We start from the raw sequence: 57,671 nt of genomic DNA, 5'->3' as shown, positions 1-57,671 counted from the left end.
CGCGCTGCCCATGGCCGCCCTCTTCGTCGGCCGCCGGGCGGGGGCCGCGGCGTGGCGGGGCGCGATCATGGCGACGGTGGGTCTGGCGGGTCTGCTGTCCCTGGTGGGCGCGTCGGACACGCAGTCGCTCAGCGCCGCGCAGCGCCTGGCCGTGGCCGTGGTCACCGGCGGTGCGGTGGTGGCGCTGACGGTCGCCGGCCGGGCCGCGCACCGGCACCCGGCCGTGCGCAGCGTGCTGCTCGCCACCGGCTCCGGCATCGCCTTCGGCATGTCCTCGGTGTTCACCAAGACGGTCGCCGTGGACTGGAGCGACGGCGTCTCGGCGTCGGATCTGCCGTCCCTGGCCGCGATAGGCGTCCTCGCCACGGCGGGCATGCTGCTGTCGCAGGCGTCGTACCGGGGCGGCGGCCTGGCCGCGCCACTGGCCACGCTGACGGTGGTGAACCCGGTGGTGGCGGCGGCGGTCGGCATCACCATGTTCGGTGAGACCTTCCGCTACGGCACCACCGGCACCGTGCTCGCCCTGGGCTGCGGTGTGGTGGCCACCGGCGGCCTGATCCTGCTGACCACCGAACGCCTCGGGCGCGCGGACGAGTCGCTGCCGGCCGGTGAGACCGCGGCGGGAGGCCTGCCGCCGCTGGGAGGCCTGGCGCCGGAGGAGCAGATCCCGGAGGAGGCGTCGGCGACCGGGACGCCGAGGAACGGGGCGCGGACGCCCGAGGTTCCCGTTCTCGGGCAGGCCGGCACGGCGCCGGCGGACACCCTCGTCCCCGCAGCGCCGTCCCCCGGGGCGGCGGGCGTCGGCGCCGCCGGCGCCAGGGTGGTGGGCGCCGGCGCGGCGACGGAGACCGGTGGCGGGCCGGGCGGCGAAGCGCCGCTCTTCCCCGGCGTCTTCCACGCCGGCCCGTACTGCGCCGGCCCGCTCTGCGGTGTCTCCTTCTACGGCGGGACGTACGTCCCGATACCCGCCCTGGACCGGCGCCGCGCCGGCGTCGGCGCCCGCGTCAGATCGTGACGCCGCCGGCCCGGAGATAGGCGACCGGGTCGATGTCCGTACCGAAACCGGGCCCCGTCCGCACCTCGAAGTGCAGATGCGGGCCGGTCACGTTGCCCGTGGCCCCCGAGCGCCCTATGCGCTGCCCGGCGGTGACCGTCTGCCCGGCCCGTACGGAGATCGCCGACAGATGCCCGTACTGGGTGTAGCGGCCGTCGGCGTGCCGGATCACCACCTGGTAGCCGTAGGCACCGCCCCACCCGGCGTCGACCACCCGCCCGGCTGCGGCCGCGTGCACGGACGTCCCGGTGGGCACCTCGAAGTCGACGCCGGTGTGGTAGCCCTTCGACCAGTGGGGCCCTGACACGCGGTAGCCCGTGCCGAGCGGGCCCCGCACGGGGGCGACGAGGGTGTGCGAGGCGGTGTGGGGCCGGCCGGCTTTGCTCGGCCCGCTCCGGTCGCCCCGGGTGGCGGGCTTCGTCGCGGTCCGGCCGGACGGACGCGTGGCGGTGGAGCTCTCCTCGGCGGCCGGACGGCCCGTGCGGGCCGGCTGGGTCGTCCGGGCCGGCTGGGTCGTCCGGGCCGGCTGGGTCGTGCGGGCCGGCTGGGTCGTCCGGCCGGTGAGGAGGGAGAGGCGCTGGCCCGGCAGGATCAGATCCGGGTCGTCGCCGACCGTGGCGCGGTTGGCGGCGTACAGCTGGTGCCAGCCGCCCCGGACGTGACGCTCCTCGGCGATCCCGGAGAGGGTGTCGCCGCGGACCACCGTGTACATCTCGGCCCGCCCGGCGCGGGACTGGGGAGTGGCCTGCGGCCGCACGTCACGGACCGAACTCCCGTCGCGCCCAGCACCCTTGGAGCTGTTGGTGCGCTTGGAACTGTCGGTGCGCTTGGAGCCGTCGTGGCCCTTGGAGCCGTCCCCGCCCGCGGTGTTCGTGCTGCCCCGGCTCTGCGCCTGCCGGGCCGCCGCGCCGTCCGGGTGGACGCCGGGGTCGCCGCCGCCGCGGGTCAGACCGGCCCGCACCGAGCACACCGGCCAGGCGCCGGGGCCCTGGCCGTCGAGCACCTTCTCCGCGATCGCGATCTGCTGGTCCCTGGTGGCCAGGTCGGCGCGCGGCGCGTACCGCGTGCCGCCGTACGCCTCCCAGGTGGACCTGGTGAACTGCAGGCCGCCGTAGAAGCCGTTGCCGGTGTTGATGCTCCAGTTGCCGCTCGACTCGCAGGCGGCGACCTTGTTCCAGGTGGACGCGTCGGCCGCGTGCGCGGCGCCCGCACCGATGAGCGGGAGGGCCATGCCCGCGCCGCCCGCGGTGACGGTGAGTGAGGCGCGGTTGATCCTGTTCGGCTGGTACCGGCGGTGCCGGCCGCGTGCGGCCATGTCTGAAGCCCCCCTCGCCATGCGTCAGGAGGGGCAAAAGTAAATGCCGCGAACGAGCCATGACAAGACGGCTGTCGGCCGCTTCGGCGGCACAAGTGGCCGACAGATGGCTTCCGTTGGCCGGATCGGTTGTATTCGCCGATCGGATCGGTCGTGTCCGCGCTGAGGCAACGGGCAGATGCGGTACGTAAGGGAGGATGTCGTGGACGTGCCGTGCGGCGGACCGGGTCCGGATGTGCGGTGGCCGCGGGGGCACGCCAGGATGGTCGAAGGGGTTCCAGCCGATGATCCACCGGATCCTTGAGGAGCAGGCGGTATGAGCACAACAGCCCAGATCGGCGTGACGGGGCTCGCGGTCATGGGCCGCAACCTCGCCCGAAACTTCGCGCGCAACGGCTACACGGTCGCGCTGCACAACCGGACGGTGGCGCGGACGCACGAGCTGGTGGAGGAGTTCGGGCACGAGGGCGACTTCGTCGCGGCCGAGACCGCCAAGGATTTCGTGGCGGCGCTGGAGCGGCCGCGCCGCCTGGTGATCATGGTGAAGGCGGGCGAGCCGACGGACGCGGTGATCCAGGAGTTCGCTCCGCTGCTGGAGCCCGGCGACATGATCATCGACGGTGGCAACGCGCACTTCGCGGACACCCGGCGCCGCGAGCGTGAGCTGCGCGAGCAGGGCATCCACTTCGTCGGCACGGGCATCTCCGGCGGCGAGGAGGGCGCGCTGCACGGGCCCAGCATCATGCCGGGCGGCTCGACGGAGTCGTACGGCTCGCTGGGCCCGATGCTGGAGAAGATCTCCGCGAAGGCGAAGGACGGCGCGCCGTGCGTCACCCACATCGGCCCGGACGGTGCCGGTCACTTCGTGAAGATGGTGCACAACGGCATCGAGTACGCCGACATGCAGCTGATCGGCGAGGCGTACCAGCTGCTGCGCGACGTGGCCGGGTACTCCCCCGCCCGGATCGCGGAGATCTTCCGTACCTGGAACACGGGGCGGCTGGACTCGTATCTGATCGAGATCACCGCCGAGGTGCTGTCGCACGTGGACGCGGCGACGGGCAAGCCGTTCGTGGACGTGGTGACGGACCAGGCCGAGCAGAAGGGCACGGGCCGCTGGACGGTGCAGATCGCCCTCGACCTGGGCGTGCCGGTGTCGGGCATCGCGGAGGCGGTCTTCGCGCGCTCCCTGTCCGGGCACGCGGCGCTGCGGGAGGCCTCGCGCTCCCTGGCCGGCCCGAAAGCCTCCCCGCTGTCCGAAGCGGAGGCGGCGGCCTTCGCGGACCGGGTGGAGCAGGCGCTGTACGCCTCGAAGATCGTCTCCTACACACAGGGCTTCCACGAGATCGCGGCGGGCAGCGAGGAGTACGGCTGGGACATCGACCTCGGTGCCGTCTCCGCCATCTGGCGCGGCGGCTGCATCATCCGCGCGGCCTTCCTGGACCGTATCCGCGCCGCGTACGACGCCCGCCCCGACCTGCCGAGCCTCCTGTCCGACGAGACCTTCGCCCAGGAGATCGCGGCGGCCCAGGACGACTGGCGCGAGGTGCTGGTCGCGGCGACGCGGCAGGGCGTGCCGACGCCCGGCTTCTCGGCCGCGCTCGCCTACTACGACGCCCTGCGCGCCGAGCGGCTGCCGGCCGCCCTCACCCAGGGCCAGCGCGACTTCTTCGGCGCGCATACCTACCGGCGCGTGGACCGGGACGGCTCCTTCCACACGCTGTGGGGCGGTGACCGGTCGGAGGTGAGCGCGTAAGAGCGCGCGGCTCGAACGGACGAGGACGGTGGGCGGCCCGGGGCCGCCCACCGTCGGCGTGCGGGGGACGCGCCTGGATCCCCTGATCCCCTGCGCTCCTGATCTCCTGCGCTCCTGATCTCAGGTGAGGGGTGGCCCCGGCTCGGGACTCGGCACGGGCTCCGGGCCCGGTGGAATCGGGGACGGGGAGGGCTCGGGCGTCGGCCCGGGCTGCGGCGGTGTGGGCCCAGGTCCCGGAGGCGGCGGCCCGGGTGCCGGGGGCGGGGTCGGCTCCGGGGGCGGGGTCGGCCCGGGGCCCGGCGGTGGTCCCGGAACCGGGGGCGGCTCGGGGACGGGGTGCGGCTCCGGGACCGGATGCGGCTCGGGGGCCGGGTGCGGCTCCGGGTACGGCTCGGGTTGCTGGGGGTCCGGGCCCGGCGTCGGTGGCGGCGAAACAGGGTCGGGGTAGGGGTTCGTCATGGTGCTCCGTCCTCCAGCCAGTCGTTCGACATCGCCTTGGACTACTCCCCCGCCTACCCGACGGCCGCCCGGCCAGTCACCCAAGGGCATGAGCCCGAGGACCCGGCTGGGCTCACCGGGCGCGGCTGCGAGGGGCGTGGGCCGCGGGCACGGATCAGGTGGCCTCCGGCGTCCCGGCGGTCTCCGCAATCCCGGCCGCGACCGCGATGCGACTACCCAGGGATCCCGTCGGCCCGCCCGAGCTCGGCAGGCCCGGAGATCCCAGTGGCCACGGAGGTCTCGGGCGGCAGCGCGGTCTGCGTGGTCTGCGTGGTCTCGGTTGCCCTTGCCGCTGCCGCGAGTCCGGGGCGGGGGCTGGAGAGGGTGGGGACGGGTGTCGTGGTCAGGTGCTGGGCCGGGGCCATGGAGGCCTGGGCGAGGACGATCACGTCGGCGTCGGCGGAGCCGATCGCGTCGGCCGCGCCCGCCACCTCGCGGACGTACCCCTCGGTGTCGCCGGCCTGGAAGCGCGCCCAGGCACTGCCGACGAGGAGGGGGCGGACGGTGACGGGCCGGCCGGCGCGGCGCGCCTCGTCCTCGATGAGGGCGACGGTCGGCGCGAGGGTGCTCTCCACCGTGGCGACGACGACCACGCGCGGGCCGGCGGCCACCGCCGCAGCGGCCATGGGCCGGTCCACGCGCAGCACCGGCACCTTCGCTCCCGCACCGACCGTCTCCGCGACGCCGCCGATGGTCGAGCAGGTGCACAGCACCGCGCGGGCACCCTCCGCGACCGCGCGGTCGAGCACCGCCCGCACCTCGTCGGTCACCGCGTCCGGGCTCTCCCGGCGGGCCCGGTGCAGCAGTTCCTCGTCGACGAAGTGCCGCAGTCGCAGGTGCGGATGGTGCCTGTTGCGCAATGCGTCGAAGACCGGGACGTGCACCGGCGAGGTGTGCAGCAGGGCGAGCACCGCCGAGCCGCCCGTCATGTTCAGAACCGCCCGGGATGTGCCGCGAGCCAGGCCTGTGCGGCTTCCAGCAGCTCGGGGTCGGCCGCCGGGGCCTCCTCCGGGTGGCGCTCGGCCCACCCGACGACGTACGGGCACAGCGGGGCCACGGTGGTGTCCTCTCGCTGCGCCATGGCGTGGATCTCGCGCGCCAGCGAGCCCGCGATGCCCTTGCCCTCATGGGCCGGCTCCACGATCGTGTGCACGGGCACCAGCGCGCGCCGGGGCCCGTCGAGGACGAAGTACTCGACGCGGCCCACCACTTCACCGTCGGCGACCGCCTCCAGGCGGCCGGCCGCTCGGTCGTCGCGGATGTCGATGTCAGCCATCGGCCGGCTCCTCCTGGACGTGTCGTTCGGCGGCGGTCAGGCGGGTACGGCCTGCGGGCTGCGCTGCTGGTCCGTGCCCGGTACGGGAGCGGACGGGTCGGCGCCCAGCTCCACGATCCGGTTGCCCGCGTCCACGTGCACCACCCGCGGCTTCAGCGTCCGTGCCTCGGCGTCGGTCACCTGAGCGTAGCTGATGATGATCACGAGGTCACCGGGGTGCACGAGGTGCGCCGCCGCCCCGTTGATGCCGACGACCCCCGACCCCCGCTCGCCCTCGATGACGTACGTCTCCAGCCGGGACCCGTTGGTGATGTCGACGATGTGCACGAGCTCACCGGGCAGCAGATCGGCCGCGTCCAGCAGGTCCGCGTCGATGGTCACCGATCCCACGTAGTGCAGGTCGGCCTGGGTGACGGTGGCACGGTGGATCTTGGACTTGAACATTGTACGGAACACGAAGAATCTCCCGGTTTGTCTGCTCCCTGCCTGCCTTTGCAGGTCAAGGGCCGTGTCCGGAGGCTACAACCATTCGCGTCTTCGGTCAGCTGTCCCCAGGTGTCTCAGGACTCACACTGACCTATTGCTGACTTTTCCAACGCACCGTCAGGTCGGCGCCGAGGCCCCATTCAGTCCTTGACTCCATGCGCGGACGACCTCAGCGGCAGCCGTCCTCACGGCAGCCATGTCCTTGCCGAAGCCGGACGCATTTTAGACGTCGTAAGGCATCTCGCTGATGACCAGGCTGTGGTCGTCGATCCAGAGGCAGCCCCTGGACGACCGCCGAGTCATGGGCGGCATCGGTGATGACGGTGGTTCGTACGGGTCGGAAGGAGATCAACGACTCCGTGACGGTCTCCAAGCCATCGTCCCGAAGGCCGTAGGCGGGCAACTGCCGCACCGACGAGAAGGCTCAGCCTCTCGTTCAGGTCGGAAAATGCCTGAGTACGCCGAGACGCTGCAGCTCCACGATGTGCTCTGCCGCCCGCCGCGGTGCTTCCCCGCCGGTCACCAGCACACCAGCCTCGATGTTGCGCCGAACCGCGGACTCGGTCAGGTTGGCGCTGCCGAGAAAGAGGGTGCGGCGATCGGCGACCGCGAGCTTGGCGTGCTGGCGTGAGCCGGCCTGTTCGGCCGGGTTCCGGTCCCATACCCACAGAACCAGCCCGGGCACGGAGGCGAACGCGTCGGCGGGTTCCTTTCCCGAGAGAAGTCCGCCGGAGCCTGCCAGTGTCTCGACCACGACGTGTATCTCCACGCCCCTGTCCGCAGCCGTCCTCAGGGCTCGGGTCAGTGCCGGATAAGGACGGGCCGCGTACGTCATGGCCAGCAGTTCGTGCTGCGCCCCGTTGATCACCTCGATGAGCACCTGGGCTGTGGCGCGCACCGGCACGGCTGGTGTCGAGGGGCCACTCCACACCGTGCAGACCCGTACCGTATCCCGGGCCAGTCGTCGGGCGGCGGCATAGCCGCGCACATAGGCAGCCGCCTCGGCGGGCGGCACCGACTCCGACTGCATCGCGTCGCAGAGTCGCGCGACGGCCTCGCCGACTCCCGGGGTCGCCAGTTCGGTCAGTATCCGCTCCCTGGAACGTGCCTGGGCCAGCAGGCCGGCGAGGTCCTTGCTCCGGGAGAGTCCGAGGGCCGCGACCGCGGCCTCGGCAGCGGCCTCGAACGCGGGTCGGCTCACGGCAGCAGACCGGTCGGCGTCAGCACCGGATCCTTGTCCCCTGCCAGCGGGACGAGGAAACGACGGTCCAGGAACCTGTTGCCGCGTTCGCACGTGGTTTCCGACACGAACAGGCAGACATGGCACGCGGCTCCGTGAAGGAAGTCGGCCGGGTCGTGCGGCAGGCGTTCGGCGCAGAGCGGGTCGGCCGAGCAGTGACAGGCATCCGCCAGAGCCCGGCTCACGATCCGATCGAACTCCCGCTCCTCGGCAAGGGAGACGAGACCGCCCAGAGTGCCCTCGGAATCCGGAACCGCGGTGTAGATGAGAATGCCGGTCCGCGGGTTGTGCTCGTCTCCCGCGTAGATCCGTTCTGCGAGCGAGGCGGAGTTGTAGCCGCATTCCAGCGCGATGGTGCGGATCAGTAGATGGGAGAGGGTGTGCAGCGCGATGTACCGTGCTCCGGGCCAGCCGTAATAGGGATCGAAGTCACTGGTCTTGCGGTCCGACTTCCGGTTGGAGCGGAACCGCGCGTACGCCTCCCGGTGCGCTTCCATCTGTGGCGACTTGTCCATACGCGCGACCCACTCGGCCATCAGGTCGTCTCGCACACGCAGGAAGACGCCCTCGCCGCGCACCTCGCTGGCCGGCACCCAGTTCCGAACCCCGCGGGACAGCTCGACACGCGTGGCGATCTCCGGCGATTCCGGGTCGGGCGCGTCGAGTCGTGTGAAGCCGATCAGCGCCCGCGCCTCGCGCAGCCGTTCGACCTGCCGTAGGTCGGCGAAGAAGTCGCTCAGAAGGGCCGGGACCGGGATCTGGCGCAGTGCGAAGTCGTCGCTGGGTGCGGGGACGGGCCCGGAGAGTGCTTCCCATTCGGGTCCGAAGAGGTCGGCTTGGACGTCGGGTGCGGAGGGAGCCGGTCCGGCCGTCCCCTGCTTGCGGGCTGTGATCGCCGCGACCACCGCGTCGGCGTCAAACTCCTTGAGGAAGGCGAACTTGGGCATGCGCGCCATGAAGTCGAACTGACTGCTGTCGTCTATGAGTTCGAGGTCGGGCCAGTGGTCGTCGAGGAGCTTGTCGATGTCTCCGCCCTGTGCCTTGGGGAGGGCCAGGGCACTGAGGGTGAGCGGGAACCACTGGTTGGACGCTCCCGCCACCATCAGGACCGGTTCCTTCTCGCAGCTGTTCGGCTCGTAGGTGCCGAGGTGCGGGTGCCGTCCACGGCACGAAGGCAGGTTACGGCGGCCACGCTCGCCCATGGCTTCCCGGATGTTGCGCTTCACACCGCAGGCGACGCACTCGATGGTCACGTTGGCGGCCTGGTTGCCGCCGTGGTCCTTCATGCGCAGTTTGGGGCGCGGCGTCTTGCCGCAGGCTTGGCCGTGGTGGACGTACGCGGTGTAAGGGAACTCGTCGAGATGGCCGGCGGTGCAGACCAGCGTGAAGCGGGCAGCCACGGCGAGTGGTTTTCCGCGCTTGCAGTCGTGGACGAACTTCGCCTCGTGCGGTGCCCGTGGGTTGGAGTTGACGAAGGCGAACTCCCCTGAGTCGATGGCGGCCAGGACGTTGCACGCTGTGCAGCGCAGCCACTGCGGGAAGGGCGTGACGGGCACTCCCACCCCCTGCGCCGCCCAGCCCTTGGGGTCCGTGTCGGCGCCCTCGAGCCAGGGAGCGGCGCGCAGCTGCTCGACCTGTCCGCGCCCGTAGCGCTGCAGGGATCGGTTGACGGCGGCGCGGAGCCGCGGCTCGTCGATGTCGTAGTCGGTGACGCCGGAGTGGCTCCAGGAATCGAGACCCCGGATGAGCACCGAGAAGTTGGGCAGGTCGACAAGGGCGCCGACACCGGCGGTGAACATGAGGTGGCTCGGCCGTACGGCACCGACCCTGCGGTTGCTGCCATGGGTGCTCATCGCTGCGCCTTCCTGACCGTGTCGGCCGTGACGGGGCCGTACTCGTCGCTGTCCACGGTGGTCGCCGTGTCGGGGTCGGTGTCGGTCCCTGAGGCGCCGAACGACCAATCGGGTCCGCCGCCCGAGGGTTCCTCCAGGAACGCTCCCCCGCCAGGCAGGAGCAGGTTGATCTCGTTCTCCGTCTCACGCATCGACATGCCGACGGTGAGCTCGGTCCACCGGGACCCGTCCGCCCGCCTCAGCAGTCCGTTCACGACGGTCGTCTTGTGCTTCTCCTTGCGGTAGCCGAGCGCCGAGCTGCTCTCGTCGCGCTTGCGGCGCCATTCGTCCTTCAGCCGGTCCAGCCGTTCACTCAGGTACTGGCGGGCCCGGTCGCGTCCCACCCGTTCGGCACGTTCCAGGAGCCGCCGTTCCACGCCCTGCGCCAGCTCTCCGTCGAGGTCGACGTGGTGGGCGTCGAGATTGCGGGAAGTGTCGTAGGCCGCGTGCCGCAGGGCGGCGACGTAGGTGGCGGCGACGCCTCGGTCGAGTGCCCGGCGGGTGTACGGGGTGACGGAGAGGGCCTCCACCTGACGGTAGAAGGTGGCGTGGTAGTGCTCGAAGTCCTCGTAGTGTGCGAGGTCACGGGGGCGCGACCAGTTGTAGAGGGTCACGACCAGGCCGGGACGTGCAGCGTCACGGCCGACCCGGGAGGACGCCTGGATGTACTCGGCGGTGTTCTTGGGCTGACCGACGACCAGCATCAGGCCGAAGCGGGAGACGTCGACACCGACCTGCAGCATGGAGGTGGCGAGGACCACGTCCACGGCCTGACGGACGGTCGGGGTCATGGAGGCACGCGGTTCGCGCTTCTCCTTCACTGCCGCCGCGTACTCGCGCAGGAGGGCTCGGCGACGGACCGAGGTGTCACGCTCGGGGTCGAACTCGATCTCCAGCCGCTTCAGGGCGGCGCCGATGTCCGCCGAGGAGATACGGGAGGTCAGCTCCTGGATGCTGAGCATCCCCGCTCTGCTCACGATGCGGTCGGACAGCGTGTCCTGGCCCTTGCGGCTGCCGTTGGCCCGCACACGGGTGGTGATGTCGTCGTCCATGTACCGCCGCATGCCGGCGAGTTCACGCGTCGCGTTGAAGTAGCCGACGAGGGTCATGTACGGGTCCGCCGGCCGGCCGTAGTCGTCGAAGAGCTGCTGCCCCGCGAGCAACAGGATCTCCGCGACGCGGATCTCGGCCGCCTTCAGACGCGTGCCGTGCGCGCACACGCCGAGATAGCGACGGCCGGGGGTGTCCCTGCTCAGCTCCGCCTGCCGGGAGAAGAAGGTGTCGCCGACATCGAGCACTTGGGGCGGGAAGACGGCGACCTCGCGGCCGAAGACACCGCGCACCTGGTCGGCGGCCCGCTTGGTGGTCGCGGTGGATGCGACGATCTTGGGACCGGTTTCCCGGCGCCGTCCGTGGGCGTCGGTGAAGCTCCATGTGCACAACTGGTCGACGGCGGCTTCGAAGAGGCCGACCGTGGTGCCGAGAGCCCCGGATATCAGGTGCAGCTCGTCCTGGATGATCAGGTCCGGCGGCCGCAGGCGGGTGACGGGCTGGGCGGTGACACCGGGGAGGTCGCCCCTGGCGTTGTGCCGGGCACCGCAACCGGTCTTGGCGTCCAGGTCGTCGTGGCGGTAACCGTGGCGGGGGCACAGCTCGGTGACCCTGCCGAACAGCAGGCCGGCGTAGCCGTTCCACGGGAGCTGGGCGAACTTGTCGACCGTGGCGATCAGCAGCGAGGGCGCCAGCCGGTAGATCTCCTCGTCGACGGTGAGGACGGGAATGCCCTCGCCGGGCGCCTCGCGGCGGGAGAAGGGGCAGCGGTCCTCCCCCTCGCCGCGCGGGCAGTACAGCAGTATTCGGCGGCGTCCCTCGTCGTACTCCATGTTGGAGCGCGCGGTCAGTCCGCTGCCGCACCAGGGGCAGGTGAGGACCTGGAGGACGCGGGCGTGCTTGTCGCTGGCGTTCTCCTTGGCTTCGGCGATCTGTTCCTTCGCTTCGTCGAACCAGTTCGGCGAGACGGAGGTGCCCACCCAGAGTCCGATGCGGAACGGGGTGGCACCCCAGCGCCGATCCCGCGCGAACTCGTGGCGGCGCAGGACTTCACAGGCGCTCACCAGGGCGGCCGCGCGCTGGAACTGCTGCGCTGTCAGGAGCCGCAGGGTGTAGCGCATGAGGACGCCCACCCCGGCCTCGCCGCTGCGGGCCTCGGCTCCCGAGCCGATCGTGCCCTGCAGGCGCCGCAGCGCGAAGGTGTAGGCGGCCAGGCCCAGATACGCCTCGGTCTTGCCACCACCGGTCGGGAAGAACAGCAGATCGACGAGGGCTTGGCGGCCGGTGCCGCGATGCGGGTGTCCGGGCTCGGTGAGTGAGGCGATGTTCAGCAGGACGAAGGCGAGCTGGAACGGACGCCAGCTGGCCGCCTCCTTCCCCTTGCCGTGGACCTCGGAGTGGGCCTCGCGGTAGGAGAGGGGGTCGTTCTCGCGGCCGGCCCGGGCGGCTGCGATGGCGGTGTTGCGTCGCTGCAGGGCCATGGCGCGGTTGGCGAACCGGAAGGCCGTCAGGGCGGTGTCGTCGGCCACGAGCCGGTCGATGCCGAGTGTGATGCGGTCGCACACCTCAAGTGCTTGCTCGATCGCGACCTCGGCTGACTCGCGCAGGTCGTCGGGGAGCGAGCGCGCGGCGTGGCGCTGCCGTTCCAGCCAGGCGGCGTACCCGTCGGCCAGCGGAGCGAGGGCCGCGCTGAGTTCGGCCCGGCGGTCGGGCACGGCGAGCGCCGCCAGTTCGTCCATGCTCAGCTCGAGCCCCTGGAGCAGGTCCTGCTCCTCCAGTGACGGCGCGGTGGTGGCTCTCACGTCGTACTCGGGGAGCCAGACGGTGGTCAGGCGGCGGGCGTTGCGCTCGCCCTCACGGACGTGCGCGTGCACGGCCACATTGCGGCCCTTGGCGTGGCTGAGGCTGTCCCGATACAGGAGGCGCAGCCGTCGCTCCTCGGCGTCTTCCGGCACGTTGCCTTGGCCGGGCGTGTCCAGCGGATCGTCGACCGGCAGGAAGACCGCCGCCTGCTCGTCGGGAAAGGCGGTGACGTCGATCTCGGTCTGGAAGAGCCAGTGGGCGTCGCGTGCGTCCCGGCTGTCCGGCTGCCGGTTCACCAGCGCTAGCTCGACGATGCGCAGGTCTTCTGCGCCCGTACGGCTGGTGTGCCGGCGTACCTGGACGTCGAGGACCACGGCGTCGCCGTCGAGTTCGACGGCCCGGTCGGCTCCGCCGGTCACGTCGATGTCCACCAGGCGCTCGACGGGCTCGCGCGACCAGACCCTGCGGGTCGTGCCCCGGTCGGTGGCCTCCTCCGACTGCGTGTAGCGTCCCCAGCGGACGGTGGCGCTGAGGGTGCCGACGGAGGCCGGGACGGTGAAGGACAGCCCCATGGAGGACGCCCAGATGTGTCCGGCGGCCTGCGGGCTCAACCGGTCCTGGAGATCGCTGTCGTCGCCCTCCTGCTCGTCGCCCGACTCGCCGTCCGCGCTCTGAGCGGCCGCACGGGCGATGCGGTCGGTGGTGACGGACAGGGGGCGCGGACCGAGCATGCCGACGAGGTACCGGTCTCGTGGCCCGGAGGAGGCGCTCGGCAGGGTCTCCGTCTCGCCGTCCCAGGGGCCCAGCAGATCCCGGCGGATGTAGGCCACGAGCGCGTCCCTCACCGCGTAGGAGTCCCCGGGCCGGAAGGTCTGGGGGACTTCGTCGAGCGGGTGCGGTACATCGGCCTGGGCAGGCTGGGCCGGCATGCGGTGGGTCCTTCCGGACGGGTCCGTTGAAGTACGGGCGTGCGCCGATGGTGTGACGGCATCAGAAATATAGATCGTTGACTGAGTTCACACAACGATTATGGGTAGGTCCGTCGCTCGGTATCGGCATCAGTCTTTAGGCTGTTGCACGCCCACCGCCCGCCAGCGATCCGAGGACGCCCATGCCCCGTCTCGCCCTCGCCGACGACTTCGTCGCCGATCTGATCTCCTTGCAGAGACCGGTCCAGAAGGAGGTCAACGACGCGATCCAGATGTTCCGGAGCCTGACCGTGCCTCAGCTCCATGCCAGCAAGGGGATGCATCTGGAGAAGCTCGAAGGGGCGCGCGACCCCCGGATCCGCACCATCCGGATCACCAGGTTCTACCGGGGGGTGCTCCTCGCCCCGGACGACGGCAGCGAGCTGTACACGCTGCTGCGGGTCGCTCCGCACGACGAGGCGATCAGCTGGGCCTGCAAGCGTGCCTACTCGGTCAACGGCGCCACCGGCGGCCTCGAGGTCCGCAACGTCGAGGCGCTCGAACAGATGGAGACCTACTTCGAGACGAAAGCGCTCGAAACCCCGGGTCGGCTCTTCGCCCAGCACTCCGACACTGTGCTGCGCGACCTCGGCATCGACGAGCAGGTCCTGCGACTGGCGCGCGTATGCGTCACGGGCGACGATCTGGCGGTCATGGCGCCGCCCATGATGCCCGCCGACCAGTACGAGGTGCTGGAGTACCTGGCGGCCGGCTACTCGCCCGAGGACGTCTGGGAGCAGCTGATCGCACCGCGCGGGCAGACGGTACGCACGGCCGAGGACCGGCCGGCCGTCACCCTCAGCGAGGCGATCCGCAACACACCCAACCGCATTGTGGAAGTGACCGGTCCCGGTGAGCTCGAGCGCATCCTCACCGAGGACTTCACCCGCTGGCGCGTCTTCCTGCACCCTGCTCAGCGCCGGTACGCCTACCACCCCGGCTTCAACGGGCCGGCCCAGGTGACGGGCGGCCCCGGCACCGGCAAGACCGTCGTTGCCCTCCATCGCGTACGGCATCTGCTGCGCACTGGGCGCGAGGGTGACCGGATCCTGCTCACCACCTTCACCAACGCCATGGCGGCCGCCCTGCGGGACAGCCTGGCCCTGCTGCTCGGGGACGCCGACGCCCATCTGCTCGACCGCGTGGACGTGACGACGGTGGACTCGTTGGCCGCGCGGGTCATACGCGAGGCGCGGGGCAGCTCCCCGAAACCGCTGTCGGCGGCGGCCGAGAAGAGTGCCTGGACCCGTGCCGCGGCGCGCGAGGACCTGCCCTGGTCGGAGCGTTTCCTGTCCCAGGAGTTCCGCAACGTCGTCCTGGCCCAGGGACTGCGCACGCCTGAGGAGTACCTGCGGTGTGTGCGCCGGGGGCGCGGCACTCAGGTGGGGCGGGTGCAACGCGCGCGGCTCTGGCGGGTCATGGAACGGTTCACCGGGGATCTGGCCTCGCGCGACTCGGCGACGTACACCATGCTGTGCGACCAGGCCGCCCGCATCCTGGCCGAGAAGGGGCCGCGCTACCGTCACGTCGTGGTGGACGAGGCGCAAGACCTCCACCCGGCCCAGTGGCGGGTGCTGCGCGCCTGCGTCGCTCCGCAGTCCGACGACCTGTTCCTCGTCGGCGATCCCCACCAGCGCATCTACGACTCCCGGGTCTCGCTGCGCTCGCTGGGCATCGACGTGCGCGGACGTACGTCCCGCCTGCGCGTCAACTACCGCAGCACCGAGGAGATTCTGCGCTGGTCGGCGTCCCTTCTCGACGGTCAGCCGGTGGGCCGGCTCGGTGAGGACGACGACGAGGACGGCGGCCGGGACTCGCTGCGGGGCTACCGCTCCGAGCTGCACGGACGCACACCGGTGGCCCGGGGCTACGCCAGCCAGGACGAGGAACTGCGCGCACTGGTGGCACAGATCCGGACCTGGGTCGACCAGGACGGGGTCCAACCGTCCGACGTGGCGGTGTGCGCCCGGTTCAACACCGTGGTCGACGCGGTCATCGCGCGTCTGCGCCGGGAGGGCGTCCCGGCGGTCGCGGTCAAGGACGACCCGGGGCCGGAGGTGTCGGGTGTGCGTGTGGCGACGATGCACGCGATGAAGGGGCTGGAGTTCCGCTGCGTGGCCGTCGTGGGCGTGACGTCGAGCGTGCTTCCCTTCGCTCCGCAGGTGACGCCCGCCGACGAGGACGCCGTGCAGCACCGTTCGGACCTGCTGGCCGAGCACTGCCTGCTCTTCGTCGCCTGTACGCGGGCGCGCGACGCGCTGGCGGTCTCCTGGAGCGGCGAGCGGAGCCGCATGCTGGACCCGGTCGCCGGCTGAGAGGCGAGGGCCGTGTCACGCGGACCGGAGCATGCCGTCCGCGTGACACGACCCGTCTGCGTGAGTGCCGTGGCTCGTTTCAGGCCCGGATCTCACGCACGACGACCGTGCGCGGCTTGCCCTGGGACGTGTCGTACGAAATCTCACGTCCGGCGGGCTGCCACATCAACGCGTGCCCGAGCGGGGAGGAGGGGGAGACGATGTCCGCCTCCTCGGTGGGCAGTTCAGCAACGGTGTACAGGTTGTCCTCGTCCACCTGGCCGTCGAACTCCAAGACGAACAGCGCGCCGGGGATCACGACGTCCGGGACGGCCGGTTCCCGAACGACGCGGACGGTGTCCAGGAACGTCCGCAGGAAGGTGAGGCGCTTCGTGCGCCGGTCACGCCGGTCGCCCTGAGTCTTTCTGAGGAAGACGAGCTGGGCAGGGTCCGCTCCCTCGGGTGTCTCGTCAGGTGCGTCGAGGGCGGCCTGCAACTGCTGCACCTCGCGGACCAGCCGGTGGAACACGGTGGCGGGGATGTCCCGGGCCGAAGCAGGAGCCGTCTCCGGGGACGGACTGGGCAGCGACTCGCGCGGGTCGGCCGCTGCCGTGGGCTCCGGCCGATCCGGCGTCGCCCGGACGAGTTCGGCGTGGGTCCCGAGGCCCGCGCTCACCACGCTCTGCTGCTCGATCGCGACGTCCTCACCGGCCGGCTCGGTCTCGGTGTGCTCCTCGCCGGCGGTGACCACGATCTCCTCCGGCTCATCCCGCACCGGCTCGATGCCCAGCCGTTCCAGCTCGGCCCAGAGCGGAGCCAGCGCCTGCTCACGGTCGAGGTGGAACCGGCTGCCCCGGATCCGGACGAACGTCCAGTCGACGCGTTCCAGGTCCCGCTGCCGGGCAGCACCGGTGGGGGCGTCCTCGCCCTCGGCGAAGGAGTCGCCGTCGCAGGCGACCGCCAGTCGGCGTGTGCCGCCCTCGACGACCAGGTCGATCGTGTGGCGGCCCACCTTGTATCCCGGACGGACCCGATAGCCCCGCGCCGTCAGCTCCAGGTACACCTTCTGCTGGAACAGACTGTCGAACGCTTCGTGCCGGACGTCGGGCAGCACCTCGCCCTCGACTGCGGCGCTTTCCTCCTCCGCAGGCCGGGTGAGGTGGTCCAGCCACCGTCGGCGCAGATCGTTCTCGTGGAACTGCTCGACCCGCGCGCTGTGGAACACCCACACCTGGTCCTGGGCGCGGGAGGCCGCCACGTTGATCCGCTGCTCGTAGGTCTTGCCGTTGAAGCCGCCCGGAACGGTCCCTGCCGCGGTGGTCGCCGAGTTGACGCAGGAGACGAACATGATGTGCCGCTCGTCGCCCTGGAAGTCCTCGGCGTCGCCGACCCGGATGCGCCGTTCCTCGCGCTGCTCGTAGTCGAGGCGCTCGACGAGCAGGTTCTCCAGCTCCGTCAGGTGTCCCTTGCTGGCGCGGAGACTGATGACACCCATGGTCCTGCCGTCGTAGGCGGGGTCGGCGCAGCAGCGGACGATCGCGTCGACCAGCGCCTCGGCCTCGGCGGTGTTGGTCAGCCGGGAGTTGGCGCCGACGGCTTCGCCGTTCTCCACGTACACGGTGCGGACCGGGGGCAGCCGGTCCGCACCGTACTGCCGCAGAGGCAGCAGATCACGGTTGTAGCAGAGGTCGTTGGAGAAGGAGATGATCTCCGGCATGCACCGGAAATGCTCCTTGAGCATGAGCGTGCCGCGGCCCGCCGAGAGGGCTTCGGTCAGGTCGAAGAAGCTGGACTCGGGACCGAACAGGCTGCGCACGTCCGGCTCCAGCGCGGTAAGCAGACGGTCCCTGAGGTGGAAGTACTCGTCCTGCTTCAGGCCGACGTTGGACGGGCTGACCTGCTTGCTGTCGCCGACGACGACCATCCGGTCGGCGAGCCAGCTCAGCAGCATGGCCTCCAGACCCGACTGGCTGGCCTCGTCGACGATCACCACGTCGAAGATGCCGGGCCGGTCCATGGGCACCGTCTCGGCGACCTGGTGCAGGGGCATGATCCAGGCCGGCACCGCCGTCTGCGCCTTGCGCAGGGCGGCCTGGGCGTCGCGCCGGTAGCGGTGCTGGTACTTGCCCTTGATGCGCCGGGCGGCCTGCTGATACGCGCTGAGCGCCCGGGACTGGTCGCCGGTCAGCAGGCCGAGGCAGCGGTGCCAGGCGCGGGCGGCAGCGAGCCGCGCGAGCATGATGCGGGCTTCGTCGTCAGCCTCCGTCAGCCGCCTGCGCAGGGCACGTTCGGCCTCCGGGTCGGTCAGCCGCTCCATGCGCTCGCGCCACGCGGACCAGGCCCAGGCCTCGGCGAGCGTGGGCAGCCTGGTGTCCCAGGCGGTGTCCTCGGGCGTGCCCGCGATGCGGTCGGCCAGAGCAGGAAAGGCATGACGGACACGAGTGAGAGCCATGTCCTGTTCGGCGCGCAGCCGGGCGGCCTCACGCACCTCGGCCATCTCGTCGCTGAACGAGCGGTAACCGTCGGGGTCCCGGTCGCGCACGGCGTCGAGGGCGTGCACGACCGAGGGTGCGACACCGGGCCGGTCGTTCCAGGCCCGCAGAAGTTCCTCGGTGTCCGCGATGACCTTGCGGGACTGCTCGGCCGCGCGCAGGGTGGTCGCCGCGCGCAGCAGGGTTCGTACGGCGTTCTCGACGGATGCGTCGTGCCAGGTGGCGACGGCAAGGGCCGGCGAGGTGGCCGCGGCGGTCAGCACGTCGGTACGAGCGGCGGCGACGGCGAGCAGTGCGTCGAGCACCTCCGCGTCCTGCCGCAGCCGTGCGAGGCGCGGCCCGTGTCCGTGCCAGGCGGCGACGGGAGTGCCCCACTCGGACTCCACCTGCGACAGGCGCAGTTCGAGCTGAACGCGGGCGAGGACGACGGCCGCCGTCGCGATGTCCTCCGGGGCCCGTCCGTCGACCCGTACGGTTTCCACGAACGCGCCGACCGTTTTCGCCAGCTTGGAGCGCATGCCGAGGGGCCCGCGCAGCTTCTGGCCCTGGCCGAGCCCGTCGTGCAGCGCGGTGGCCTGGGCCAGCGCTGCGGCCGGGTCGTACTGCTCCAGGCCGCTGACCATGGCCGTGCCCAGGGTGGCGAGGGAGACGTCCACGGCCGCCAGTGTCTCGGTGACGGCGGCCCGGCGGCTGCGCGCCTGCCAGTCCTGGCCCTCGGTCACCTGCTTCAGGAGCGTCCCGGCCCAGTCGCCGGCCGGGACGGCGAGGGAGGCCGCACGGGCGCGGGCGGCGGAGAACGCGTCGAGTGCCGAGGACAGCCGCTGCTGTTCGGCTTCACTCAGGCTCCGGACGGCCGTGTCATACTGCGCGCACAGAGGGTCCTGACGCGCGGCGGCATGCGCCTGCTCGGCCGACTGTACGACGCGCACCGCGTCCTCGAAGTCGCCGGGGGCCGGCAGTTCGGAGGGGCCGGGCACGTCGGCCGCCAAGGCCCGGTGGTGCGAGGTGTACGCCCGGGTGGTGTGCAGCAGGCGCAGGGCGTCGGCGGCGGTCAGCGTCGGCTGTTCCTGCGAGACCGGTCCCAGCCAGTCGTACCGGTCCGCCTCGGCGGTGAGCCGCTCGGCGATCTCCTGGAGGCTGCCGCTGTAGTCGCCGATCTCCGCGTCGAAGCGATGGGTCTCCTGTTCGCGCAGCACGGCGAGGTCGCGCAGCATGGTCTGCTGGACGGCGCGGGCCTTGGCGAGGCGTGACTGGAGCGCTTGGATCTGCTTCCGGGATTCCTTCGCGTCGTATCCGGCGTACTCGCTGAGGATCCGCTGCACGGACGCCTCCAGCTCGCGCTGGGCGGCCGCGCCGTCCTCGGTGCGGCTCACGCACAGGTCACGGATGGACTCCGGCAGTTTGTCGCGCAGCACGCGCAGTGCGCGCGGGGTGTGGCTGGTGATGAGGACCCGCTTGCCCTGGGCGAGCAGGTCGGTGACCAGGTTGGCGATGGTGTGCGTCTTGCCGGTGCCGGGTGGGCCCTGGACGACGACCAGCCGGTTGGCGCGCAGGCGTTCGGCGATCGTGCGCTGTTCCTCGTTGGCCGGCAGCGCGAAGTACATCTCGCCGGTGTCGTTCGCCGTGCTGTCGTCCTCCGCCGCCGCGAGGTCCGCCGCCGTCAGCGCACCGTCCCGGCCCGCGATGTAACCGAGCAGCTCGGTGGGCGGGGTACCCGCGTCGATCTGCCGTGCGATGGCCTTGAGCGCGTCCATGGTGGAGCGGCGGCTGCGCTCGCGCAGGACGAGTGCGGGAGTGAGTCCCACGTGCGGGACGTCGAGGCTGCGCGGTTTGGCGCGCTCCACGCTCGGGGCGTAACTTCCGGCACTGTGTGCCGCGTTGACCCAGCTCCGCAGGGCGGTGTGCACGGCGTCGAGATGTTCGGGGTCCGTCACATCGGAGGCGCCTTCCAGCACCTCGACGATCTTCTCCCGCACGGGTCCGGGAACGTGCTGGGCCCCTTCGAGCATGCCCTCTTCGAGTTCCAGGCCGGCTCCGGTCGGGTCCGGGGCGGCCGTGAGCGTGCCGGTCGACGGGTCCAGCCGGAGAGTGGCCCTGTGAGTGACGAGGTGCCGTTCCACCCGTTGCCCGGAGGTCGTCTGCCAGATCAGCCGCCCGAGTCCGAGGACGAGTTCGTAGGCCTCTCCGAGGTTGGTGGCGTCCTCGTGCATCTTGTGCAGCCGGTCGTACAGCCTCACGACGGGGTCGATGGCACGGCGCCGCTCCGCCCAGGCGAGCCATTCCTGCTCCCAGGCGGCGTAGAGCTTCTCGATCTTCTCCCGCTGGGGGTGCTCGTCCAGCTCGTGGTAGGTCTTGTCGAGCGGTATGCCCCGCGACCAGTCGGGGAACTCGGGTTCGACGCGCCGGCGCAGGTGCGGGGCGCGGGTCTGCTTGAAGTCCCGAATGCGGGTCTCGTCGACCCAGGGCGCGAGCAGGGGCTTGGGATGCGGGGCGTCCTCGCGTTCGGGGCGTGCGACGGTCAGCCAGGCCGGCTCGTCGGTGGCGAGAACGCCGTCGATCATCATTTCGACGCCGTCGTCGTCGGGCAGTTCGTCGAACCACACGGTGCCGGCCGCACCGTCGAGCGTGCGCACGGGGCGGGTCTTCGACTCCTCGGCCTCGGCCAGGAACCGGAAGATCTGCCGTACGCGTGTGGCGTCGAGCTCGTCGGCAGACAACTGAGGTGTTTCTGACTGCGTGACCTGGGGCCCGGGGCCGGCCGGCTGAGCCGGAACGGCGTCGAGCGCGACACGCCGGGCGTGCGGCTGCCCGGCTCCGTCGGCGGAGTGGCCGAGGTCGCCCACAGGTTCGTCCCGCGAGCCTCCGTCCGCGAACAAGGACTGCTGATGCTCACCGAACAACACGGCTTGGTCGGACAGCACCTGCGCGGCCCGCACATCGGCGAGGCCGGTGCCGAGGGATGCCGGTACGGGGGCCACGGCCGTGGTGAAGGTGACGCTCTCCCGGTCGTGCGCTCGCGGAAATCGGACCTCTATGTCCAGTTCCCCGGCGGTGCCGGCCGGAATGCTGTAGGCCCACGTCACGGAGGCCCTGCGTCCGTTGCGCAGGGTGCCCGTCAGGGCGTCGTCGAGCACGTCACTGCGGTAGTCCTGCACCTGACGGCCCGTCTTGCCGAACGGACCGCCGCGCACCAGCAAGGTGATGCCGTCGATGTCGAAGGGCCGTCCGGTGCCGTTGCTCAGATGCAGGGTGCAGCGCACCAGGTCGTCGCCCGGCCGGTACCCGTGGCCGTCGTCAGGATCGGACAGTTCGTACGGAACTACATCATCCACCCGTACGTACAGGCCATCACCGTACTGGTAGACGGAACCGACCGGCTGCAGATCTTCGCTGCGCCCGCTCTCATCCTGGGTCACACGCCCCACCCCACTGCTGCTGAGGGCCATCCGGTGGCCCATCCGGTGATATTCCGCCCGGCCACCCCGAGCGCGGCCACAAGGTACCCCCCTGGCGCGCCGAACTCGGGTGTGAACTGAGCACACGCGGCGAGCGTATCAGCAGGGGCGGACATCCCACCCCGTCATGAACGCCTCACCCTGTCCACATCACCACTGATCCGCGATCAGTCAGCGACACCAACTCGCCTGCGGCGACACCATAGCCGCCGCCGGTCGCCGATTAAACAGTTGACTAAGTTCACAACCACACGGCAGCATGTTCTTGGCGTCACCCATGCGGTCTGCGTGATGCCAATCCCAGAGAGAGGTAATCACGCCATGCACATGGAAGTGGTCGACGTCTCGCCCGAGTTGGCGGCACAGTGGCTCACACGCAACACCAACAACCGACCTCTCAGCAAGGCCACGGTGCAGCAGCTGGCAGGACAGATACGGCGCGGGGAATGGCAGTTGACCCACCAGGGCATCGCGTTCGACGATGACCAGAGCCTGATCGACGGACAGCATCGACTGGCGGCCATCGTCAAGGCGGGTGTCACCGTGCCGCTGACCATCACGCACGGCGTTCCGCGCACCGCCTTCACCGTGATGGACACGGGCCGCAAGCGCACCGGCCGTGACGCGCTCGCTCTCGCCGGCGAGGCCAACGCCACCCACCTGGCATCCGCCCTGCGCGGGCTGCACCTGTACCTGAACGCCCCCAACTCCTCGTGGAGCGGGGGCTCGTCGGTTACGAGCAACGACCAGCTCCTGGATCTGCTCGGAGAGCACCCCGGTATCCGCGACGCCCTGCACCACGGCATCGCGTTGAACCGGGGGTGCCGCATCACCGTCACGGCGGCCACGATCGGCTGGTACGTCACCAGCGAGGCCCGACCCGACATCGACCAGTCCGCCTGGGAGGAGGGAGTCGTCACGGGCGCGCGTCTCGAGCCGGGCGACCCGCGTCTGACTCTGCGCAACACCATGCTCAACCTGGCCCTGGGCAACGCACACCGGCGCCGCGACGACTCTCGCGAGCACCTGCTCTACTACGTCAAGGCGTGGAACGCCTGGGTCGAGGGCCGCAGCATCAAGCTGCTGCGGCGCTCCCCCAACGAGACGATGCCGCGCATCTCCAGCCGCTCGGCTCCGACATCGGCGGACGACAACGCCTGAAAAGGATTAGATTCAACAGGCAGCCACCCCTGAGCCCGAGAGACCGACATGGACGGGGCCGGGCCTGCGCACCCGTCAGGGACGCCCGTAGGAAGGGAGGCGCATGCGCGCCCAGGAGATCACGTTCCTCAAGCTCGTCCAAGGGGACAAACAGTTTCAGGTGCCGCTCTACCAGCGCACGTACAGCTGGGGCAGGGAGCAACTCCAGCGGCTGTGGGAGGACATCGGTGAGCTCGTCGAGCAGCATCTTGCCGGCGAGTCGGCGGCTCCCCACTTCCTCGGCTCGGTGGTGCTCGCACCGGGCCAGATCCAGGCGGGCGGGGTGCAGAGATGGCTGGTGGTGGACGGACAGCAGCGGCTGACCACGCTGATGCTGGCTTTCGCGGCGCTGCGCGACCACCTCAAGGAAACCGGTGACGCTCGCGGGGTGGACCGGGTGCACCGCCAGATACTGGTCAACGAGTTCCACGAAGGCGCGGACCACTACCGGTTGCTGCCCACTCAGGCGGACCGCGAGGCGTACACCGCCTGTGTGCAGTCCCGGGCCGACGCCGGCGGAGGCGACAACATCGGGGCCGCCTACCGGTTCTTCCGCGGTGCGCTGGCGGAGGGGCACGAGGCCGGCGACGAGCGGTGGACCGCCACGGTCGAGACTGTCCTCAAGGACCTGCTGTCCATCGTCGAGATCACCGCCGAGTCCGGGGACAACGTCTACCGGATCTTCGAGTCGATCAACAACACGGGTGTCGGGCTCAGTCAGAGCGACCTTTTGCGCAACTACGTGTTCATGCTCCTGCCCAAGCGAGGCGAGCGGATCTACCAGGAACTGTGGTTGCCCATGCAGCAGAGCCTGGGCCCGAAGAATCTCGAACTGCTGGTCTGGCTCGACCTGGTGGTGCGCGGCCACTACAAGACCAAGCAGAGTGAGATCTACCGCGAGCAGCAGAAACGGCTCCAGCCGCTGGCCGGTGACGAGGACGCCCTGCAGCAGGAGATCGAGCAGTTGGCCGAGCGGGCCGGGAGGTTCCTGCGCATCGTCGATCCCGCCCGTGAGCAGTCCCCCGCCCTCCGCGCGGTCCTGGAGCGTCTGGCCTCCTGGGGTGGCCAGACGCACTATCCGCTGGCGCTGCACCTGCTCGACCTTGTCGCGGGCGGCCGGACGACGCCCGACGACGCGGCGCAGGCCCTGCGCTACGTGGAGTCCTATCTGATACGTCGCCTGATCTGCCAGACGCCGACGACCGGCCTCAACCGGATCTTCATGGAGGCGCCGAAGGAGCTGGAGACCGACCGGCCGGCCGCCGAGGCGGTACGGCGGTTCCTGTCCGGTCGGCGCCGTCGCTGGCCGAGCGACGAGGAGCTGCGCGAGGCGATCCGCACCAAGCCGTTCTACTGGAGCGGCCGTCCTCCACAGCGCAGTTACATCCTCCGCCGACTGGAGGAAAGCTACCGTCCCTCCGAGCCCGTGGACTTCGCCAAGGCATCCCTCAGTGTCGAGCACGTCCTGCCGCAGCGACCCGCTCCGGCGTGGTTCGACCTCCTCTCCGAGGAGACGGAGCCGAACCAGACGCCGCAGGAACTGCACGACCTGCTGGTGCACACCCTCGGCAACCTCACGCTGACCGGCGACAACACCAAGCTGTCCAACCACCCCTTCGAGCGCAAGCAGCAGATCCTCGACTCCAGCGCCCTGCGCATGAACCTCGAGATCGCCTCGGCACAGCGCTGGGGCAAGGCGGAGATTCTGCAGCGTGCCGACCGCCTGGCCGACCGCGCGGTGGAACTGTGGCCCGGTCCGATCGGCGGGGCCAAGCCGGTCGGCGGGGAGTCGCCGGGCTGGTCCGAGCTGCGTGCCGCGCTGGTCGCGATGCCGAGCGGCACGTGGACGACGTACGGCGACGTCGCCGAGCTGATCGGCAGCCACCCGGTGGCCGTCGGCGCCTATCTGAGCGCCAACCCGACGGTGATCGGCGCCTACCGGGTGCTCACCGCGGAGGGCAAGATCTCGCCCTCCTTCCGCTGGGCGGACGGCGACGACCGGCCACCACCGCAGGACCTGCTGACGAGTGAGGGAGTGCGCTTCGATTCCTGGGGCCGGGCGCATCACTCACAACGCCTGACCGGCGCGGAGCTGGCCACGTTGCTGGGCAAGGACGTCGCGCAGCAGGTCTCGCACGGCCCGCTCCCCGAGGGGGAGGACTCGGTGGCGGCCGAGCGCTTCCGGTCACAGTTGCAGGAGCACTGGCCGGACGCGTACCCCGGCGTCGTAGCGGCCCTCGACTTCTGGCGCCGACAGGGCGGTTACGTCAACTACGGCCGGTACGAGGAGACCAGTTGCTTTCCGATGCTGGACGCCGGCACGAGCCGTAGCCCCCACCTGCTCTGGCCGATCGCGGTCTATCCCGTGAGCGGCACGGTCGAGGTGGTCTTCCAGTACCTCAAGACCCGCACCCCCTTCGACGACACGGAACAACGCCGGGAGCTGCTGAACCGCCTGAACAAGATCGGCGGCATCGAACTGCCCGAGGCGAAGCTGGAGCTGCGTCCGTCCTTCTCAGTGAGTGTCTTCGCGGAGCACAGTGAAGAGATCTGCGAGGTGCTGGACTGGTTCGTGGGGGCGGCGGCTCTGGATCTGGCGCGACGGGACTGAATGTGGTCGGGCACACCGGTAGGGGGGAATCTTTCGTGCAATTGATCAACGGCATTGCGCTGACACGCAACAACGAGGTGCGCAGCGAGAAGACCGGCACAACCTGTTCGGGTGTGCTCTCCCGGGCAACCGCCGTCGAATGGGAGCTACGGCTCCCGGGGCAGCCGGTGCTAACCGTCCATGACAACCGCTGGGCGAACGGCGAGCGGGATGTCGTGCTCTACAAGCCCACGATTGTTCCGGAGATGCCCGCGGCCCTCTCCAACCTGCACAACAGGCTGCGCTCGGGGATCGACACCACGGAGCGGCGCGGGGAACTACGCATCATGGTGTACCCCACGCACGTGGACGGGCAGGACAGACCGCGGTTCATGAGGTCCCTCACCACGGCGGATCTCGCCAGCCGAGTGGGGCTGTCCCGGCTCCGGGAGTTGACCGCCCGGGAGGGCGTGACCCTGAGGGCCGCCTTCGACCGCCCGGATCTGCCCCTGGTGGACCTCGACGATCCGCAGGACGAAAAGCGACTGCAGCACGCCTTGTTCTTCCCAGCAGCCGATGACGAGACGCCCGTGGTGGCCTTCACGTGCTTCAAGGTCTTACCCGTTCTTCGGCACGTCGCCTGGCTGTCGCCGGACGACGACTGAGGGAGGGATAGCCGTGCCGGACGGAGCATGCAGAGGAACGGTGCACGGACTGAAGGGCCACACGGTCTGCTTCACGGGCCGGGTTCTCGTCGACGGCGTGTGGACGGTCAGAGCCACCTGCTCCAAGAGAGCCGCGCAGCGAGGCGCGGTTTCCAAGACCGACTTCTCGCGGAAGGTGACGCTCGTCGTCTACGGCGATCTGGCCAGCAAGGCCGTGACCGACGACAGTCGCGCCTACAGCAGCACGCTCGTCGACGCCGAAGCCGAGCGCAGCTGCGGGCGGCACGTCTGTGTCGTGGACGCGGACGGCTTCTCCGAGTTGCTCAAGGGACGCCCTGCACCGTGCCTGAAGCTGAGAAAGGCGCGTGCCGGACGCGTCCGTCCCGTCGCAGCCCATACCCCCGAAGGCGGCATTCTCGGCGGCCCTCTGCGCGTGCGGCGCACGGGGCAACGCCTGTCCGGTGATCTGACGCTGGACCTCAGCGCTCTGGACAGGGCGACGACCGCACACGAGGCGACAGTCGGAACGCTCATCGCGTACCTCTCACGCCGGGGCATCGAGGCACGCGCGCACGCTCCCGGAGCGCCGCAGTTCGATGCCGGGTGGTCATGCGGTCAGGAGGTGTTCGTCGCCGAAGTCAAGAGCCTGACGGGAGCACATGAGGAACAGCAGATCCGCTTGGGCATCGGACAACTGCTGGACTACACCCACCAACTGCGGACCGCATACCCCAGCACTGTCGTACATCCGGTGCTGATCCTCGAAAGACCTCCGTCCGTGGATCGTTGGGTCCTGCTGGCCCGAAGCGTCGGTCTGCGGCTGACCTGGGCACCCGACTTCGCAGGCCTCTGACGCACACCTCCTGCAATCGTCTTATTGACGATAAGTGGCTCGCGGTGCCAAGCTGACGTGCCACTGATCAACGCCGGTCGGCTGTCGGCTCCCTCCAGGGGGTCTGCCGAGTGCCGCGACCTCATGGAGCCCCCATGGCCAGCGCACCCATACCGAACCCCAGCCTGGATGCCCGGAGTACCGATCGTGCCGCCGGGGTACTGCTCGGCGCGGCCGTGGGCGACGCGCTGGGCGTACCGTACGAGTTTCAGGCGACCCTGCGGGACGACCAGCACCCGCAGATGGTCGGTGGCGGCCTGGGGCCGTACGAGCCCGGCGAAACTCCGACGACACCCAGATGCAGGTGTGCATCGCCGAGGTGGCGGCGACCGGAGCCGATCTGCGCGGTGCCGAGGCCCTCGACGCGATCGCGGTGAACTTCCAGCGCTGGCTGGCAGGCGGCGCCAGCGACGTCGGCAACCAGACCAGAGCCGTCCTCTCGGCCGCGGGGCGAGCGCCCGGGGCCGCTGGCGCGGTCATGCTGGAAGCGGCCCGCGACTACGCCGCCCACCACCCTCAAAGTGCTGGCAACGGCTCGTTGATGCGGACCGGGATCGTTGCCCTCGCCTATCTCGGGGACGCGGACGCGATGGCCGAGGCGGCCATCGCGGTCAGCGCGCTCACCCACCCGGACCCCGACTGCGCCGATGCCTGCGTGCTGTGGTGCTCCGGCATCCGTACCGCCGTCCTGGAGGGGACCTTCGACGGCGTACGAGCCGGCCTGCACCTGCTTCCCCCGGAGCGCCGAGCGCTGTGGGCGGAGCGGCTGGACGAGGCGGAGGCTCACCCTCCGCACCACTTCTCCCCCAACGGCTGGGTCGTCAGAGCGCTGCAGGCCGCCTGGTCGGCGATCACCCGCACCCCTGTCCCCAAGCTGAGCCCGGCCGAAGACAGCTTTCCCGCCCAGCACCTGCGCCTCGCCCTGGAGGCGGCGGTCCGGGCCGGGAACGACACCGACACTGTCGCGGCGATCGCCGGCGCCCTGCTCGGCGCGCGCTGGGGATGTTCTGCCGTCCCGCTTCAGTGGCAGCGGGACGTGCACGGCTGGCCCGGCCTCACCGGGGCCGACCTCGTCCGGCTGGCCGTGCTCACCGCCCGCGGTGGGAGCGATGACGCGGCAGGCTGGCCCTCCGCCGCGCGCCTGCCCGTCTCGTCCTCCACCCCCCACGGCTTCGCGGTCCCTCACCCGCACGACGCGGGGGTGGTGCTGGGCAATCTGGCCCTGGCCCAGGGTACGGAGGCGGTCCCGGTCGACGCCGTGGTCTCCCTGTGCCGCGTCGGTACCGACCCGATCCTGGCCGGTGCCGACGTCGAGCATCTGCGCGTCTGGCTGGTGGACAGCCAGGGAGAGAACGCCAACCTCCACTACGTGCTGGACCAGGCCGCCCGTCAGGTGCTGCGGCTGCGTCAGGAGGACAAGCGGGTCCTGCTCCACTGCGTTGCCGGGCAGAGCCGCACCCCGGCCGTCGCCGCCGCTCTACAGCCACCTGGCCACCGGCACCGACCCCAGGGCCGCTCTGTCGGACCTGCGCGAAGTACTGGTGCACGGCTGGCAGTTGTCGGCCCACCCCGAGCTGCACGACGCGGTGCTCGACCTGGCCGCCGGCGGCCGCTCGGACGGCAGCGCCGCGCGGGCCCAGGAGGAGGACGGGGCCCTCGGCCACAGGGAAGTGGAGGGCGCGGTCGGCGAGCCGGAGCGGTCCGGGGCGTTCCTGAAGGAGAAGGGCGCGGTATCCCGGGTGCGGGGGTTGCTGCTCGGTCTGGCGCTGGGGGACACGCTGGGCGCCGCTCGGGACAAGCTGCCGGCCGACGGCCCGCTGCGGGCCGGGGTCAGCACCCAGTTGGCCTGCTTCACCACCGAGGGCTTGATCCGTGCCTTCGTGCGAGGCGCACACAAGGGGATCTGCGCCCCGGACGGCGTCGTGTGGCATGCCTACTGCCGGTGGGCGGCCTTGCAGGGGTTGAAGGCGAAGCGGTGGTCCTGGCCCGACGGCAGGCCCGACGGCTGGCTCGCCCAGGTTCCCGTGCTGGCCGAGCGGCGCGGTTCGGCACCGGCGACGGTGGCCGCGCTGGCCAAGGCGGAGCACGGCCCGGTGGAGAGGCCCACGGCCAGCCGCGGTTGCCACGCCCTCACCCGTACCCTGCCTGTCGCCGTGGCCGTCGCCGGAAGCGACCGAGCGTACTGGGCAGAACAGGCGCGCCATTTCGCCGCCCTCACCCATGGCGACCCTGCCGCGCACTCCGCGGTGGCACACGCGGTCGTGCTGGCCAGTCACTGCCTGGCCGCGGTCGGCGAGCGCCCGCAGGCGCGGCAGGCACTGAGGGACGGCGTTCGCGCCCTCGCGCGCGCCGACGAGGCACTGACCACCGCTGAGCTCGATCAGCTTGATGGGGCACTCAAGCAGGCGGACGAACACCCCAGGGACGCGGCACGGCTCGCGCGGCTCGCACCGGACGCCACGGCACCCTCGGCACTGCTCGGCGGTCTGTACGTCGCCGCTTCCTTCCCCGATCGAGCCGAGGTGAGCGCTGCTCTGCGCTTCGCGGCCGGGGCACCGGACGGCGACTCGGTCGCCTGCGTGGCCGGAGCCCTGCTCGGAGCGCTGCACGGCGCGGAGGCACTGCCAGTCGACCTGATCAGCCGTCATGAGCTGGCCTGGATCCTCGACACCCTGGCGCGCGACCTCGTCGTCCAGCTCACCGACTCCCCCAGCGGCGGGGAGTACACCGCCGGCTGGGACCCGCACTGGTGGGACCGCTATCCCGGGTGGTGACCAGCGGCCCTGTCGGTGGCGTGCCGGTCGTCCGAGGACACGAGAGCGGCAGCCGCGGTGCGCAGCAGGCGGACGAGTTCAGGTGTGTCGGCCGCGGGGTGGTGCGCGTACAGGAGGTTGCTGGCGAGCATGGCCCGTTCCGCGGTCGTGCCCTGCCGGAAGTTCGCCGAGTCGGCCAGACGGGTCGCCCAGACCGGAACGGTGGCCTTCCACTGCTCCCGCTGCTGCTCGAGGAGGAGTTCGGCCCGCCTGGCCTGAGCCTTGGCGAGGGCGCGCCGGATGTAGACGGACTGCACGGGGCAGTCGGATCCGAACATGGTGCGCGCGAGGTCCCTGGCCCGACGGTCCTGAGCTGAGGGCGTTTGAGCCGTCAGGTACTGCTCGTCGTTCAGCAGGGCCTCGCGCAGTTGCTTTCCCCATCGCTTGAGGTGGGGAAAGCGGGCCTGTTCTTCCCGTACGGCCCTGATGTCCCGCTCCCACTCCTCCAGGCGGCGGCCGAGTTCCTCCGCCCAGTCGGCCTGGACCCGGTAACGATGCACCTGGTGGCGAGAGCGGAACAGTGCGGTGAACCCGCTCAGTTCCTCATCGCGCCGCCCCGCTTCCGCCCGCGCAAGCTTCAGCCCCCGCAGACCGGGATGCTTCAGGTCGCGTGCTCTGGCAAGGCGCCTGGCCCAGCCGCCGTGATACCGCTCGATCAGGACTTGGTCAGGCTGCTGATCAGCCACCTCCTGCAAGAACAAATCGCGGTCGTTCCAGTCCACGATCGATGTGCAAGCGCCTTTCGGAGCCTGGCGCGGCCGGCCGGGGCGGGGCTCCGCGATGACCTCGATGCCGGGCCGGTCGCGGCCCGCGCGGACAGCCGCCGGGTCGGCCAGCGAACCGTGCAGCCCGGCGAGCAGCAGGTCAAGCTTCTCCGCCACCGGCCTCTGGTCCTCGAGCCATTCCAGGGCACGCTCGCTGGCCTGCACCTGCACGCTGAAGCTGCCGTCCCTGCCGAGGAAGTCGGACCCGGGGATGCACCCATAGGCGGCGAGCTCTTCGGTGGCCGCCTTGATGACGCAGGCGTCCCGGTCCTCCGGAGAACCGGCCTCGGCTGTCACGGGCAGGGAGAAGGCCAGAGTGTCCAGGTAGGTGGCGTTGCCTGGCAGCCCCAGATCGTCGTACAGCTCGATGGTGTACTCACCCGGGACGACGCTGCCGATGTAGGCACTCGCCCAGCCATGGACGCGACACGCGCCGCTGTCCTCGTCGTACTGGTCCCCGTCACCCTCGTCCTCGACGTACTCGTCACCCTCACCCTCGTCCTCTTCGTCCATGGGCCCCTCTACGGAGTCCATCGCCCAGGCCTTCCATGCCTCGTCCGGATCGCCGCCTGCGGCTTCCAGAAGCCCGTTGGGGTCGGCCAGACCGTGGTGGAGGGCCGCGGAGGCGAAGTGAACCGCGTCACGGGCACGGGTGCCGACGACGTCCGGGTCGATGCCCGCACGCACCAGAATGTCGGCGTCTTCGAGGCTGCATCCCAACTCGAGGAATCTCACTCTGACCGCGTCGTTCCCACCCATGCCCAAGCCCTCCCGCTCCGCTGATGCCGACGACCTGCTCGGTCGCTGGATGACCTGGTGACCTGTCCCCTGAGGCAGCACCTGTTGTCAAAGACCATCAGTATGAACCGTCGTGCGCTAAGTTCACAACGATTCGCTACCCAGTTCCGCACTCAGGCTGTCCATTGACGCCCTGCGCGCATAGGCTCGCCCGGTAGCACATGCCAACGGGGAGGGGACCGCCCATGCGGAAGCGCAGCCACGTACACGAACAGGCGCTGGAACAGCGCGTCAGGGCACGGGCCCGTTGCAGTACGGCCTACTGATTACGGCCAACTGAGCAACGGACTATGCCGGCTCAGCAATTCGGTGCCGGCCCGTTGACAGCCCGGCCTTGCTCGCGCGGCCGACCTGCCGCGCTGGTGCATCCGCTCTGCCGTGCTCGGTTGCAGCGTCCTCGGACTCCGATTCACCTGACCACCCGTCAGTCCCTCGGCCCGCGCGGGCAGACCAACAGTTCAAGGAAGTGTGCGTGAGCGATAACGGCTCCGGCGGAAGAGTTCAGCCCGCCCGCCCCGGTGACCCCACCCGCATAGGCCCGTACCGCATCGTCGGCCGTCTCGGCGCCGGAGGCATGGGCACCGTCCACGCCGGAGTCACCTCCGGCGGAATGCGGGTGGCGGTCAAGGTGGTTCACCCCGAGCATGCCCAGGATCCCGAGTTCCGGGCCCGGTTCAGGCGTGAGGTGGAACTGTCGTCCCGGGTCACCGGGCCACATCTCGTCCCGCTGCTCGCCGCCGATCCGGACGCGCCGACGCCGTGGCTGGCGACCGCCTACGTCCCCGGGCCGACACTGAACCAGCACGTGAGCGTGCACGGGCCTCTCGACGAAGGAAACCTGTACGCCTTCGCCGCCGCCACGGCACAGGCGCTGGCCGCCATCCACGCCGCGGGGGTGGTGCATCGCGACGTGAAGCCGGCGAACGTCCTCCTCACCCCCTCCGGGCCCCGTGTGCTGGACTTCGGCATCGCCCACGCCGCAGACGGCACCAGCGTCACCCGGACCGGGGTGATGACCGGCACCCCTGGCTGGATCAGCCCCGAGCAGTACCGTCAGGGAACAGCGGGTCCGGCGGGCGACGTGTTCGCCTGGGGAGCGCTCGTGGCCTACGCGGCCACCGGACGGCTGCCGTTCGGGGCGGGCGCTCCCGACGTGGTGGCCTTCCGCGTGATGTCGGGTGAGGCGGATCTGGACGGCGTCCCCACCGCACTGCGCGGGATCGTGGAGAAGGCGCTGTCCCAGGAACCCGGTGACCGCCCGTCGGCTGCCGAAGCCGCCCGTGAGTGCGCGGTCCGGCTGGCCTCCGAGGCTACCCAGGTGGGGGGCGCCGGCTCGGGACCGGCGACGGCCGTGGACATGGTCGCGGCCGTATGGGGCGTGCCTGCCGGGGATGATCCGTCATGGCACCTGACCGTGAGCCGGACGCGGCCGATGAAGCGGCTGATCGGCGGCGCGATCCTCGCGGCCGGCGTCATCGGCGGCCTGGCCGGAGGCGTGGCCGCGCTGCTGCCCGGGGACACAGGCACCGACACACACGCGTCGGCGGCTGCCTCGGTCCCGTCGCCCTCTTCGGCGGGATCCGCGCAACCGTCCGCGAAGACAGTGAAGGGCGGCGCGACGGCGAAGCAGCAGACCGCGGGCGGCGACTCGGCGACCGCGGAGAGCTGGAGCGAGGCGCGAGGGGCTCAGGGCGCGGGCGAGCACGACGTGGCGCGCGCCATCCTGCACGACGAGGGTGTCGTCGCCCAGGAGCTGAGCGACGGCGCCGACTTCTCCCCGGAGACCGTGCGGTTCCACCAGTCGCGCGGGGAGGTCTACCTCTCGTACACACTCAGCTCCGACGAGCAGGGCGCGATGTACGCGGAGACGGAGATCGCCAGGAACATGTGCCTGACGGCGCGGGATGTCGTACTCCGTCTGCACCCGAACCTTCCGTACCGCCGGTACGTGATGGTGAAGGAGGAGCCGGGCCAGGACCCCGAGGTCACCTGGCAGGACGACTTCGTCACCAACTCCAAGTGCCAGGTGGCGGCCGACGACGGTACCGGACAGGATGCTGACGGCAACGCACAGGACTGGGCACCGGACGAGGACGGCCTCGGGCAGGCGATGATCCCCAGCACCGACGGCGACGAGATCCGGGTCGCGGACCACCTCGCCCGGAGCGTCATCCAGCGGAGCAACTCCATGCGCCAGGCTCTCGGTACCGATCGCGTGCTCGGCAACGCGGAGATCAAAGTGGGCTTCGACCCGGGCAACTCGGTGATGTACGTCTGGTCCGACTACGCACCATGGGCCGAGGGCAAGGCCGAGTCATGGGCGGCCATGGCCGCCGGCGAGGCGTGCCGGGCTCTCGTGGCCCAACGGGAGAGCGCGGGTGACGCGTGGCCGTACGCGCGCTACGCGGTGGCGCAGATCGGCGGCAACCACTACCTGATGATGCGTTGGGGCAACGCCACCACCCGGGCCGCCTGCCCTGCCTGAGCGGTACGCCGAGTCGAGGCGGGTTGACCCTCGACCTTGTCGAGGGCCCAGAGTCCCGGGTGTGGAGAACGACATGCGCAGCATCGGAGAGATGGCCCGGGACAGCGGACTGAGCGTGAGCACGCTCCGGTTCTACGACCGTGCCGGCGTCCTGGTCCCCGCTTGGGTGGACCCAGTCAGTGGCTATCGCTGGTACGAGCCGGAGCAGCTCGAGGAGGCCCGGGTGCTGGCCAGGCTGCGCCGGGCCGGTATGCCGTTGGCCGACATTCGCCTGGTGCTGGCCGGCTGGACCGGCGCGGACACGGGTCTGGTGCGCGGGCTCCTGCAAGCGCACCTGCGCCGCCTCGAACTGGGGCTGTCCGACGCCCGCGGCGAGTTCTCCACGCTCCGAGCCCTTCTCGACCACAGGGAGAACCCCATGACGTCACTCCGTACCGCCACCGTCCGGCTGTCCGTCCCCGCACCGGAGCTGGCCGCCGCGCTGGACGCGGTCCGTTTCGCCGCCAGCACCGACTCGGAGCTGCCGGTACTCGGCGGAATCCTGTTCGACGTCGAGGGCGGAGACCTCCAGGTCGTGGCCACCGACCGTTACCGCATGGCTGTCGCACGCGCGCGCCACTGGTCACGATGGCCCCCGCGTGCAGATCGTCGTGCCCCTCCCCCTCGCCGACGCCATGCGGGCGCTACTGAGCGAGGAGGGACCCGTCCGGCTGGCCGTGGACGGTGACCGTGTGACGCTGGAGGCCGGTGAGCGCCAGGCGGTCGGCCAGTGCCTCGATCACGACTTCCCCGACTACCGGCGCCTGATCCACCTGCCCGCCGGACGGCGGGCTCTCGTCGGCGTGAGGGCCTTCCGGAACATGCTCGAGTCCGGTCCGGTCCGGGCGAGTGAGGTACGCGAGCAGGACGGCGTGTCCTACGACCTCAGTGTGCTCAGGGTGACGGACGAAGGCACGGTGACCCTCTGCGAGGAGGGTGAGGACGGGCAGAGCCACGTCGCCGTCAACCGCGAGTTCCTGCTGCAGGCGCTCGCCGCCGGGGCCAGGGACGAACTGCTCCTGGAGTTCGGCGCCCCCACGGCGCCGCTCGCGATCCGCCGGGTCGACGACGAGGGGGCGTTCTCGATACTGATGCCGGTTCGTCTGGAGGACTGACTCGGTCGTCTCGACAACGGTGGCCGCCTACCGCCCCTGACCGGGCAGAGGGACGGTCGCCGTTCATCCGGCTCTGCTGGTCCTGCTGAAGCTCGCTTCCGCTGTGCACGATGACGCGGGGCTGCTGCGGCGCGACGCTGTCCGTGTCGATGTGACCACGGCGGTGCTACGGAGCGCAGGCGACCGGAACTGAACTCCTGCACGCCCCTGCCACTTTGCGTGTACCTGCCCCATACTTCGGGAGGGGTGGCCCGCGTTCGTCCGGGGCCTGGGGGTTGGGGGGCGATCGATGGCTGACGCACGTCTTCATTGGCTCCACGAAGCCGTTTCCGTCTTCGGCTCGGAATGCAAACGGAACCTGACGGGTCCCGGTGACCGCGAGGCAGCCATCCGCAGCCCTTTGGAGCAGCTGTTTCGCACCATAGCCACGCACCACGCCCTACCCGAGATCAGCTGGCACCCGGAGACCCGCATCCCCCACCTCGGCGTGCGTCCCGATTACGCCGTGCGCGTCGACACGAACGTGACCGGCTACATCGAGGTGAAGCGGCCGGGCAAGAGCATCGACCCCGACTCCTTCACCGGTCACGACAAAAGACAGTGGGAGCGCCTGCGGGACCTTCCCAACCTGCTCTACACCAACGGCACCCATTGGCGTGTCTTCCAGTACGGCGTGCAGATCGGTGAAGAGGTCGTACTGCAGGGCACGTTGAAGAGCGCCGGAGAGAAGCTGGCAGCCGGCGACCTGGCCGCCTTCGATGCGCTGGCCCAGGCCGTGCTCTGCTGGAAACCACCCAAGGTCCGGCGCGTCTCGGTACTCGTCCAGCACATCGCGCCGCTGTGCCGCCTGCTGCGCGAAGCGGTACGGGAGCAGTTGCGGGCCGAGGCTGGGCTGGAGGCAGCCGACTCCGCATCCGAACGGCCCTTCACCGGTCTGCGGAGCGATTGGCGCCGGCTCCTCTTCCCGACCGCGGACGACGCGACCTTCGCCGACGGCTACGCCCAGACGGTCACCTTCGCTCTGCTCCTCGCTCACACCGAGGGCATCCCGGTGACCGGCACCAGTTTCCACGAGATCGGCCGCCGCCTCAACGCCGGCCACGCTCTTATGGGCAAGGCTCTCCAACTGCTCACCGACAACGTCAACGAGCGATTCGAGGTGACACTGGATCTGCTCGCCCGCACCGTCGCGGCCGTCGAGTGGGACATCATCCGCCAGGGCAACCGGGACGCCTACCTCCACCTCTACGAGTCGTTCCTCTCCGTCTACGACGACGGCCTCCGCCAGCGCAGCGGCTCCTACTACACCCCCCACCAAGTGGTCGAGGAGATGGTCCGGCTCACCGAGGAGGTGCTGCGCACCCGCCTGGGCAAGGCACGCGGCTACGGCGACGAGAGCGTGCGCATCGTCGACCCCGCGATGGGCACCGGCACCTACCTGCACACCATCATCGAGCGGGTGGCGCGGCAGGCGGCCGAGCAGGACGGCGACGCTATGGCACCCGACGCGATCGGCCGCCTCGCCGAGCGCCTGTACGGCTTCGAGCTCCAGATGGGACCGTTCGCCGTCGCCGAACTCCGCGCCGCCGACCTGCTGAAGAAATACGGCGCCCAGCTCCCGCCGGGTGGTCTCAACCTCCACGTCACGGACACGCTCGACGACCCGTACGTCCAGGAGGAACAGCTCGCGTCGACGTACGCGGCCCTGTCGGTGTCCCGTGCCCGCGCCAACCACGTGAAGGCCAACGTTCCGGTCACCGTGGTCATCTCGAATCCCCCGTACGACGACAAGGCCGAGAACCGCGGCGGTTGGATCGAGAAGCGAGTGAAGGGCCAAGGTCGTCCGCCCCTCGACGACTTCCGGCATCCCGGCAATGGGCGTTACGAGCACGCACTGAAGAACATGTACGTCTACTTCTGGCGCTGGGCCACCTGGAAGGTCTTCGACGCCCATGCGGACGACCGCCACGGAGTGGTCTGCTTCATCACCCCGTCGGCGTTCGCCACCGGCCCCGCCGGACGGGGCATGCGCGGCTATCTGCGCAGGACGTGCGACGAGGGGTGGATCATCAACCTGTCTCCAGAGGGACAGCGGCCGGACGTGGCCACCCGGGTGTTCCCGCACGTCGCCCAGCCGCTGTCGATCTGCGTCTTCGTACGGCGCGCGGATCACGACTCCGAACGTCCTGCACGCGTCCACTACCGGGCTCTGCATGGCAGGCGCGCGGAGAAGTTCGCCCAGCTTCGGGCTGTCCACCTGGACGACGGGGGCTGGCGGGACACGCACGCGCAGGGAGTACGACCCTTTACGCCGGCCACCTTGTCGGGGTGGGACGACTATCCGGCGCTGGACGAATTGTTCCCGTGGGGCAGTCCTGGCAACAAGACCAACCGGTCGTGGGTGACCTCACCGTCCGATACGGTTCTGCGGCGCCGATGGGCCCGACTCATCGGTGAGTCCGATCCCGAGGCGAAGGCGCTGCTGTTCAAGGAGACAGAAGATCGACAACTCGGCAACCGGGCGGTGGGCTTACCGGGGTTCGCCCACCCCGACCGCACCATGCTCGAAGAGTCAGGCACTCAGCCGCAGTTGATCCGCATCGCTCAGCGCAGTTTCGACTGCCACTGGCTCATCGCCGACAATCGGGTTCTCGACCGGCCAAGGCCCGACCTTTGGGAGTCCCTGCAACCCGGGCAGTTGTTTCTCAACCAGCAGAGCAGCCACGAGATCAGCGCCGGCCCCGCCCTGGTCGCCACCGCGTTGCTGCCCGACACGCACCACTTCAACGGCCGTGGCGGCAGAGTGCACCCCGTCCTCCATCCGGACGGCACCGCCAACGTGCCCAGCGGGCTGCTGCGGTACCTGGCAGGCGTTCTCGACGTGGGTGAAGTGCGCGTGCAGGACCTCGCGGCCTACGCCGTGGCCGTCGCCGGGCACCGCGCCTTCACGGAGCACTTCGCCGAGGACCTGCTCACCCCTGGAGTCCGGTTGCCACTGACCCGTGACCCGGATCTGTGGTGGGAGGCGGTCCGCGTCGGCCATGAGTTCCTGTGGGCGGCGACGTACGGCGAGCATGCCATTCCCGGCGAAGTGCGGCCCTCCGACCAGAACGGCGTCCGATTCGCCCGGGGAGATGCACGGCAGGTGCGGTACACGACCGGGATAGGCACCGATGTACCCGACACGCTGTCGTACGACGAGGAGCAGAGCACTCTGCACGTGGGCCCGGGTGCCTTCACTGGAGTGCCGCGGGCTGTGTGGGCGTACGAGGTCGGCGGCATGCGTGTCGTGAAGAAGTGGTTCGGCTACCGGAAGGCGTCCCCCACCAGCCGGAGGACCAGCCCGCTCGACGACATCCACGTCACGTCCTGGCCGAGTCAGTGGACGGAGGAGCTGATCGACCTGCTGAGCGTCCTGCGGCGGCTGGTCGACCTGGCCCCCGCGCAGCAGGCGCTCACCGCGCAGATCGTGAGTTCGCCGGTCGTCACTGTCGCGGACCTCGCCTCGGCGGGCGTTCTTCCTCTCCAGCCCGCGGCGAGGCGTGCTCGGCGTCGCGTCGTCCTGGACTTCGGCGAGTCGGACGAGTCATGAGGGGGCCGGTGCCACCGCCCGCCTATCCCGTGCGGACGTAGGACTCCGCCTGCTCCAAGGTCCAGGTTCCTTCCGCGAGCCTTCGCAGCGCGTGACCTGCCAGTCGGGGCGGCGCGCCCCGGGACACGGTGTCGGCGAAGGACGCCACCGCGCTCAGGCGGGCCGTCAGTTCGTCGCGCTCCGCCTCCCGCAGCGTCGCCGCGCCGAGGGGCGTGAGCCGGAGGGTGCCGTGGTCGCCACCGCGCTGTTCGACCAGCCCGGACCACAGCAGGCCCGGCAAGGCGTCCCGGACCTCGTCCGTGTCGAGGTCCCGGGCCGCGTAGGACTCCGGCGCCGTGTCGGGCGCCGGAAGATCGCACAGATCCATTTCCCGCAACAGGTGGTGCTGGAGCGGCGACAGCTGGATGGCGGGGACGAGCATGACCCCAGTATGGCGCGCGGCGCGCCCCCGACACCGGTAAGCCGGTACACGGTTCCTGGACCGTTTTGCCGCCCCCTGCCGCCTGCTCTGCGCTGTCCTCAGCCGTCCACGCGGCCCTCGGGCTCTTCGGAATCGAAAGACGTGGACGCGCTCAGCGCTCCCTCTTCCCGGAGCAGTCCCATGACGTCGATCGTCTCCTCGTCCTCCGGTGTCAGGTCGAGATCGCTCTGGTCGAGGTCCACGGTCAGGTTGCCGTCCGACTTCTCGATCAGGAAACGCTCGCGGTACGCGTCCCGCGCCGCGACGGCCATCCGGTCGATGAGCAGATAGCTCATGCCCGCGCCGACCGCCATGCCGGCGATGGGCACCACCTGACCGAGCTTCTTCTTCGTCAGCTGCTGCGCGAACTTCGCCGCGAAGGACTGGGCGATCCTGGTCAGCACCTTCTCGTTGAGTTTGGCCCAGGGCGCGTTCCGTACCAGCAGCTGGGTCAGGTGGGACAGTTCGGCGTAGGCGGCCCCCTTCGCGGAGGTGCCGGTGGACATGCCGAGAGCGATCACGGACATGATGAAGATCTCCTCTTCGGGATCGCTCGGGTCGTAGCCGTAGGAGAGGGCTGTGGCGGCGGCCGTACGGCTGGACAGGGCGAGCATCATCGCGGTGTCGGCGGCCATCGCCCCGGCCACGGCCCCCAGCCCGGGTGCGGCGCCCGCTCCCGCGCCGGCGACGGTCCCCGCCCCGGCGAGCACACCGCCGCCGGTCACCGCCGCGGCGGAGCCGAAGCCGGTCGCCGCCCCTGAGAGTGCGTGACCGTACCGGAGGAGGTTGTGCCGGACGACGTCGTCGACGACCCGGAGATCGAGCTTGCGGATGTCCTCCAGCCCGGCGATGTCGTGTCCCGCACGCCGGTACTGTCCGATGACGCGCTTCATGCTCACGGTCCGGTTCGCGGTGTCGCCCACGGCCTTGCCGAGGCCTCGTGCGGCTCCGCTGTAGGCGGCCGCCACTTTGTCGGCACCCGGCGCTTTCTTCACCTTCTGGCCCAGCGAGGCGAGCTTGTCGCGGGCCGGCTGCGGAAGGAGCTTCCTCGACTCCTTGCCGAGGGAAGCCGCCTTGCGCTTCTGGAGTTTGTCCCACTCGCGCAGTTCGTAGTCAGAGAGAGTCATGTCCTCGCCCCCCGTTGTCAGGGTGTCTGTGCGCGACAGCGTGTGTTTCCGGAGCCCCGGAGCCGGCGGTTCCGCCGGGGAAGAGCACTCACGTCGTCCTCTTCTTCTCCGCTCCCGTGTCGCCGAATCCGGGCAGGGGACGCGCGCCCTGCAGGGAGTTCTTCGGCTTCTTGCCCCGCTTCCCCGCAGTCGCCTCGGCCGTTTTCGTGTCAGGTCGGTCTTTCAGCCAGAGTCGCGTGACAGCCATCTCGGCGATCAGCAGGCTGCGTTGCCGTTCCGGCAGTCTGGTCAGCGCCTCTGCTGCCAGCAGCAGGAGGTCGGCGACATGCTCGGGCCTGCGCTCGGGCCTGCGCTCGCTCCTCCGCCTCTCCCGGCGCAGGGCGCGATGGATGTCCTCGTCATGGAGGAGCACACCCGAGAGCGATGACCCCGGCGCCCGTCGGGGCGTCGGAGGCAGCACGGGACGATCTGGGGCACGCACGAAGGTCAGGCGCTGATCGGCCTCCTCCTGCCGCGGTGGAAGCCAGCCGCCCGGGGTGAGCACCAGGCGGTGCGGGGGCTTACGGGACGGCACCCCGTACACGGCGAACGCCCGGTACGCCTCACGCTTGCACCACCGCTTGAGAACCGCCGTCGTCGCAGGAGTACCGCATCCGGCAGCGGCCACCACGTCCGCCACGTACTCCGGCGGATCGCCCTCCTCGGTCCTGATCAGCGCCGACAGCAACGGACGACTCGCACCGCCTCTGGCGCGCTCCACGGTGATCAGCAGGTCGGCGCGATCCTGGACGGGCAGCTCGAGCAGGTCGTTTCCAGCGGTCCGGGCCAGCTCCTCCCAGGTGGGCCGAGTCCCGAACCTGGCGGCGCTCACCAGTGCTTCTTCAAGCGCGCGTGCCTGCTCCTCCCGAGACCGCTCGCCCGGTACCGGCCCATGCCCGGCGCTTGCCCCGGCGGCCGGGCGTGCGCTCTCTCGGCGGCGCGGCTCGACGCCCGACAGCCTCAACCCTTCCGGCGTCACCGTGCAGGCGTCCAGAGGCACCCACTCGGTGCTGTGCCGAGGGTCCTCCGCCCTGAGCCGGATGTGCCGTACGGCGCCGTGCGTCTCGAAGCGGAAGCGGAGCACATAGCCGTACTCGTCGTACAGCTCCTGCGTCGTCTCCGGATGGGCCGCGCCCGGACCGAACACCCAGTCGAGGGTGGCCGCTTCGCGGGACAGCCGCCGTCTGTCCCGCCGCCAGTCGGTGTGTTCGAGCGGGCTGAACTGGAAACGGACATGCTGCCGTCGGGCCGTGCCGATACTGAAGTCGACGACGTCGCCCGGACCGGATCCGAGGTTGCGGGCGACGGTCTGCCACGTCAGCTTCCGGCGGTCGGCCCACGCGGCGAGATCGTCCCTGATGAACAGGTGGTCCGCGCTGGCCGCACCGGTGGCCGTGCGGTGGCAGGAGGTGTGGGGCCGGTGCGCGAAGTGGCAGACCTTGTCGCGGTACAGACGGTCCGACAGTTCGTTCCCGCAGCCGCCGAGCTGAGTGCCGCACCAGTACGTGTAATTGGGGTGACGCCGACGCCAGCGGACCAGTTCGTCCGCATCCGTCGGCAAGATGATCGCCTGTCCCGACTTCGGGCCCCCGATCACCGCCGTCTGCACCAGACGGCCGTCCGCACCGCTCACGAATGTCCCCCACCCCGGGCCAGGCACGCCTGTCCCGCCGCGGAAGGGGCGAGTGGCGCTCGATGGCCACCAGTATGTTGTCCGTGCACTGAGTTCACAAGAGGTTCAGATCAACTTCGGACTTTCGCCACCAGGAGCGCCGCCCATGACATAGGTTCTGCGGTCGTCCGTGTGCGAGACCCGGGAGGATGCATGCAGAAGGGCACGCCGGAGTACGAGGAGGCCCTGGAGGCCGTGATCGAGATCCTGCGCCAGCAGGCACGCATGGGCGCGAGACCGATTCCGTACGGCGACCTGAGCAGGGAACTGGCGCGCCGCGGGCATCACGTCCCGCCCCACGAGGGTTCCATGCCCTATCTCCTTGAGGACGCCTCGGTCCAGGAGAGCCTTGGCGGGTCGCTGCCCCTGCTGTCGGCCTTGGTGGTGTTGAAGGACACCGGCTGGCCGTCCACGGGCTTCTTCAAGCTGGCCCGTCGCGCGCCCTACGGGCGGCAGGGTGACGACGTGGTGCTGTGGACCCGGGAGATCGAGAAGCTCGCGGAGCACTACGCCGCGAGCTGAGCCCGCCTCTTCAGCCCGCGGGGAGGATCCGCACCTCCGCCCAGACCGTCTTCGTGAACGCGTCGCGGACCTCCCATCCAGTGTTCGGCGTAGGCCTCGACGAGGAGCAGTCCCCGGCCCGACGTCTCGTCGGAGGACGGCGCCGACGGGCGGGCCGGCGGGCGTTCCGGGCGAGTGTCGGTCACCTCGATGCGGAGGGTGTGCGGCAGGAGGAGCAGCACGAGGCGGAAGTCGCGGCCGGGGAGGCTGCCGTGGCGAATCGCGTTGGCCGCGAGTTCGGCCGTCAGGAGGGCGACGGTTCGGGCGGGGTCGGAGTCGTACGGGAGGCCGGTCCACTCGGTGAACTGCTGGACGGCGAGTTGGCGGGCCAGGCGGGCGCCGCGTCTGGTGCTGCTGAAGCGCAGGGTGCGGTGGTGGGTTGGAGTGCGGGGCTGTGCCTCGTCGGCGAGGTGGGGCTGTGTCACGTGGTCAGCGTGGCGGGGCAGGTGGGGCGGTGACCAGGTACGACGGCCGTACGTCGAGGGCGTCGTACGGCGGGGGCGGTGTGGGTTGGCGTCGGTTGTGCGGGGCTTGTACGGCCGTTGTACGGGTCCCGGGCCGTGTCCCTGTTTCTTGGGGCCGCGTTGGACATGGCCCCAGTGGCCTGCCGGGTGACGCGCGTGGCCGGGGGTGTGTGGCGGGGTCTGCTGCGGGACGGAAGGGCGTGGGAGTGTGACGACGGTACGGGATGCGCGGCACAGGCGGGCGGTGAAGGCGAAGCAGGAAGGGCCCGACGTGCCGAGCGTGTGGGCGGCGTACGGGGTTCTGCTGCAACACCTACGCAAGCGAGCTGGGTTGAACCAGCAGCAACTCGGGGACGCGATCGGGTACTCGCTGGAACAGGTGGCCTCCGTCGAGCAAGGGCGGCGGCCGGCGAAGGCGGCGTTCACTGCGGCGGCGGAGCGGGTGCTGGAGGCCGGTGGGGTGTTGGAGGTTCTCCAAGATGAGGTGGACCGGGCGAAGTTGCCACGGTTCTTCCGGAACTTTGCGGTGATCGAGGCGGAGGTGGTGAGCCGGTTCTCCTACGATCCGCTGTTGGTGCCAGGGCTATTGCAGACGGAGGCCTATGCGCGGGCGGTGTTCGCCGGGCACTGCCCGCCGCTGAGTGAGGAGATCGTCGACCAGCACACGGAGGGACGGCTGAGTCGGCAGAAGCTGCTGGCGCGGGTGCCGTTGGCGGAGTTGTCGTTCATCATCGGTGAGGAGGCGTTGCGCGATCCGGTCGGCGGCCTGGAGGTGATGCGCGAGCAGTGGCAACGGCTGCTAGAGGTCAGCACGTTGCGGAACGTGGAGATCCAGGTCATGCCCGCTGGACGGGGGTTCCATCCGGGCAAGAACGGTCCGTTCGTTGTGGTGGAGTCGCACGAGCATCGGTGCCTTGGGTACTTCGAGTCCCAAGGGGTCGGGTGCGTCGTCTCAGAGCCCGCCGAGGTCAGTGCCTTCGCCTTGCGGTATGGCAAGCTGCGATCGCAGGCCCTGAACGTCGAGGAGTCTGCGCGGCTCATCGAACGGATGGTGGGAGAGACATGAGCGTGGAGCGGGTGGCCGAGAACGTGGACGGGCTGCACTGGTTCAAGAGCAGCTACAGCGGATCGGACGGCGGCGACTGCGTGGAGGTGGCCGCAGGCCCGGACGCCGTGTACGTACGGGATTCCAAAGCCGTGGGGGGCGGGTCGGTGCTGCGGGTCGGCCGAGACGGGTGGGCGGCGTTCGTGGCGCTCGCGGTGGAGTAGAGCCGAACAGGTCTCTGAGCGGCACAAGGGGCTCCTCACGTCACTTAGGGTGACGCGAGGAGCCCGTTGTCATGCCGTCGGCTCAGAAGAGGGCGCCTTCAGCGCCCGCACCGAAATCCGAACCTCCCCGTGCGGCGAGCTGCTCCTTGCGCTTACGGATGGCCTCAGCGGACGGCTGGGGCAGGTCAGGGTGCTTCTCCCTCGCCTTCTTCTCCGTCACTCCCTTGTGCAGACCGAGGTGAACCTCATCGGCGTACGCCTGGTGGTTCAACTGGCGCAGTCGGTCGATGATCTCGGTTCGAGCGAGCAGAGCGATGGTATAGCGAATGCCTTGATCGGTCTCATGGAAGCCGTGGTCGAGCGGGAAGGTTGCGTGGGTCGGATCGACGGGCGGCGTCTGCCCAGGGTCATCCAGCAGGTCATGCCAACCATAAGCATCGACGGTGGCCTTGTCGACCTCTTCATGGATAAGTCGAAGTTCAGCGACATCGGGATCGTGGCAGGTCTCGCTATGGACGAGGTTGTAAGTGGCCGTAAGACCGATATTACGGCGGAGCATAAACTGACTCCGGTACTCGTGGAGCCGGGTGCCAGCAGCGCGGAGACGCTCCGTTAGCGGCGGACGGACCAAGGTTTCGAAGACGTCGGTGGGCCCATAATTCGGCACCTTCGATTGAGCCACCCCGCGATCAATTGCCCACCAGTAGTGAATCGCGCTAGAAAGAACTGAAAGCTCTGCCATGTCGCTGGTCGAAAAAATAATAACCTTTTCCGAATAGACGCGCCCCGTCTTCACGAATGCAGGCATCACTAGATCACTCGACCTCGCAAGGGCAATACATCGACTCTTTCCCGAGATGGCCTGACGCAGGTCCATAGCAGGACGAGTGAATCGCCACCAAATTTCGCGACGACTCTTCTCCTTGTTCAACATTCGCTCTGGCTTTACATCGCGAATCACCTTAGCGAGGGCCTTTGGGTACTTCCTTGCTTCGGATATAGGCCAGTCCCGGAAGTCAATAACCCAGCGTCCACTCTCATGGACAGGAGTATGATTCAATGCCTCGCCGTTGACGAACGGGAATAGGACATCGGCATAGCTGCCATCTTCCTCTATCCAGGCGCGCGCTTCAACCTCGGGAAGCGTGAACCCTAGCCCCAAGATGTTGGAACCCTGAAAAGAAAATCCCTTATTACAATCAAGGGGAGCAACCCAGTAAGCGTTGCGAGTGGCGGGACTTAGCGATGCGGTTATTCCCCGCGGGACCGGCGCACCGTCAAGATAAAATGCCGCAGCACCCTGAGACCGGCTCCTACTAGTCCAAACGGTGCAATACTTCAGTGCAGCTGATTTTGTTGGCCATGGAGCACTCTTGATCGCTCGAATAATCTCGGCACCACTTGCGATGACTTGGTCCATCCCTACCTTTCGGTTTACGGCCTGAGCCAGGGATCCTGTGGCGATCAATCCCGTTTTACCTGCCCCGTTGAGTAGCTCGTGAGAGCGGAGTTCGAAATACGCAACCAGGTCCGCACTGCCTCTTTCGCCGCCTGCCACGAAGTCAACCATGTACTCTCGATATGCTTCGCCACTCGCTGCCGAAATTAGCTGCCCTCCCAGGAACGGCGGATTCCCCACAATCGCATCGAACCCACCCCGCCGAGTAAACACCTCCGGAAACACCAACGGCCAATGCACCGGCCGCCGCTCCAGCGCCCCCTCCGGCAGCTCAGCCCCCAGCCACTCCTCCGCCCTGGCCCGCGCGTCCCGCACCACCTCGGAGTCGTCTTCGACCCCGTCCTCCATGATCCGCTGGACGATCCACGCAGCCTGCGGGAACAGGTCCCGAACCCGCTCCCCGCCGTCCTCCGCGTACCACGGCACCCGCCCGGAAGCGCACGTAGCAATCGCCGCCCCCGTGATCAGGTCACCCACCAGCCGCAGCCGCCGCGAATGCCGGTTGACCTCCTCCAGGCGTTCCCGCTTCCTCTGGAGCGCCGGCAGGTCCACGCCCTTGATCGCCGTGATGGCCAGGCGCTCCCGGGTCAGCTGGTCCACCAACTGCCGGGCCTGCTCGGCCAGGATGTCAGTCTGCTGCTCCGGCTTCATGTGGACGCCTTGGATCTGCTCCATGCTGTGCACGCCCAGCAGCGAATCCCCGCACACCAGCCGGTCGTCCAGGAACGTGAACGGCCGCTCCGGGTCCATCGACACCAGCCACAGCGACAGCTTGGCCATCTCCACCGCCATGGGGTTGATGTCCGCCCCGTACAGGCAGTGTTCGATGATCTGGCGGCGGGCCTCGATGACGACCGGGTCCTGTTCCGCGTCCGCCGCCGTCACGGCCTCCACGGCGCGCCCCGCCCGATACACCATCGCGTCCGCGCGGCCCTCGTTCTCCCAGGCCTCTATCAGGCGGTCGCCCAGGTAACGGCAGGCTGCCACCAGGAACGCCGCCGAACCCATCGCTATGTCAGCGACCTTCAGGTCGAGGATCTGGTCCGCCGACTTCAGGCGCCACTCCGCCGTGTCCGCCGTCTGGAGCGGGCCCGGCTCGTACACCAAGGGCTCCAGCGCGTGCAGCACGACCTCCTCCGCGAGGAAGCGGGGCGTGTAGTGCGTGCCGGTGTTCTTGCGAAGCGAAGACTCCGTGACGTACAGGGCGCCGTTCGGGATGACCGTCGGCAGGCCCCGCAGGTCGTCGCGGAGGATGCCGGCGAAGGGCAGGAGCCGCTCCGTCAGGGCCGGGTCCTTCGTCACGGCGTTGAGGCGGCGACGGGTCTCCGCCGCGGCCTCGGCCCCCACCGGGGCGAGCTTCTTCTCCAGCTGCCCGGCCGTCGCGGGCGGCTTCGGGTCCTTCCACTTCTCGTGGATGGACTTCGCGAGCGTCTTCAGCGAGCCGCCAGCCTTCGCCGCCAGGGACTCCAGTTCCCGCAGCGGCACCTCGTGTTCCAGGCCCTCCGGGCCGATCAGTCCCACCATGTGCTCGGTCGCACGGCGGCCGTCGAACGACAGCAGGCCCTCGTAGACGTAGCCGATCTGCTCGACGTCCAGCGCTCGGAAGCTGAGCGTGCGGACCTCTCGGTCCTTGCCCTTGCCGACGCGGACCTCCTGCACCGCCTGGAGCATGTGCAGGACCGTGCGGTCGTCTATCGGGAGGAGCGGGGTGGTGCGCTCCAGCCACGGGTACGCATCGGGGTCGAAGATCGAGCCGTCGTACGCCGGGAGGTGGAGGCCGGAACCCGGGTGGTCCACTCCCCCGTGCACCGCGTGGAACAGCGCTATCAGCCGGTGCCACGCCGACCTGGTGTGCTCCAGGGACGCCTCGCCCTCTTCGTCCGCGCGCGCCTTCAGCTCGTCGCGCAGGAAGCGGGCGGAGTACGACCGGGCGTAGACCTCGTTGTCCGCCGGGAGCAGACCGCGTTCCTCGGCAAACAGCAGGAACACTATGCGCATCATCACGGCGACCGAGGCGCGGTACACCTCGCCCGCGCTGACCCCCGAGGCGTGCAGGCCGGGGGCGCCGTCCTCCATCGCCCGTACGTCCGCGCGGCCGATCGCGTCCACGAGCAGCTCCACCGCCTGGCGGACCTGGACGCCCAGCGCCTCGGTGACGTCCTCGCCCGCCGCGAGGCTCTCCTTGAGCAGGCCCACCAGCGTCTCGGGCTCGTCGTACTCGAAGAAGCGGCGCCGGCGCAGCAGCGAGACGAAGGCGCGGACGACGTTGCGTTCAGCGGCCTCGTTCCAGCCGATCGCGTCGAAGACGGCCGTCGTCGTGACGCCGCCGAGCGGGGCCCACACCAGGCACCACCAGCGGCCGTCCGTCACCAGGCCCAGGGGCACGCCGTGGTGGCGCAGCAGGCGGGCCAGGCGGTCAGCCGGGGCCGCCGCCCAGTCGCCGCCACCGCCGGCCCGCGCGGTGGGCGCGGTGCCCGCCGGGACCGTCAGGCCGAGCAGCCGCACCCGCTTGGCGGCGGCCTCGGTGCTGGGCTCGGTCGCCAGATCGGTTCCCGGGTCGACCAGGGCGAAGTCGGGGCGGACCTCGGTGTTGTGCTCCGCGACGCGCAGGGTGAGGCGATCCAGCCCGTGGTGCTCCGACTCCCCCACGCGGAGCGTCAGGGCGTCGTTCCAGCCGAGCAGGCGGCTCAGGATGTACGCCACCCACTCGTCGCGGCCCGCCGTCGTGTCCGTCTGCCAATCGGCGTGACGGGCGCGCAGCCGGGCCCGTTCGTCCTTCTCCAGGGCGTCGAGCTGGGGCCAGGCGCGCAGCAGGACGGGCATGGTGAGGAACGGGCCGGAGACCTCAGTGAGGTCCAGCCACTCCTGGTGCTGCCGACGGCCGTCGGTGGCCTGGGCCTTGGCGGCGGCTATTCCGGAGCTCGCGGTGCGGCGGGGGCTCATCGGCGGGCCTCCTTTGCGGGAACGACGAAGACGACGGCGGCGGGGAAGAGGTGTGAGCGGGGCTCGCGGTAACGCGCGGCAATGGCGGCGAGTTCGCGCTCGCGCTCGGCGGGCAGGCCCTCGAGGCGTTCCTGCCAGCGGCGGCGGTCGTCCTCGAACTGGCGGCGCTCGTGGCCGGTCAGCTCGTGGGCGGACAGCAGGGCCAGCTGTTCGCCGTCGCCGTCGCCCTCCTCCTTGAGCTTGGCCCGCAGGGTGGCCTCGAAGCGGTCGAGGGTGGCCGTGATACGGCGCTCCTCCTCGGCCCTGCGGTCGGCGAGGCGGCTCTCCAGCTGGCGGCCGAGTTCGGCGGCTCGGGCTTCCAGGGAGCGGTAGAGAGGGTCGCGGAGCTTCGACCAGGCCTCCGTCAGTTCCATGCGGAGGTGCGGGGCGGCCTCGATGCCCTCGGTGAGCGCCTGGGACAGGACCCTGCCCTGTTCGCCCACCGACTCCCAGCGGCGGAAGCGGCCGGTGTCGCCGAACCAGCCGCCCGCGTAGAGGACTTCTTCGTGCAGGCGGGTGCCGTCGGTACCGACGAGGACGTAGCGCGCGTAGGCGGAGACGAGTGTCGTCGTGACCGCCGGGTCGTCCGTCACGACGGCGGTGACGCGGCTGAGGCCCACCGAGTCGGCGTTCCAGACGGCGGCGGTGAGCAGACGCGTGGAGAGGGCCACCAGCGGGTGCTTGAGGTGGGCGAGGACCACGTCGTCCTTGGCCTGGGCGGCCACCACCGGGGAGAAGGTGAGCGGGCGTTGCTCGCCCTGACGGAGCTTGTGCGCCAGGCCGCGGGTCGCCCGTTCCCAGCTGCCGGACAAGGGCGGTACGTCGAAGAGGTCACCGGGCTCGAAGTCGTCGGCCCGGAAGGTGGACGGCGCCAGCGCCGGCTGGTGGTCCAGGGCCAGGGCCGTGTCGACCACCCGCTTGACGTTGCCCGGCGTCAGGCCCAGCGCCGTCACCGTCTCGTCGTACTGGTCCGCGAGCCGCTTCGTCTGCGCGGTGACGTTCTGCTCGGGCGCGACCTCGCCGCCGGTGCGGCGGCCCTTGATCGGCTTGGGCTTGGCGTTCTCGATGTCGACGGGGGCGATGTCGCCGGTCATACGGCGCTGTACGGCGTCGGCGAGGACGGCGTTGACGGAGCCGAGGTCGTGCTCCATGCGCGCGACCTTCTTGGCGACGCGGGAGAGGAATTCGAGGTCGGCCTCGTAGGAGCCGGCCTGTGCCTGCTGCCATCCGGAGCCTATGAAGTGGTAGATCTCCGGGTCACGCTTCTGGCCCCAGCGGTCGATACGTCCTATTCGCTGTTCGAGCTTGTTGGGGTTGAAGGGTATGTCGTAGTTGATCAGGCGGTGGCAGTGGTTCTGGAGGTCGATGCCCTCGCCGGCCGCGTCGGTGGCGAGCAGGATGCGTACCTTGCCCTCGGGGACGGACGGGTCGGCCTGGAAGCCGAGCCGGATGCGCTCGCGTTCCTCGGCGGACAGGCCGCCGTGGAGGCGTTCGACGCGGCCGCCGTCGGTGAGCTGCTCCTGCTGGAGCAGGTCGTACAGCCACTCCTGCGTGTCACGGTACTCGGTGAAGACGACGACCCGCTCGTTGGTCCAGAACGTGCCGTCGGACGGCCGGCAGATCGCCTTGAGCTCGCGGATCAGCGCCTCGGCCTTGGAGTCGGGCGCGGCCTCATGGGTGAGCGCCCAGCGCTCCATCTCCTGGAGCAGGTCCAGTTCCCGGCCGTCCTCGGCGGGCGTGAGCGAGGCGGAACGGGTCAGGGCGTCGTCCTCGGCGTCGACGAGGCCGGTGTCGTCGAGGTCGGCGACGAGGTCGGCGAACTCCTCGAGCCACTCGGGAACTTCGGCCGCGGCCGTGCGGCCACGTGCGGGGCCGGTGTCCTCCAGGTGGGAGAGGTACACCTGGACGGTGTGGAGGAAGGCCGCCGGGGAGGAGAAGAGCCGCTTCTTCAGCAGCAGTGTCACCAGGTCGGCGGCGCGGCGTCCACCGCGGGCCTTCGGCGTGAGCTTCTTGCGGCGCAGTTCGGCGAAGGAGCCGAGCAGCGCGTGGATCTCCCGTTCCTGCGGCGTGTAGTCGACGGCGAGTTCCAGGGTCCTGCGGGCGCGGAAGCGGGGCGTGCCGTCGGCGTTGGTGACGGTGGACTTCAGACGCCGTACGACCGTGTCCTTCAGAGCCTCCTTGTCGGGGTCGACGCCACGCGCGAAGCGCTGGTCGTCGATGAGTTCGAGCAGTGCGGTGTACGACTCGGGGTAGCCGTTGTGCGGGGTGGCGGAGAGGAAGAGCCGGTGCTCGAAGTGCGGTGCGAGGCGCCGGATCAGCTTCGTCTGCTGGGAGTCGACGGCGTACACCTGCTTGGGCGCGGCGGGTGCGACGTGGTGGGCCTCGTCGAGGACGAGCAGGTCGAAGAACCGCTTGTGCTCGCCGTCGCCGCTCTCCTCGGGGGCTCCGATGACCTCGTCGAGGAGGCGCTGGGCCTTCTGGGCACGGAGCCAGGGCAGGGAGACGATGGTGAGGGGGTGGACGCGGAAGGGGTTGGCCGCCGTGCCGTGCGTGCGGCGCAGGCGGGCGCAGTGCTCGGAGTCGACGATCGTGAACTCCAGGCCGAACTTCTCGGCCATCTCGTCGCGCCACTTGAGGGTGAGGCCGGCCGGGCAGACGACCATGGTCCGGCGGGCCCGGCCGCGCAGCTGGAGTTCCTGCACGACGAGACCCGCCTCGATGGTCTTTCCGAGGCCGACGTCGTCGGCGAGGAGGAGGTTGACGCGGGGTGCGCCGACGGCTCGCGCCACCGGCTCCAACTGGTAAGGCTCTACGGCGACGCCGGAACGGAACGGCGCCTGTAGCGTCTTGGCGTCGGCCGAGGCGACCGCGGACCAGCGGACGGCGTCGAGGAACGCGGCGAGGCGGCTCGGGGAGTCGTACGAGCCGGTGGACGCGTCGGGCAGGGAACCCGCGGGCAGGACACGGCGGCCGGGCTCGACCTCCCAGATGACGGAGAGAGTGTCACCGAAGCGGCCGTCGGCCACGGACTGGAGATGGATCAGCGTGGCGCTCCGGCGGTCGTCGTCCCCTTCGACCGCCGGAGACGGCTCGACGCGGGCGACGACCCATGACTGTCCGCGTACTTCGACGAGATTGCCTTCTTCGGGGAGCTCTTCGGCCCCCGTCCGCTCGGTCGCACGCTGAACTGCTGACGTCATGGGCGCCGTTCCCCTCGGTGTCTCCTGCGCCGTCCGTAGACAGTGACTGTCTCCCCACCGGAACGGCGCGATCGGAGCGTAACACGAACCGTCAACTGTGAACAGAGATTACAAAGTTCAATTTCGCAGGGCGCTGCGGCTTCAGCCCATACGTCGCAGCCGACCCAGCAGGGCCCTGCTCCGCCCTCGCCCGGCGTTCCCCTCGCGCAGGATCCGGTCCTCCTCGTCGGCCAGGCGCCGCAGCAGTTCCTCCGCGGCGTGCCGTTCTCCGGTGCGGATCAGCAGTACGGCGATCTCGTAGCGGGTGTCCAGCACGGCGGGTTGCCCCGGCCCGAGCAGACTGCGCTGTTCCGCGAGGACGGACTTCAGCTCGTCCAGGGCCTCACTGGTGCGGCCGAGCGCGCCCACGCACAGGGCGGCTCCGGCGCGAGCGGCGAGGATGTCCGCGCGGTCCAGGCCTGGGACGGCCATCAGTTCCTGGTACTCCTCCAGCGCACGGGCCGGACGGCCGGCGCGGCGCAGGGCCTCGATCTCGGCCAGCCGCGGGTGAGGAGGTGCGACCTCGGCGGCAGGAGCCGGCCGGGGTGCCCAGGCGGCGAGCAGGGCTGCCACCTCCGCGGCAGAGGCGGGCCGGTCCTCGGGCTTCTTCTCCAGCAGCCGCTCGACCAGCGTCCGCAGGCCGTCCGGAACGTCGGGACGGCGGTCGGCGAGCGGCGGGACGGGCTCGTTGGCATGCCGGTGGTACAGCAGGAAGGGGCTGCCGTCGGTGAAGGGGGGTGCACCGGTGAGCAGTTCGTACAGCACGCAGCCCAGCGAGTAGAGGTCACTGGCGGGCACCGTCCGGCCGACGGCCTGCTCCGGCGCCATGTAGACGACCGTGCCGGGAGTGGCGTTGGAGGCGGTGAAACGGGTTTCGCCGGGTTGGGGTTCCAGGGCGGCGGCGACCCCGAAGTCCAGGACCTTCACCTCCCCTTCGGGGGTGATCATCAGGTTGGACGGTTTGAGGTCGCGGTGCACGATGCCCTGACCGTGGGCGTAGGACAGTATCTCAGCGGTTCGGCGTGCTATGTCGGCGGCCTGCTCCATGCCGAGCGGGCCGTCGTTCTTGAGGACGGCGTCCAGAGCGCGGCCCGGGACGAGGTCCATGACCAGGTACAGCTCGCCCTCGTGGTTACCGTGGTCGTGGACGGCCGGGATACCCGGGTGGCGCAGGCGGCTGGTCAGGCGGGTCTCGCGCAGGAAACGGCGTTCCAGCGTGCTGAGTTCGGCACCGCGACCACGGGGCGCGAGTAGCTTGACGGCCACCTCACGGCCGTGTTCGCGGTCATGGGCCGCCCAGACCGCCCCCATGCCGCCCCGGCCCAGTTCGTGCGTGAGCTCGTACCGTCCAAGGCTTCGTCGCATCGCGCCCCGTTCCCCAGTTCCGGCGCCTGCCGCGCCCGCCACCTCCCGTGGACCGGGAACGCACGGCACCCGGCCGAGGAGGCCATTCTGTCACTGGTCACGGTGCTCTTGCGCCTTGCGTGACCAGAAAGGTGGTGCCTGCAACCGGCCCCGCGCAGCCGCCGGCACGGGCCGGCTCGGCTCACAGGGGCATCGGGCCCTGCGGGACCAGGAACGGGCGGCGGGGATCCTCGGGCGGAGTGCGCCTGACGGCCAGCTCGGGATCCGGCTTCGGCAGATGGGGGGCGAGTGCCGCGTAGACCTCCGCGGCGGACGAGGGGCGCTCGTCCGGCCGCTTGGCGAGCAGGGCCGTGATCAGGCTCTGGAGGTCGCCGGGCACGTCCACCCCCACGTCGGCGACGAGGGGCGGGGGCGAAGCGAGGTGGTGGGAGGCGAGGAGTGCCGGCTGATGGGTGGGGAAGGGGGTTTCGCCCGTGAGCATGTGGTGCAGCAGGCACCCCACGGCGTACAGGTCGCTACGGCCGTCGAGTTGGTCCCGCCCGGCCAGCAATTCGGGAGACGCACAGAAGAGGTTGCCGATGCCCTCCCCGGTCGTCGTCAGCCGGGGGTCCGTGTCGCTTAGCAGCTTGACCAGCCCGAAGTCGAGGATCTTCACGATGCCGTCCCGCCGGATCATGATGTTCTGCGTCTTCAGGTCGCGGTGGACGAGGTCGGCGGCATGGACCGCGGAGAGCCCCGCGCACAGCTGGGCAGCGACGGAGGCTGCCGAGGGGACGTCGAACCGCCCACCCTGCTGCTGGTCGAAGAGGTACTCGAGCGTGGTTCCCTCGATCAGTTCCATCACCAGGCAACAGGTGTCGTCCGCGATCGAGGCGTCGAAGACAGTAGCGACGTTGGTGTGATCCAGACGCGCGGCGGCCCGTGTCTCCCTGCTGAACCGTGCCAGAGCCGCGTCTCGGCTGCTCGGCACAGCCAGCAGTTCCGTGGCGACGGCCTTCACCGCGACGGGCCGGTCGAGGGGAAGGTCGCGCCCCTGCCACACCTGCCCCATCATGCCTCGGCCCAGAACCGACTCCAGCCGATAGCGGTCACTGAGCACCATTCCCGGCACGAGACCCGGCATATTCCTTGACCTCCACATTCCCCACACATCAAGGTGGAACGAAAAATCTGTGAACAAAGTCAATGAGCGTAGTAGCCTTCCCTGCAATACGGCCGCTGGGACGCCGACCAGCCCAGCCGCCAAGTACCTCGGAGACTGATCGATGAGTACCCCCGACGTCGTACCCGTCAGCCTGGCCGAGATCGCCCGGATCGCAGGTGTCGGGCGCGCCGCGGTGAGCAACTGGCGCCGCCGCCATGACTCCTTCCCCACGCGGATAGGGGGCACCGACGTCAGCCCGCAGTTCTCGCTGGCCGAGGTCGAGCAGTGGCTGAGGGAGAACGGCAAGCTCAACGACATCGGCGGCCGCGAGCTCCTCTGGCCGCGTTTCGAGGCACTCGGCAGCAGGAACGAGTCGGGGCTGGCCGTAGCTGAGGCCGCTCGCCGGATGCGTTCCTCCGGGGCACGGATCGCCCATCCCGAACTCTCCGCGCAGGCCCGTGACCTGGTGGCCGAGGCCGCGAAGCTGGGGCGGGAGGAGGGGCCGCGGGAGACCTTCGAGTTCCTGCTGCAACGGTGGCTGGAGACCCATGTCCGGCAACTCAGCACCACGCCGCCACCACTCGCCACGCTGATGACCCAGATCGCTCTCGCCGTCCGTCTCGGTCCGGGGGACGGCGGGCTGACCTTCCTCGATCCGGCGTGCGGCACCGGGCACCTGGCCGCGGCGGCGGCGCAGGAGTACGACGGCCCGGGGCTTGAACTGCTCGCGTGCGAACGGGATCCGGCGCTGGCGGCATTGGCGTCCGCTCGGCTCGGCTTTGTCGCGGAGGACCGTGCCGTCCATACGCGGATCGCCACGGCCGACGCGTTGCGGGAGAATCCTTTCGCCCTCGTCAGTGCCGACATCGCGCTCTGCAACCCGCCGTTCAACGAACGTGACTGGGGCTACGAGGAGCTCGCCACCGACCAGCGCTGGACCCATGGGCTGCCCCCACGCACCGAGCCGGAACTGGCTTGGGTGCAGCACCTCCTCTCCCATCTCAAGCCCGGCGGAGCCGCCGTGCTCGTCCTTCCACCCGCGGTCGCGTCGCGCAAGGCGGGCCGTCGTATCCGCGGCTCGCTGCTGCGCACCGGGGTCCTCCGAGCGGTCGTGTCCCTGCCTCCCGGTAGCGCCCAACCGCACAGTGTTTCTTTGCAGTTGTGGGTACTGCGAGCAGCGGCGGACGGCCCCGCAGCCGCTCCCCCGAGCCAAGACGCCCTCCTCGTGGACGCCACACGTTTCGCACGACCGGGGACCCGCGAGCCGAACCCCGACTGGGACGCTCTCGGTTCGTTCGTCCTCACCGCTCTGGCTACCCTCGACCATCCCGGCCAGGAGCCCCCGGAGGGCGCCGTCCGCGTTCCTCTTCTCGACCTCCTGGACGACGAGGTGGATGTCACTCCGGGTCGCTACACCGCCTCGACGACGGAACCTTCCCGCAAGGAACTGGCCGCGAAGTGGCACGGGTTCGGGTCGCTGCTGACCGATCTGGCCGATCACGCGCAACGCCTCTCCGGACTCTACGTCGAGGCCGGCACGTCCCCGACCACAGCAACCGTGGGAGACCTGGTCAAAGCCGGTGCCCTGACGCTGCGCGCCGGTCAGCAGCCTCCGGAGACGACGGCACCGAACGGTGGGGCCTCCCTGCCACTCCTCACCATCGCCGACCTCCTGCACGACGGCAGTCCGGGCGGTGTCCTGTCCACCGACTCGGCACACGCCATCGCCGAGGAAGGTGACGTCGTGGTCGCCGGAGTGATCCGGGCCTTCCAAGCGTGGGTCCACGAAGGACCGCCGATGGCCGTCGGTCCCCAGCTCTACGTCCTGCGGGTGGACTCGGAGAAGCTGGACGCCCACTTCCTCGCGGGTTGTCTGCGCGCGCCGGCGAACGGACGCCAGGCAGGCACCCATGCCTCCAGCTCGTCCCGGGTCGACATCCGGCGTCTCCAGGTGCTCCAGCTTCCCCTGGAGAAGCAGGTGGCGTACGCCGAGACGTTCCGTCGCCTCAGCGCCTTCGAGACACTGCTCACCAAGGCTGACGGTTTGGGTAAGGAGCTGGCAGGCGACTTGAACGACCGACTTGCGGCAGGCGGGCTGACCACCTGACGTGCCCGCGGTGTGCAGCCGCCGTTCAACGCTGCAGCGCACCCCAGAGTTGCCATGTCGTTCCATCCCCCGGCGTCGGGGTTGCCAAGGCCCTCCTCACTCGAAAATGGTTTCGCCTTCGAAGCACGCGTCTTGATCAGCCTGATCAGTTCCGCGCCTTTCCGCAGGCAGCTCACGCTGTTGAGGTGGGCAGGTATGAAACGGCAGTCCCGGCCCGGAACTCCCCGCCTTGTGATTCTTCAGCGTTGCCGGCTTGTGCGTCTCGGAGAGGCTCCGTTCGTGAACCCGGTAGACGTCGTCCGCCACGACGTCGTCGATGATCGCCGCCCGGGCCTTACGACTGCCTAAGGGGTCCTTTCAGAATGCCGGGTTCTTGCGGGCGAGGGTCATGCAGTGGGCGAGCTGGAGGAAGGCGTCGTGCATGTCGTCTCGGGTCTCCCAACGGGTTCGTAGGCGGCGGGGGCCGTGGAGCCAGGCAATGGCGGACTCGGCAACCCACCGGACGCGGCCCAGTCCCGAGCCATGTGGTTCTCCGCGCCGGGCGATCCTCGGGACGATGCCGCGTTCGCGCAGGCGGCGGCGGTACACGTCGTGGTCGTAGCCGCGGTCGGCGTACAACACCCGTGGCTTGCGCCGGGGCCGACCCCGCTTACCCCGCACCCGGGGCAGTGTGTCGACCAGCGGCAGCAGTTGGGTCACGTCGTTGCGGTGCCCGCCGGTCAGCGACACGCGCAGTGGGGTGCCGCGCGCGTCGGTCAGCACGTGGTGCTTGGAGCCCGGACGTGCACGATCAACCGGGCTCGGACCGACTTTTGGGCTGCTTCGCCCCCGCTTGGCCCGCACATGGGAGGCATCGATAGCGGCACGGGAGAAGTCCAAGCAGTCCGCTTCCCGTAACCGGTCCAGCAGCACTCGCTGGAGTTCCTCCCACACCCCGGCCTCCTGCCATTCGGCCAACCGCCACCAGCAGGTGGAACCAGAGCCGAACCCCAACTCCTGCGGCAGGTACTCCCACTGGATACCGGTGTACAGGACAAACAGCACACCCTGCAGCGTCTTGCGGTCATCGATCCGCTTGCGCCCCGGATGCCGGAACCGCCGCTCATGCCTGGGCAGCAGCGGCTCGATCACCGCCCACAGTTCGTCGCTGACCTCCCACGGCTTCCGCCGCACCAGGGCCACCCCCACACAGCAAGGAATCACGTACCTCTCCACCGTGCCACAAGAAGATCATTCTGCAAGGACCCCTAA

Annotated in this window: 33 protein-coding genes and 2 pseudogenes (1 of these 35 running past the window's edge); 16 read left to right on the top strand and 19 right to left on the bottom strand. The window is 70.1% G+C overall.

What is annotated here, in order from left to right; translation table 11 throughout:
• Positions 1-1,015 carry the 3' portion of a DMT family transporter gene (locus R2S09_RS33500; RefSeq protein ID WP_316745103.1) on the top strand. The gene continues 242 nt to the left of window position 1, outside the view, so 1,015 of the gene's 1,257 nt are visible here — the last part of the coding sequence; its start codon lies beyond the left edge, outside the window; its stop codon occupies positions 1,013-1,015.
• Here the strand turns inward: R2S09_RS33500 and R2S09_RS33495 are convergent.
• On the bottom strand, positions 1,005-2,369 hold the full coding sequence (locus R2S09_RS33495; RefSeq protein WP_316745101.1) for a transglycosylase family protein: 1,365 nt from the start codon (positions 2,367-2,369) through the stop codon (positions 1,005-1,007). The two genes, R2S09_RS33500 and R2S09_RS33495, sit on opposite strands and share 11 nt — an antisense overlap.
• Positions 2,370-2,685: 316 nt before the next feature.
• Here R2S09_RS33495 and gndA point away from each other — a divergent pair, with 316 nt between their 5' ends.
• The gene (gene gndA, locus R2S09_RS33490; RefSeq protein ID WP_316745100.1) at positions 2,686-4,125 is read left to right on the top strand and encodes an NADP-dependent phosphogluconate dehydrogenase; all 1,440 of its coding nucleotides are present in this window, start codon (positions 2,686-2,688) and stop codon (positions 4,123-4,125) included.
• A gap of 671 nt (positions 4,126-4,796) precedes the next feature.
• Here gndA and R2S09_RS33485 read toward each other — a convergent pair.
• From R2S09_RS33485 to drmA, 6 genes are all read right to left on the bottom strand, one after another.
• The gene (locus tag R2S09_RS33485) at positions 4,797-5,534 is read right to left on the bottom strand and encodes an aspartate/glutamate racemase family protein (protein WP_316745106.1); all 738 of its coding nucleotides are present in this window, start codon (positions 5,532-5,534) and stop codon (positions 4,797-4,799) included.
• A gap of 20 nt (positions 5,535-5,554) precedes the next feature.
• Positions 5,555-5,899 (bottom strand): GNAT family N-acetyltransferase, encoded by a 345-nt coding sequence (locus tag R2S09_RS33480; RefSeq protein ID WP_316745099.1) that lies wholly within the window; start codon positions 5,897-5,899, stop codon positions 5,555-5,557.
• Between the two features lie 36 nt (positions 5,900-5,935).
• Positions 5,936-6,355: an aspartate 1-decarboxylase gene (gene panD, locus R2S09_RS33475; RefSeq protein ID WP_316745097.1), complete on the bottom strand. Its 420-nt coding sequence runs from the start codon at positions 6,353-6,355 to the stop codon at positions 5,936-5,938.
• 466 nt (positions 6,356-6,821) lie between these two features.
• Positions 6,822-7,586 (bottom strand): DISARM system phospholipase D-like protein DrmC, encoded by a 765-nt coding sequence (gene drmC, locus R2S09_RS33470; protein ID WP_316745095.1) that lies wholly within the window; start codon positions 7,584-7,586, stop codon positions 6,822-6,824.
• A complete protein-coding gene (locus R2S09_RS33465) occupies positions 7,583-9,478 on the bottom strand; it encodes a DUF1998 domain-containing protein (protein WP_316745093.1) in 1,896 nt (631 codons plus the stop codon). Before R2S09_RS33465 ends, drmC begins: the two co-directional genes overlap by 4 nt.
• A complete protein-coding gene (drmA, locus tag R2S09_RS33460; RefSeq protein WP_316745092.1) occupies positions 9,475-13,299 on the bottom strand; it encodes a DISARM system helicase DrmA in 3,825 nt (1,274 codons plus the stop codon). Before drmA ends, R2S09_RS33465 begins: the two co-directional genes overlap by 4 nt.
• Before the next feature lie 182 nt (positions 13,300-13,481).
• On the opposite strand from drmA, the gene R2S09_RS33455 reads away from it, so the two are divergent.
• On the top strand, positions 13,482-15,653 hold the full coding sequence (locus R2S09_RS33455) for a UvrD-helicase domain-containing protein (RefSeq protein ID WP_316745090.1): 2,172 nt from the start codon (positions 13,482-13,484) through the stop codon (positions 15,651-15,653).
• A 79-nt stretch (positions 15,654-15,732) separates the two neighbouring features.
• Here R2S09_RS33455 and R2S09_RS33450 read toward each other — a convergent pair whose 3' ends face one another.
• Positions 15,733-21,540 (bottom strand): AAA domain-containing protein, encoded by a 5,808-nt coding sequence (locus R2S09_RS33450; protein WP_316745088.1) that lies wholly within the window; start codon positions 21,538-21,540, stop codon positions 15,733-15,735.
• A gap of 360 nt (positions 21,541-21,900) precedes the next feature.
• Here R2S09_RS33450 and R2S09_RS33445 point away from each other — a divergent pair, with 360 nt between their 5' ends.
• The 6 genes and pseudogenes from R2S09_RS33445 (at position 21,901) to R2S09_RS33420 (ending at position 29,700) form a co-directional block, all read left to right on the top strand.
• On the top strand, positions 21,901-22,740 hold the full coding sequence (locus tag R2S09_RS33445) for a hypothetical protein (protein ID WP_316745086.1): 840 nt from the start codon (positions 21,901-21,903) through the stop codon (positions 22,738-22,740).
• 103 nt (positions 22,741-22,843) lie between these two features.
• Positions 22,844-25,390 carry a DUF262 domain-containing protein gene (locus R2S09_RS33440; protein ID WP_316745085.1) on the top strand — a complete coding sequence of 849 codons (2,547 nt, stop codon included), beginning with the start codon at positions 22,844-22,846 and terminating at the stop codon, positions 25,388-25,390.
• Positions 25,391-25,425: 35 nt separating this feature from the next.
• Positions 25,426-26,034 carry a hypothetical protein gene (locus R2S09_RS33435; RefSeq protein ID WP_316745084.1) on the top strand — a complete coding sequence of 203 codons (609 nt, stop codon included), beginning with the start codon at positions 25,426-25,428 and terminating at the stop codon, positions 26,032-26,034.
• A gap of 40 nt (positions 26,035-26,074) precedes the next feature.
• Positions 26,075-26,887 carry a hypothetical protein gene (locus R2S09_RS33430; RefSeq protein ID WP_316745082.1) on the top strand — a complete coding sequence of 271 codons (813 nt, stop codon included), beginning with the start codon at positions 26,075-26,077 and terminating at the stop codon, positions 26,885-26,887.
• 103 nt (positions 26,888-26,990) lie between these two features.
• Positions 26,991-27,884: pseudogene (locus R2S09_RS33425) on the top strand (ADP-ribosylglycohydrolase family protein); the annotation flags it as partial.
• Positions 27,885-28,365: 481 nt separating this feature from the next.
• Positions 28,366-29,700, top strand: a complete 1,335-nt coding sequence (locus R2S09_RS33420; protein WP_316745081.1) for an ADP-ribosylglycohydrolase family protein — start codon at positions 28,366-28,368, stop codon at positions 29,698-29,700.
• Here the strand turns inward: R2S09_RS33420 and R2S09_RS33415 are convergent.
• Positions 29,685-31,262 carry a hypothetical protein gene (locus R2S09_RS33415; protein WP_316745080.1) on the bottom strand — a complete coding sequence of 526 codons (1,578 nt, stop codon included), beginning with the start codon at positions 31,260-31,262 and terminating at the stop codon, positions 29,685-29,687. The two genes, R2S09_RS33420 and R2S09_RS33415, sit on opposite strands and share 16 nt — an antisense overlap.
• Positions 31,263-31,773: 511 nt before the next feature.
• On the opposite strand from R2S09_RS33415, the gene R2S09_RS33410 reads away from it, so the two are divergent.
• From R2S09_RS33410 to R2S09_RS33400, 3 genes and pseudogenes are all read left to right on the top strand, one after another.
• A complete protein-coding gene (locus R2S09_RS33410; RefSeq protein ID WP_316745079.1) occupies positions 31,774-33,786 on the top strand; it encodes a serine/threonine-protein kinase in 2,013 nt (670 codons plus the stop codon).
• 73 nt (positions 33,787-33,859) lie between these two features.
• A pseudogene (locus tag R2S09_RS33405) lies at positions 33,860-34,940 on the top strand (MerR family transcriptional regulator).
• Between the two features lie 400 nt (positions 34,941-35,340).
• Entirely contained in the window at positions 35,341-38,532 is a 3,192-nt protein-coding gene (locus R2S09_RS33400) for a type ISP restriction/modification enzyme (RefSeq protein WP_316745078.1), read from the top strand.
• A gap of 22 nt (positions 38,533-38,554) precedes the next feature.
• Here the strand turns inward: R2S09_RS33400 and R2S09_RS33395 are convergent, their stop codons facing one another.
• The 3 genes from R2S09_RS33395 to R2S09_RS33385 form a co-directional block, all read right to left on the bottom strand.
• On the bottom strand, positions 38,555-38,953 hold the full coding sequence (locus tag R2S09_RS33395) for a hypothetical protein (RefSeq protein ID WP_316745076.1): 399 nt from the start codon (positions 38,951-38,953) through the stop codon (positions 38,555-38,557).
• A gap of 98 nt (positions 38,954-39,051) precedes the next feature.
• Entirely contained in the window at positions 39,052-40,119 is a 1,068-nt protein-coding gene (locus tag R2S09_RS33390; RefSeq protein ID WP_316745075.1) for an EcsC family protein, read from the bottom strand.
• Positions 40,120-40,207: 88 nt separating this feature from the next.
• Positions 40,208-41,791, bottom strand: coding sequence for a hypothetical protein (locus R2S09_RS33385; protein ID WP_316745074.1), 1,584 nt, complete (start codon positions 41,789-41,791; stop codon positions 40,208-40,210).
• Between the two features lie 192 nt (positions 41,792-41,983).
• On the opposite strand from R2S09_RS33385, the gene R2S09_RS33380 reads away from it, so the two are divergent.
• On the top strand, positions 41,984-42,352 hold the full coding sequence (locus tag R2S09_RS33380; protein WP_316745072.1) for a hypothetical protein: 369 nt from the start codon (positions 41,984-41,986) through the stop codon (positions 42,350-42,352).
• Here R2S09_RS33380 and R2S09_RS33375 read toward each other — a convergent pair.
• Positions 42,337-42,816: an ATP-binding protein gene (locus R2S09_RS33375; protein ID WP_316745070.1), complete on the bottom strand. Its 480-nt coding sequence runs from the start codon at positions 42,814-42,816 to the stop codon at positions 42,337-42,339. The genes R2S09_RS33380 and R2S09_RS33375 overlap by 16 nt on opposite strands.
• Positions 42,817-43,099: 283 nt before the next feature.
• On the opposite strand from R2S09_RS33375, the gene R2S09_RS33370 reads away from it, so the two are divergent.
• Together R2S09_RS33370 and R2S09_RS33365 are read left to right on the top strand one after the other, a co-directional pair.
• Positions 43,100-43,921, top strand: a complete 822-nt coding sequence (locus tag R2S09_RS33370) for a helix-turn-helix transcriptional regulator (protein ID WP_316745069.1) — start codon at positions 43,100-43,102, stop codon at positions 43,919-43,921.
• Positions 43,918-44,124 (top strand): DUF397 domain-containing protein, encoded by a 207-nt coding sequence (locus R2S09_RS33365; RefSeq protein ID WP_316745067.1) that lies wholly within the window; start codon positions 43,918-43,920, stop codon positions 44,122-44,124. Before R2S09_RS33370 ends, R2S09_RS33365 begins: the two co-directional genes overlap by 4 nt.
• Before the next feature lie 82 nt (positions 44,125-44,206).
• Here the strand turns inward: R2S09_RS33365 and R2S09_RS33360 are convergent, their stop codons facing one another.
• The 4 genes from R2S09_RS33360 to R2S09_RS33345 all read right to left on the bottom strand — a co-directional run bounded on the left by R2S09_RS33360 (position 44,207) and on the right by R2S09_RS33345 (position 54,271).
• Positions 44,207-48,526 (bottom strand): Eco57I restriction-modification methylase domain-containing protein, encoded by a 4,320-nt coding sequence (locus tag R2S09_RS33360; protein WP_316745066.1) that lies wholly within the window; start codon positions 48,524-48,526, stop codon positions 44,207-44,209.
• Entirely contained in the window at positions 48,523-51,765 is a 3,243-nt protein-coding gene (gene drmD / locus R2S09_RS33355; protein ID WP_316745063.1) for a DISARM system SNF2-like helicase DrmD, read from the bottom strand. The genes R2S09_RS33360 and drmD overlap by 4 nt, the downstream gene beginning before the upstream one ends.
• A 141-nt stretch (positions 51,766-51,906) precedes the next feature.
• Positions 51,907-53,169, bottom strand: a complete 1,263-nt coding sequence (locus tag R2S09_RS33350) for a serine/threonine-protein kinase (protein WP_316745062.1) — start codon at positions 53,167-53,169, stop codon at positions 51,907-51,909.
• Positions 53,170-53,350: 181 nt separating this feature from the next.
• On the bottom strand, positions 53,351-54,271 hold the full coding sequence (locus R2S09_RS33345) for a serine/threonine-protein kinase (RefSeq protein WP_316745061.1): 921 nt from the start codon (positions 54,269-54,271) through the stop codon (positions 53,351-53,353).
• A gap of 163 nt (positions 54,272-54,434) precedes the next feature.
• Between R2S09_RS33345 and R2S09_RS33340 the strand changes: the two genes are divergently transcribed.
• Positions 54,435-56,420 (top strand): N-6 DNA methylase, encoded by a 1,986-nt coding sequence (locus tag R2S09_RS33340; RefSeq protein WP_316745059.1) that lies wholly within the window; start codon positions 54,435-54,437, stop codon positions 56,418-56,420.
• A gap of 96 nt (positions 56,421-56,516) precedes the next feature.
• Here the strand turns inward: R2S09_RS33340 and R2S09_RS33335 are convergent, their stop codons facing one another.
• On the bottom strand, positions 56,517-56,726 hold the full coding sequence (locus R2S09_RS33335; RefSeq protein WP_316745057.1) for a hypothetical protein: 210 nt from the start codon (positions 56,724-56,726) through the stop codon (positions 56,517-56,519).
• Between the two features lie 51 nt (positions 56,727-56,777).
• Complete coding sequence (locus R2S09_RS33330; RefSeq protein WP_316745104.1) at positions 56,778-57,596, bottom strand: IS5 family transposase; 819 nt, start codon at positions 57,594-57,596, stop codon at positions 56,778-56,780.
• Between the last annotated feature and the right edge of the window lie 75 nt (positions 57,597-57,671).

It is taken from the genome of Streptomyces sp. MK7 (genome assembly GCF_032658145.1).
Taxonomy (GTDB): Bacteria; Actinomycetota; Actinomycetes; order Streptomycetales; family Streptomycetaceae; genus Streptomyces; species Streptomyces spiralis.
Note: the sequence above shows the minus strand (reverse complement) of the source record. Positions and strands in the feature narration are given on the sequence as shown.

Bases quoted from the DNA above. Each gene is read 5' to 3' on its own strand.
- R2S09_RS33465 (WP_316745093.1), bottom strand. From the start codon at position 9,478: ATGAGCACCCATGGCAGCAACCGCAGGGTCGGTGCCGTACGGCCGAGC.
- R2S09_RS33340 (WP_316745059.1), top strand. From the start codon at position 54,435: ATGAGTACCCCCGACGTCGTACCCGTCAGCCTGGCCGAGATCGCCCGG.
- gndA (WP_316745100.1), top strand. From the start codon at position 2,686: ATGAGCACAACAGCCCAGATCGGCGTGACGGGGCTCGCGGTCATGGGC.
- R2S09_RS33495 (WP_316745101.1), bottom strand. From the start codon at position 2,369: ATGGCCGCACGCGGCCGGCACCGCCGGTACCAGCCGAACAGGATCAAC.
- R2S09_RS33480 (WP_316745099.1), bottom strand. From the start codon at position 5,899: ATGGCTGACATCGACATCCGCGACGACCGAGCGGCCGGCCGCCTGGAG.
- R2S09_RS33415 (WP_316745080.1), bottom strand. From the start codon at position 31,262: ATGGGTGGGAACGACGCGGTCAGAGTGAGATTCCTCGAGTTGGGATGC.
- drmD (WP_316745063.1), bottom strand. From the start codon at position 51,765: ATGACGTCAGCAGTTCAGCGTGCGACCGAGCGGACGGGGGCCGAAGAG.
- R2S09_RS33395 (WP_316745076.1), bottom strand. From the start codon at position 38,953: ATGCTCGTCCCCGCCATCCAGCTGTCGCCGCTCCAGCACCACCTGTTG.
- R2S09_RS33390 (WP_316745075.1), bottom strand. From the start codon at position 40,119: ATGACTCTCTCTGACTACGAACTGCGCGAGTGGGACAAACTCCAGAAG.
- R2S09_RS33455 (WP_316745090.1), top strand. From the start codon at position 13,482: ATGCCCCGTCTCGCCCTCGCCGACGACTTCGTCGCCGATCTGATCTCC.
- drmA (WP_316745092.1), bottom strand. From the start codon at position 13,299: ATGCCGGCCCAGCCTGCCCAGGCCGATGTACCGCACCCGCTCGACGAA.
- R2S09_RS33380 (WP_316745072.1), top strand. From the start codon at position 41,984: ATGCAGAAGGGCACGCCGGAGTACGAGGAGGCCCTGGAGGCCGTGATC.
- R2S09_RS33360 (WP_316745066.1), bottom strand. From the start codon at position 48,526: ATGAGCCCCCGCCGCACCGCGAGCTCCGGAATAGCCGCCGCCAAGGCC.
- R2S09_RS33365 (WP_316745067.1), top strand. From the start codon at position 43,918: ATGAGCGTGGAGCGGGTGGCCGAGAACGTGGACGGGCTGCACTGGTTC.
- R2S09_RS33345 (WP_316745061.1), bottom strand. From the start codon at position 54,271: ATGGTGCTCAGTGACCGCTATCGGCTGGAGTCGGTTCTGGGCCGAGGC.
- R2S09_RS33350 (WP_316745062.1), bottom strand. From the start codon at position 53,169: ATGCGACGAAGCCTTGGACGGTACGAGCTCACGCACGAACTGGGCCGG.
- R2S09_RS33445 (WP_316745086.1), top strand. From the start codon at position 21,901: ATGCACATGGAAGTGGTCGACGTCTCGCCCGAGTTGGCGGCACAGTGG.
- R2S09_RS33440 (WP_316745085.1), top strand. From the start codon at position 22,844: ATGCGCGCCCAGGAGATCACGTTCCTCAAGCTCGTCCAAGGGGACAAA.